Consider the following 54696-nt stretch of genomic DNA (forward strand, 5'->3'; position numbering starts at 1 on the left):
CAGGTCGCCGCCGCATTGTGCAGGTCGAGCGCCGCCTGTGCAGCAGAAAGCGGTGCATAACCGGTGTGGTCTTCCAGCGGGTGGAAGGTTTTAAGGTGCAGCAGGCGCGGCCCGTCACCCTCCACGGCAAAACGGCGCACCACATTTCCGGCCCGATATTCATAGGCCACCGGCCAGCCGTCGCCGCCCTCGATCACCCGCATCCGGTCGGGCCTCAGCAGATAAAGCTCGCGCAATTGCCCGGCAATCACCACCGGTTCGATGTAGACGTTTCCGGCAATCGAAAGCTGGGCGTAAAGTGCCTCGAAGAAATCCGGGCCGGCCATGCGCCCGTTCGGGCGGCGCATCAGCGCCAGCGCCGCATGGTCCGAAAGCTCGCCGTCCTCACCGTAAAGCAGAAGCGGCACGCTCGCCGCCGTCTCCGCCACCAGCCGCACGGCGCGGTGGCCTACCGGGTTGCGCAGATAGCCGTCGCGGGCCAGGCCGGCATAAGGGCGGTTCGACCAACCGCCACCCTGAGACGAAAAAACCGCCGCGAGGGGTGCGGCGGTCTTGGTTTCGGTTTCAGTCGCGGCGGGCGCGGGCGTACGCCAGGGCAGGCGGATCGGCAATCTCATCTGTGTCGTCCTTCGTTTGGCAACGTGCGCCCGAAGGACGGCACGTCAGCGGATGGGCGTCTTCACCGCCCGGCCGGAATCGAAATCGGCGGCAATGCGGGTTTCGCGCAGCGGCTTCACCGTCGCGGTAGACGTCTGGTAATCGGGGTGCGCCTTGTAGGCCGCCAGCGCCGCCTCGTCCTCGAACTCGCCGTAGACGATGATGTCGACATCGCGGTCCCACTGGTCGGTCTTGACGTTCTCGCCGATTTCCAGAACCGTCGCGTGCGGAATACCGGTCAGGATCGATAGACCCTTGCGCGCGGCTTCGAGATTTTCGCGCGGCACGGTGAAGAATACGATGTGGCGGATCACGCGGAACTCCTTTCAATCAATGAAAGCCCGCATAGCATGGCGGCGTTCCTGTCTCAATCGCGCCGAATGCAAACCGCCTTTCCCTTTTCGAATGCTGCGGTTAGGTTGCCCCGAAAGGGAGCCCCGCCTTGTCACGCCTCGTCTCGACCGTTTTCTTCGGCCTCATCCTGCCCGCCTTCATCGTCAGCGTTCTGTTCGGCCTCGCCGGCAGCGCCGATGAGGCCCTGCCGCTCCTGTCGGATATGCTCGCCGATGGGGCCGATCGTGCCGAACTTTTCTCCATCTTGCTCGAAGAAGCCGGCAGCGTCGCGTTCCAGGGCTTTCTGTTCTATTCGGTCGTGGCCGCTCCGGCGCTTGCCGTCATCGGCCCGCTCGCTTTTTTCTCCACCCGCCGCCCGCTCGCCCTCATCGCCATCGCCACCGTCGCCGGTCTTTTGTGGGGCACCACGGTCGATTATTACGACAGCTTCTTCACCGGCCCCGGCGTCGAATGGGACTGGCCGCTCGGCGGCGCGCTCTATGGGTTTCTGGTCGCCACCCTCGCCGTCATCGTCCTCAAGCGGCGCGGAACGCTGTAAACCGAAGCATCGCGGCTTGCTCCCTTCTCCCTCTCGGGGAGAAGGTGCCGGCAGGCGGATGGGGGGATCTGCGGTCACGCATAGCTGATCGCCGCATAAAAGGTCCTGGCATAGCCCGCCACCAGAACGGCCCGGTCAGTTCCGTTGATGATCCGCCGCGCCCCGGTCCAATCCTCGCGGTCGCCGGCGAAGAAGTCGGCGAGCTTGCGGCCCGTAAAGCACCCGTCGATCATGCCGCGAAACAGAATGGTCACGGCCACATCAATCTCCATCGCCCGCTCGGGGGCTGCCACGAGGTCGATCCCCGTCACCTTCGTCATCGCCTCGTAGTTCCGGCGGTGGGTCAGTTGCACGAAGCCGCGCCCCAGCCAGCTTTTGCCGCCCGTATCAAGCCGCCAGTAGGGCGTCTTTACGCCCTTCAGCCGCCCCCTGGCGAAGGCATCGTCGAGAATGGCCATCGCCCGCGCGTCGCTTGGCGCCAGTGTCTCGCGCACCGGCTGCATGGTCTCGGCGGTCTCGTGATAGGCGGTCGCCAGCATATAGGCCAGCCACCGGTCGTCGCCCTCGGGCATCACATCCTCGAACCGGTCGAGAATGGCGTTCATGCCGTCGATCTGCCCGGCCCGCAGCCGGCCATGGAACAGCCGTGCGCGCACCGTATCGAAAAAGAAACGCCGGTTGATCATTCTCTTTCCTTTCGGGACAGTTGGTAGTGGCGGTGGCCGTCAAACGCCCCGCACCCGCGGTTCGCCCGCCCGGTCCAGCATCAGGGCCGTCAGCGCCCAGACCAGCGCATCCAGCCGGTCGGGCGAGCGTCCACCCGACAATCCGTCGGGCCCGAAGTCGCACATCTGGTCTTCGAGCGCGCAAAAGCGCCCGGCATGCATCACGCGCCCCTGCTCGTAGAGGGCGGCGACCGGCTCGGCGCGCAGAAACTTGCCGCGCGTCGCCCTGACCGCCGTCACCGGCAGGGTGGCGTCGATACTCGCCAGCACCGAGGCCACCATGTCGCCGCCCTGGTTGATTTCCGCCACCACCCGATCGGCCCCGAAGCGGCGATAGGCGGTCACCACCGCCCGCGCCCAGCCTGCCGGGCTCATGCCCTCGACGGAGCAGTCGCCCAGCACCACGGCCCGGCCCGTCTCCTCGATGCCCGCCACGACGATGCCGCAGCAGGAATTGGCACCCGAGCCGCTCGGCGGATCGACACCCACGACGATGCGGGCGAGCGTGCCCGGAAAGCGCACGGTCAGCGCTTCCAGCCGCTCACGCTTCCACAGCGCGTCGTCGCGGTCTTCCATCAGTTCGCCGTCCAGTTCCTGCCGTCCCAGCCGCGAGCCGCCATAGCGGTCGGCCAGCGCGGCCAGAAATCCCGGCGCGAGGTTGGCGCTGTTCTCCTCGGTCTTCATCCGTGTCAGCCGCGTGCCGGGATCGGCCATCAGCCGTTTCAGGATCGGCACCGGGCGGGGCGTCGTCGTCACGATCTGGCGTGGGTCGTCGCCCAGCCTCAGCCCGAATTGCAGCATGTCGAAGGTTTCCTCCGCATGCCGCCACTTCGCCAGTTCGTCGCACCAGGCATAGTGAAACTGCGGCCCGCGCAGGCTTTCGGGGTCTTCGGAGGAAAAGACCTGCGCCATCGCCCCGTTCGGCCACACCAGCCTGCGCCGCGTCACCTCGAACTCCGGCACCATGCCGCGCGCCACCCGGCAGATGCCGGAAACGCCATCGATCATCACCTCGCGCGCATCGCCCAGCGTTTCCGCCACCAGCGCAATGCGCAGGTCCGACCGTGGTCCGGCGGCCTTCACCAGCGCCTGCACCCATTCTGCCCCCGCCCGCGTCTTGCCGGAGCCGCGCCCGCCCATCATCAGCCAGGTCCGCCAGTCGCCCGCCGGCGGCTGTTGCGAGACCCTGCCCTGAAAGGCCCAGTCGGTAAGCAGATACGGGGTGAAATCGAAGGGTTTCATGGCTGGAGCAACGCCCGCGGCCTGCGAGCCAACGCCGCCAGAGGAGAGGCGATCACTGGAGGAACCGGCGTCTGCGCCAGAAACAGCTTCGGGAGGCAAGATCTTTCGGTCTTCCTTCTCCCGCCGGACGGGAACGCTACCAGCGGGCAGAGCGGGAATTTTCCCGGCCTCCCCCACAGCTTCAGCCCGAACTGCTCTCACCTTCCCCAGGGCCAGCGCCACCCCCGGCCCCAGCAACAGTTCCAGCGCCGTTGCGCAGCCAGTCGGCGAACAGAAGGCGCGCGCGCTCTTCCGCGCGCCGTTCGATGAGGTCGAGGAAATGGCGTTTGGCGTCATCGTAACCTTGCGGTTCGGCATTGCGTTCATCGGCTTGCTGGCGGTCGCGGGCCATCTGGCGTTGCAGCGTGTCGATCTTTTCCAATGTCCGCACGATCAGCGACATGGCGTCGGCAGCGGCTTTCAGGTCGGCGCGGGCCAGCTTGCCGGCGGCTTCATCGGCCTCGCCCGCCATCAGCGGCGCGGAGGCCTCGCGCAACGTGCGGAAAGCGTCGAACTGGCCGCGCATTTCCAGCGTCATGTCGTTGAGCAGGAGCCGCAATTCACCCTCATCCGGCAGGCCCGCCGCCTTGATTTCCGGTGAAAGAGCCTGCCCTTCCGGCTGCGGCACGCCATAGGCCGGGTGGTCCGGCCACAGACCGAACAACCCCGGCGCAAATCCGCTCTCGTCCATTCTGCGCATCCCAAAGAAAAAGGCCGCCTCCGCGCCCTGCGAAAACGACCTCGAAACCCAAAACGAAAAGGCCCGGCGAACCGGACCCTGAAACTCTTCCGCCAGTGCCGCGCCCTCAGGCGCAACTCTCCGACGATGCATAAACCCTATCAAAGCACCGTCACGGTGTCAATGACTATTTTCCTTTTTGTGTATTTATTCCTATTCATTCCACCTTGGCGGAGAATTGCTCCCAGGCCAGCATGGCATTGGCGGCATACATCACCGAAGGACCACCGCCCATGTAGATGGCCATGGCCAGCACTTCCTCGAACTCTTGCCTTGTCGCACCCAGATCGATCAGCGCCTTGGTGTGAAAGCCGATGCAACCGTCGCAGCGCGTGGAAATGCCGATGCCGAGCGCCACGAACTCCTTGACCTTCTTGGAAAGAACATTGTCCTTGGTGGCGGCGCCCGCCAGGGCGGAAAAGCCCTGCATCACGTCGGGCATGTCCTTGCGCATTTCGCGCATGCCAGCCGAAATTTCTCTGGTGATTTCAATGTAGTCCTTGGCCATAGCAAGCTCCTCTCAATACATATTGTTTTACATATGTATTGAGAGGATGCAAAATGCAAGCCCTCAGCCCGCGACGGGCTCTGGCGTGAAGCCGGCCTCGCGGATGGCTTCCTCGGCCTTCGCGCCGTCCCCCTCGACCGTTACCCGGTGGGCGGCAAGGTCGATGCCCACTTCGGCACCCGGCAGTTCCTTCGCCAGCGCGGCGCGCACGGTCTTTTCGCAATGGCCGCAGGTCATGTCAGGCACGGTAAAAATCGCAGTCATGGTTGGTTTCCTTTCATGTGTCGTGGGAATGGCAGGCGGGCGCAGAACCCGCCAGATCGTTGAGAATGGGGCAATCGGGTCGTTCATTGCCCTCGCAGCAGTGCATCAGGTGGATCAGCGTGGCGCGCATGTCCTGAAGGCCGGCAATCTTGCGCTCCAGTTCGGCCACATGCTGTGCCGCCACCTGCTTCACGGCGGCGCTGGTGCGGCTCTTGTCGGCCCAGAGCTTTAGAAGCGTCGCCGTCTCCTCCAGCGAAAAGCCCAGTTCGCGGGCCCGGCGAACGAAGCGCAGCGAATGCACGGCAGCCGGGCCATAGGTGCGGTAATTGCTGGCAGTGCGCTCGGCCTTCGGGATCAGCCCGATCTCCTCATAATAGCGGATCATCTTGGCTGAAACACCGGAGGCTTCAGCCGCCTCGCCGATATTCATCGTCCCACCTCCTGTCGTCCGGTCAACTTAACCCGCTTCAGGCGCAGCGCATTGCCCAGCACGAAAACGCTGGAAAGCCCCATCGCCGCCGCACCGATCATCGGCGACAGCGAAATGCCGAAGAAGGGCCAGAGCGCGCCCGCCGCCACGGGAATAAGGATGACATTGTAGCCGAAGGCCCAGAACAGGTTCTGGCGAATGTTGCCAAGCGCCGCCCGGCTCATTTCCACCGCATGCACCGCCCCCATCAGGTCACCGCTTGCCAGCACCACTTCGGCGCTTTCAATGGCGACCCCGGTGCCGGTGCCGATGGCAAGCCCCACCGTCGCCTCGGCCAGCGCCGGCGCGTCGTTGATGCCGTCACCGACAAAGGCCACTACATCGCCCTCATCGCGAAACGCGCGGATCGCCTTCACCTTGCCCTCGGGCAGAACATCGGCCACCACCCGGTCGATACCGACCTGGCCGGCGATCGCGTCCGCCGTGCGGGCATTGTCGCCCGTCACCATGGCCACCGAAAGCCCGAGCGCCTTCAGAGCCGCAATCGCGTCACGGCTGCCCGGCTTCACCGGGTCAGCCACGGCCACAGCCGCCGCCAGCACACCGTCGATCGCCACATAAAGCGGCGTCTTGCCCTCGCTCGCCAGCCTTTCGGCCTCCGCCGCGAAGGCGCTGACAGACAGATTCAGCTTTTCCATGTAACGCGCGGCGCCGATTTCGATTTTGCGCCCGGCGGCCTCGGCGGAAATGCCGTAGCCGGTCACGGAATCGAAGCGCTCCACCACCGGCAGCACCAGGCCTTTCGCCTTGGCGGCCTTGACGATCGCCGCCCCCACCGGATGCTCGGACCGTTCCTCCACCGCCGCCGCCAGCGCCAGAACCTCGTCCGCGCCGAACCCTTCGGCCACCGTCAGGTCGGTCAGCTCCGGCCGGCCTTCAGTCACCGTGCCAGTCTTGTCCAGCACGATCAGCGTCGCGTCGGAAAGGGTCTGCAAGGCCTCGCCGCGACGGAACAGGACACCCGCCTCCGCCGCCCGGCCCGTTGCCACCATGATGGCCGCCGGCGTTGCCAGTCCCATGGCGCAGGGGCAGGCGATGATCAGCACGGCCACCGCGCTGACGAGCGCATGGGCAAGCGCCGGCTCCGGCCCAAGGGCCAGCCAGGCGACAAGCGTCAACGCCGCCACCGCCATCACCACCGGCACGAAACGGGCCGTGATGCGGTCCACCAGTGCCTGGATCGGCAGTTTCGAGCCCTGCGCCTCTTCCACCATGCGGATAATGCCAGCCAGCATGGTGTCGGCGCCGACGCGCGTCACCCTGAACCGCAGGCCGCCCGCACTGTTTACCGTGCCGCCGGTTACCGCATCGCCCGCCGCTTTCTTCACCGGCAGCGGCTCGCCGGAAATCATCGACTCGTCCACATAGGACGTGCCATCGATCACCTCGCCATCCACCGGCACGCGTTCGCCGGGGCGGATCACCACGATATCGCCGGGCACCACGTCTTCCACCGGAAGGTCGATGGCCACACCGTCGCGCTCGACGCGGGCGTCCTTCACCTGCATCGCCGCCAGCTTGCGAATGGCATCGCCCGCCTGCCCCTTGGCGCGGGCCTCCAGCAACCGTCCGGTGAGGATCAGCGTCACGATCACGGTGGCCGCTTCATAATAGACGTAGCGCGCGCCCTCCGGCAGAAGCTCCGGCCAGAAGGTCGTGACGACGGAGTAGAGCCAGGCCGCGCCGGACCCCAGCGCCACCAGCGCATTCATGTCAGGTGCGCCATGAGCCAGCGTCTGGAAGCCCTTGACGAAGAATCGCTTTCCCGGTCCGAACAGAACCGCCGTCGCCAGCACGAAATAGAGATAATAGAGCGACCGGGTCGGGATGATGTCCATCAGCCAATGGTGGAAGGGCGGCCAGATATGCCCGCCCATTTCCAGCACGAAGAGCGGCAGCGTCAGCACCGCCGCCACGATCACATCGCGTTTCAGCAGTCGCATTTCGTCGGCGCGGCGGTCTTCGCCGCCGGTCGAACCGGCCTTCACGGCATGGGCGCCATAGCCTGCCGCCTTCACCGCCGAAAGGGCTGCGGGCAAGGCCGCCTCGCCGCCCAGCGCCGTCACATGCGCCTTGCCGGTGGCAAGGTTCACGCTTGCTCCCGTCACCGTCGGCACCTTCAGCAAGGCCTTTTCCACCCGCGAAACGCAGGAGGCGCAGCTCATGTCCTCGATGTCGAGATCGAAACCGGCTTCCGGCACGTCATACCCGGCCTTGCGCACCGCCGCGGCCAGCTTTTCCGCTTCAAAGCCCGCCCCCGGCGTCACTGTCAGCCGGCCCGTGGCGAAATTGGCGACAGGTGCGGAAACACCTTCCACCTTGCCCGCCGCAAGCTCGACGCGCCGTACGCAGGAGGCGCAACTCATACCCTCGACGGAAAGCGTGAAGGTCTGGCCGCTTTTCGGAGCGGTATTTTCAAGCACATCAGCCATGGAACAATCCTCTTCACGGTTGATGTAAGGCTTCCCACCATGGGAAGGTCAAGGGCCTGCCTTGCGACAATCACGCGCAGTTCATGCAGAGACCTCATCGACATTTACTTTTAAGTGTGCGTTTATATTTACGCATCTTTTAGTTGAATTCGATGCCAATGTCTCCAACACGAACGAAAGCGCACAACCATGTCCGTCAGCATTTCAAAAGGTCTTGTCCGGGTCGGCAGCAGCCTGGCCCGGTTCGTAAAGTCCCCGAATTTTTCCGCCTTCGACGGCACAAAACCGAAAATCGCCGTCATTCACTTCACCTATGGCGGCAGCGCCTTATCCAGCGCCCAATGGTTTACGCGGGCAGACGTGGAAAGCCCCGTCTCCGCCCATGTCGTCATCGATCGTGACGGCACGATCATTCAGTGCGTTTCGTTCGAGGACCGGGCCTGGCATGCGGGCAAGTCCTCATGGCGGAACAGACACGGCAAGCACCTGTCAGGGCTCAATAATCACTCCTTCGGTATCGAGCTTGCCAATTGGGGGCCGCTGGTCAAAACCGTTTCGGGCTGGAAAAGCCACAGCGGCGTCCCGATCGCCGATCCCGTGCTGGCCGAACACAAGAACGGCAATCCCAGCGGCGCCGGCGGCGATATTGGCTGGGAGCCCTATCCGGAAGCGCAGGTCAATGCCGCCGCCGCGTTGGTCAGGGCGCTGGCCAGCACCTATGGCGTGGACGAAATCGTCGGTCATGACGACATTGCACCGACGCGCAAATGGGACCCCGGCCCGGCGTTCGACATGGCTGCGTTCCGCATCGCGGTGTTCGGCGGCACCCGCGGCGCGGATACCGATAACGTCCTGACCGTCTCGGTCGACGAGGGGCTGAACCTGCGTAACGGACCCGGCCAGCATTTTGCCTCGCAGACCCTGCTTCCCGCCGGCACCCGGCTCCGGCCGGAACAGCGACAGGGCCGCTGGCTCTACGTCACGGTGCTGAAGGAAAACGGCAGCCCGCTATCCAGCGGCTGGGTCCACGAGGCCTATGTCGCCTGATGAACAGACATATCCCTGAAGGGAACGGGCGGCACGCCTGCGAAAAAGCGTGCCGCCCGGCGTTTGCCCTGACAAGCCCTTATGGGTTGTTGCCCACCGTCAGCGGCCATTCCACGAGATAATCCTCGAAGTCGTCCACATCGACCTCCTCCTCGCTCACCGTGCGGCCCTTGGCGGAAATGCCGGCGCTGTGCACGGTTTCGGGATCGCCGGAAACCAGTGGATGCCACCAGTAAAGATCTTCACCATCACGCACGAGGCGGTAGGCGCAGGTCGGCGGCAGCCAGGCGATGGCCCGCACTTCCTCGGGCGAAAGCTGGATGCAGTCCGGCACGGTCGCCTGCCGGTTGGGATAATCGGTGCAGCGACAGGTGTCGCCGTCCATCAGCCGACAGCGCACGGAGGTAAAGGCCACCTCGCCGGTGTCCCAGTCCTCCAGTTTGTTGAGACAACAGAGGCCGCAGCCGTCGCACAGGCTTTCCCATTCGGTATTGCTCATTTCGTCCAGCGACTTCAGCTTCCAGAATGGTTCTTCGTTCATCGTGCACTCCGGGCCGTCGAATATTGCAGCCTTCACCAAAAAGGCTGCTTGTTTCTTCGGCACATATCCATCATCTTCCGCCGAATTGGCGTTGTCGTCGTCAAAAGCGGTAAACCGTCACAGGTTTCAAGGATTTTCTTATTCAGTGAGCGAAAAGAAGGCCCCCGAAAATCGCACGCGCCGCCGACGTCATCTGCTGCTCAAGCTGGATGCATGGCTGGATTCGACGCTGTGGAACCTCGGCTTCCGCGCGGGCGAGATCTGGGAAGACATGACCATCTTCTTCCGCCGCTTCCGTGTTCGCGGCTTCAGGAAGTTCCTTTTCGAACTTGCCGGCGAGGCAATGACGCTCGGCACCGCCGGGTCGGTGGTGCTTCTGGCGCTCGCCATGCCCGCCTTCGACGCCACCACGGGCGACTGGAAGAACCGGGCCGATTTCGCCGTCACCTTTCTGGACCGTTATGGCAGCGTCATCGGCCATCGCGGCATCATCCATGAAGATTCCATTCCCGTGGACGAGTTGCCCGATCATTTCGTCAAGGCTGTGCTCGCCACCGAAGACCGCCGCTTCTTCGACCATTTCGGCATCGATTTTGTCGGCCTTGCCCGCGCCATGAGCGAAAACGCCAAGGCGGGCGGCGTCGTGCAGGGCGGCTCCACGCTCACGCAGCAGCTTGCGAAAAACCTGTTCCTGTCCAACGAGCGCTCGCTGGAGCGCAAGATCAAGGAAGCCTTTCTGGCGCTGTGGCTTGAGGCCAACCTGTCGAAGAAGGAAATCCTGTCGCTCTATCTCGACCGCGCCTATATGGGCGGCGGCACTTTCGGCGCGGCGGCGGCGGCGCAGTTCTATTTCGGCAAGAAGCTGACGGATGTGACACTTGCGGAATCGGCCATGCTGGCCGGCCTCTTCAAGGCGCCGGCCAAATACGCCCCGCATGTGAACCTGCCGGCGGCGCGCGCCCGCGCCAACGTCGTTCTCTCCAACCTCGTGCAATCCGGGCTGATGACGGAGGGGCAGGTCATTGCCGCCCGCCGCAATCCCGCCACCCCCATCGATCGCGCCACGGTGGAAGCTCCCGACTTTTTCCTCGACTGGGCCTTCGATGAAACGGTCAGGATCGCCAACCGCTTCCCGCAGCATACGCTCGTCGTGCGCACCACGCTCGATACCGGCCTTCAGCACGCGGCGGAACTGGCCGTCGAGGGCACGTTGCGCGAGTTCGGTGCGGCCTCGAAAGTCTCGCAGGGCGCCATCGTCTTGATCGAGAATGGCGGGCCGGTGCGGGCCATGGTCGGCGGGCGCGATTATGGCGAAAGCCAGTTCAACCGCGCCACCCGTGCGCTTCGCCAGCCCGGTTCCTCCTTCAAGGTCTATACCTACGCCGCCGCCATGGAAAAGGGCATGACACCGGAAACGGTTATCACCGATGGTCCCGTGACCTGGCGTGGCTGGTCGCCACAAAACTACGGCCGCTCCTATTCCGGCAAGGTCACGCTGATGACGGCCATCGCCAAGTCGATCAACACCATTCCCGTGAAGCTTGCCCGTGATGAACTCGGCACCGACCGGATCGTCGAAATGGCGAAGGCCATGGGCGTGGAAACCCCGCTTCGCACCGACAAGACCATCCCGCTCGGTACGACGGAAGTCACCGTGCTCGATCAGGCGACGGCCTATGCCGTGTTCCCGGCGGGCGGGCTGCAATCGCGCCGCCACGGCATCCAGCAGATCGCCGATTACGATGGCAATGTGCTCTATGATTTCGAACGCGACGAACCGCCCGCTGAGCGTGTCCTGTCGGAAAAAGCTGTGTCGTCCATGAACCGCATGCTGGTCAATATTCCCGTCAACGGCACCGCGCGGCGCGCGGCGCTCGACAACGGCATCGTTTCCGGCGGCAAGACGGGCACGACACAGGCCTATCGCGACGCCTGGTATATCGGCTTTACCGGCAATTACACCGCCGCCGTCTGGTTCGGAAATGACGACTACACCTCCACCAACAACATCACCGGCGGTTCGCTGCCGGCCCAGACCTACAAGCGGCTGATGGATTATGCCCATCAGGGCATTGAGCTTCGCGCCATTCCCGGCATCGAAAATCCGTTGCCAACGGGTTCGCGCCCGTCCGCCAGCACCGAGAAGAAGTCAGGCGAAGACAACGCGCTGCCGCCACTGCAGCGGCCCCGTTCGCTATCGCACGAGGCGACCGTCCTGCTTCGCGATGTCGCCGCCCGGCTCAAGGCCGCCCCCGCGCTTGTGCTGCCCGCTTCGGGCGCGCCATCGCAATGAGGGGGAGCGTGCCGTGCTGAAAACTCCGTTCATGGTCGCGATCACGCTGGTCATCGCCTTTGCCGGCGGCATCTGGTCGGTTCTCGCCGCGCTCGATGCGACGACCGGGCTTGCCGCAATCCGCATCGGCCCGTGGGAAGCCTTTCCGCTGGCGCAGACGGTGAAGGCCGACCCTTACGCCCGCGCCCACCGCGCCCGCGATGGTCGCCTGCTTTATGCCAGCGCCGAAGGGCTGACTTTCACCGCCCGCACCGATGCGAGCAACGCTCCGCTCGATGCGGCCTGCACCTACCGGCTCACCGGGCTTGCCCCGGCCGCCCGGTTCTGGACGCTCTACACCCGCCCGGCAAACGCCAACCCCGACCGGCCGGAGGGCCTGAACTCGCGAATGATCCTGCGCGAGATAGACGGTTCCTTTGCCATCGACGTGTCGGCCCGCGCCCGGCCGGGCAACTGGCTGGCCCTGCCGGCCTCCGAACGCTTCGTGCTGGTCTTCACGCTTTTCGATACGCCGGTCGCCAGCAGCACAGGCGTCTCCGATATTCCCATGCCGGAACTGACGAAGCTGGAATGCGCCCATGGCTAGGCTCATCCATGCCATCGTGACCGGGCTGATCGGGGCTGCTCTGCTGCACCTCGTCATCGTCTTCGCGTTGCCGCAGTTCACGGGCGGTGATGCCTATTCGCGCGTGCTGGCGCTGGGGCCCGCAGGCCGCTTTCATCTGCTGGACAGGCAAGGCCCGGCGGAGCCTCTCGTGCCCGATGACCCCTTCGTTCAGGCGTCGGTCTGCGCCTACGATCTCACGGCGTCGCCCCGCATCGTAACCGCGTCCGGCGATCCCGCCTTCTGGTCTTTCGCTGTGTTCGACAAGCGGGCAAACGAAATCTTCAGCCTCAGCGACCGGTCCATCGAAACCGGCCGGCTGGATGCGATCCTCGCCACGCCGGCGCAGGCCGCGCGCTTGCGCAAGGCCGATCCGGGGCTGATGGGGCGGGTTATTCTGGTGGAAACCACAGGAAGCGAGGGCTATGCCGTGCTGCGATCACTCGCACCGCACGCAAGCCTGGAACCGGAGGCGCTCGGCTTTCTCAAAAGCGCCCGTTGTGATCCGTTCGCGCAGCGTTGAGCCGCGATCATCACATCGCGCCGGTTATCGAAACTGTATCAGCGCTTGCCGGCGCGGTTTGAGCGACCCTTTTTCGCCGCAGGGCTTTTGGCGACGGGGGCGCCATCATCGAGCCGTTCGTAGCGAACGCCGGTAAAAAACAGGATTTTGGCTTCACAGGGCGTCCCTGCCCTGGGCGGCGCAGGACCACGCCCGCGTCTTTCTGCCATATGAACGATCTCAGCCATGCGGTCTCCAATCCTCGTTTCGAGAACGGATAAGGGCCTTTTGCCCGCCATGACGCCGTTCAGGCATTCAACTCAGTATCAATCCGCCTTCCGGGCTGCCCGGCGGCCACGACGACCACTCTTTCGAGGTGCCGTCCAGGCCATCAAATCCGGCCAATGTCATATACATAACGCCATATCGCTCCGGCGTTAAGCCATAGAAACACCTTCATAGTTAACACCGCGCTAACAAATTCGAACTATCCTGCCCCAAACTGGTGCTGCGTCATGACAGGTGTTTCCGTGCCCGATCGTTTCCGAGATCTTGAAAACCCCCTGCCCTTGCGGAGGAAGGACGTGGTGCTGATGGCAACCGTGACCAACTTCGAGACCCTCGACCATCCCTCCCGTTCCGAATTGCGACAGTTCGCCGAACTGTTCCGCCCGCTTTTCGACGCCTCCACCGAGGAAGCGCGCCGGCAGGCCGTCGCCGCCCTGTCCCAGAACCCCAACGTGCCCGAACCGGTCGCGCTGTTCATCGCCAGCCAGCCCATCGGCGTCGCCGCCCCGTTTCTGATCGGCTCGCCCTGCCTCACCGATGAAATGCTGATGTTCATCGCCCGCACCCAGGGCGAGGCCCATGCCCGCGCCATCGTTCGCCGGGAAAACCTGTCGCCCACCATCATCGATACGCTGGTCTCCCTGCGGCACGTCAAGCCCACGGGCGAAAAGCGCGCGCCGTTGCCGGAAACATCCGCACCGCCGCCGCCCGCCGCCGTTACCCCCGCAGATCTGCGCCGCGAGAACGAGGAGCGCCTGCGCGCCGACCTGCGCAATCTCGTGCGCCACCTCAACCGGCCGGAGGACGACCGGCTCGGTCTGCGCACGCTCTCCACGCTGCAGGAAGCGCTGCTCATCCGCTTTGCCCGCGTGCGCGACGCCAACCAATTCTGCACGGCGCTCGCCGATGCGCTGTCCGCAAGCCGCTGGCTTGCCGAACGCATCATGCTGGATATTTCCGGCAAGCAGCTTGCCACCACGCTGATCGGCACCGGCATGACCATGGCCGACAGCGCCTTCATTCTGGAGCGGCTTTATCCGCATCTCGGTGAAAAGGACGGTGTGGAGACCCGCGCCGACAGGCTCCTCGCCGCACTCGACCCCGCCCAGTGCGGCGAACGGGTGGAAGTCTGGCGCCGTGCCGACCGCTACACTTTCACCGATGCCCGCCAGCCGGACGCGCAGCCGGAAACGGCTCCACGGCTTGTGCCCGTGGAGCGTCGCAATCCCGGCCGAAGGGCCTAATCGGTAGAAAGCGGCAGAAGGTCGCCGATCGCATCCAGTTCCAGATCGACGATCCACAGGTCGGAATCGAAGCGCCTCTCACGTTCGAGAAAGGCGGCGGCCTCGTCCGCCTCCGCATCCTTCAACCGGCATTCGAACAGCCGGTCATCCGACATCGCCTCTTCCTGCTCGACGGCAATGGATTGCGGCGCGGGCGCGTAAAGGCTGACCCGCCCGTCGCGCGCCACCACCCGCACGAAGATCGCACCCGCCTCCTCCGCCCCCCTTTTCTCGATGGCGGCAAAACCGCCGAGCGCAAAGGCACGGCGCACAAGGGCGGAAACGAACAGACCGGATTTGACTCTCATATCCCGGGAGATAGCCGTTTTTGCACGCCGGCGGAAGCGGCGGGTTAGAGCGCGCCGATTTCCTTGAGCTTTTTCAGCACGCGCTCGTTCGGCGTTCCGGTTTCGGGCAGACGGTAGGCCTTTTCGAAGTTGCGGATCGCATCGCGCGTGGTGGTCCCTGCCACGCCGTCCACCGGCACATGGCTATAGGCAAACTTCGAAAGACCGCGCTGGATCTTCATCACCATGGCGGCATCGGCCTGCGATGATGTGGCCTGCAACTTCGCCGGCGTTGCGACATTCGGCGTCGTCACGTTCGGGATCGATGCAGGCGGTGTCATCTTCTCCGCCTTGCGGATGGCCTCCGCCACCGGATCAAGCGCTGCGGCCTTCGCCGGCATGACCGTCGGACGGGCGGGAGGAACGGCTACAGGCTTCGGCGCCGGCTGCTTTGCCGCCACCGGCTTTTCCTCGGTTTTCGGCGGGGCCGTCACCGCGACGGGCGGCGGTTGCGCCGCCGGCGCCTTCGTCGCCTTCAGCGCAGCGAGCAGCGTGTCGGAGGCCTCGCCGGTTTCGGGCAGGCCGGCGGCTTTCTGATAGGCGAGAATGGCGGCGGCGGTGCGCGGACCGGCCAGACCGTCAGCGACACCCTGATAATGGTTGAGGCGGGCGAGTTCCATCTGCACGCCGCGCACGAGATCGGAGGTCGCGCTTTTCACCACATCCGCCACACCGTTGGGTGCATTGCCGGTGCTGTTGGTGACAGCCGGTTCCGGGCGTTCGATGCGGAAGGTGGTGACGTTTGCGGGCTCGTCGTTACGCTGGAAGCCGAACAGCAGATTCTGGTCGCCGGCGTCACGGGTGCGCAGCAGGGGCGAAGGATGGCCGCCCGGCTGATACCACAGGGCATTGGCGGAAATCATGCCGAAGATGATGGTGAAAACAACAACGCCACCCGTCAGCCCCGGACGCGCGGCAACCACGCCGAGAGCCGCCGCCCCGACGCCGAAAACCGGGCCCGTACTCTGGCGGACCGGCTTCTTCTCAGGCGCTTTGCGCTTTGGCGTTTTCATAGACGTCATCGTCCCAGGATTTTGCGGCGCGTACATGGCCGCTCTTCAGGCGGGGCGGGAATTCCACAGGCTGGTGTTCAGCGTCAAGATCCGGCTCGGAGATTCCCGAGCCATCCATCGGCACCATGATCGTGACCATCGTGCCCTCGCCGGGACGGCTTTCGATGGCGAAGGTGCCGCCATGCAGCGCAACCAGCCCCTTGACGAGGGAAAGGCCAAGGCCGGTGCCTTCGTAGCGGCGCGCAAGATCGCTTTGCGCCTGCAGGAAGGGCTGGCCGATATTGGCGAGCATGTCCGGCGCGATGCCGATACCGGTATCGCTGATGGAGATCTTCAGCCAGCCGGCTTCCGCCACCGCATCCATGGAAACGACACCGCCCGTGCCGGTGAACTTGATGGCATTGCCGACGAGATTGATGAGGATCTGCTGGATGGCGCGCTGGTCAGCCACCGCTTCGCCAAGATCGCGCTGCACGCGGGCCGTCAGCGTCACACCCTTTTCCCTGGCCTGCAGCGAAAGCATCGCCTCACAGGCGTTGACGACATCGGCGACGATGAAGTGGTCGAGAATAAGCTCGTAGCGGCCGGCCTCGATCTTCGACATGTCGAGCATGGTGTTGACGACCGACAGAAGATGGCCACCCGACTGGCGGATGAGCGCCACATATTCGCGCTGCCGGTCGTTTTCCAGCTTGCCGAAATATTCGCCGATCAGAATATCGGAGAAGCCAAGGATGGCATTGAGCGGCGTGCGCAGTTCATGGCTGACAGCGGCGAGGAAGCGCGACTTCGCCTCATTGGCGTTTTCCGCATCGGACTGCGCCAGTCTTGCCGCGTCGCGCAGCGCTATTTCCGCACCGATATCGCCAAGCTGGCAGAAAATGCCGGTCAGTTCGCCGTTCTCGCCAGTTTCGGCGGTCAGGCTGGCGCGCGCGTGAAGATAGGGATGTTCGGCGGCATGGCCGGCACGCCGTTCCAGACGGAATTCGACGGCCGCAACCGCTTCGCCTTCGCGCAGGCGGTCGAGCGCCGAGGCAAGGCCAAGCCGGTCGGACACATGAACCTGCTCGACCAGCGACCGGCCGATTGCCTCGTTCAGATAGGGGGTGAAGGCGCCCCGGTCGCGGCCACTCAGCGAAAGCGCCACACCCTGCGGGTCGAGATGCAGCACAAGACCGGCGCACAGCGCATAGGGATCGCGCGGTTCGGCAACCGCTTCATCCCTCTCCACCTTGTCTTCGCCTGCAAAGCGCAGGAGACCGGCGGTAAGACCGAGAAGCAGGACGCAAAAGGCAAGGGTCAGGCCGGCAGGAAGCGCCACGGCGATGCCCAGCGGCATCACCAGAAGAACCGGCGCGACGATGGCAATGAAGGCGCAGGCCATCAACAGCACGCGCGCATAGGCCATCCGGCGAAGCATTTCGCCCGGCACCATGTCGCGTTCGCCGGCACGCGGGGCCATCGCCCCTGCCAGAACCAGCGCTGCCTTGTCGGCCATATCATTCAATACGCGCACACCAAAACCTGTGAATAACGGTTCTTGTTTCGTCCCTTCGAACATAGGCCCCGGGCGCTTAAGGAAAGAATAAGAACGGCCCCGACAACAATACCAGAATACCACACAAACGGCCTTTTACGCGGCTTTGGCCAACGTGGTTAACAGGGGGTAAGCAGCGGATTTATATCGCTTTTCACCGATCTGTTAACGATTGGGGCCGGGGTGGTGGCAAAATCCCCTGAAAGCCCGGGTCACCGCCGCAATTATGCTTAATGCCAATCGCTAAAATACGCCTCAAATGCGCCTTCAAGATCGATCATTCAAATTTTACGCAGTTTTGAGGCAAAAGCGGTGCGTTATCTCAATCGGGAATTCGCATCCCACCGCTATCTTCTCCTCAACAAACCGGAAAGGCGGCCCGAACGCTTCCAAAGAGCAGCGGCGGGACAAACAACAAGCCAAAGCCGGACAAACAGGCAGGGTGAACGATCATGTGGTTCCTGATCAAAGGCAGTTTCTGGACGACGCTCACGCTTGTCGCGCTGTCGTTCCTCAGCAGCCAGCCGGATGGCGAGGCGAACGGCAAGCCGGGCATAGAAGTGTCCGAGGCCTTCGGCGCGGCCAGCGAGGCCTACCGCTACATTAGTGCGCTCTGCACGGAAAAACCCGAGGTTTGCGAAAAGGGGTCCGAAACCTTCATCGCCCTTCAGCATAGGGCCCGCGAGGGCGCCAAGGTTGCCTATCAGATCATCGACCGTCATCTGGCGGATCAGCAGGCGCCAGAGGAGACGGCAGCCACTGATTCCCATGCGGAAGACACACTCACCACAGGCGCGGTCACGGTTGTCCCCGTTCCCCATGCCAAACCCGTTCGCTGAACCCGGCGACCGCGGCAATCAAATTCAACTGAATTTCGAGTTTTGCAGCGCCACCGGCTTGCCGGACAGTGCGTGTGCGAAACGGTGGCGTCCGTGATGCCATCGATATGCCTGCCCTGAAAACTTGGCGCTGCAAGGAGATCCCCCTTCGCAGCGCTTTTTTTCGTCGTGAAGACAGGTTCAATTCCTCTCTTCCGGGGTATATCCGTTTGTTTTTGCGCCATCACAGACGCAAAACCGCTTCGCACTTTTGCTGGAATTGCTCTATAGGAGAGCGTCACCCTGAAGCGCGTCGCGATGATCCCGTAGCACCTTGCGCGCTTTAAGGTTTTGTTTTGTCGCATGTCGTGAGCGCAAGCCATACAAGGCCTTGCGCGACAATACTTTGGCGGAGCCCGGTTCCATGTCTTCCCTTGACCAGATCATCGACGATTTCAGCTATCTCGAGGAATGGGAAGACCGCTACCGCTACGTGATCGAACTCGGCAAACAGGTGCCGGACCTGCCGGACAGCGAAAAGACCGCCGAAAACAAGGTTCAGGGCTGCGCCAGCCAGGTCTGGCTCGTTTCCGAAAAGGGTGAAGGCCCCGATCCCGTCATGACGTTCCGGGGCGATTCCGACGCCCATATCGTGCGCGGTCTGGTGGCCATCGTGCTGACCGCCTATTCCGGTCTCCACGCCTCGGAGGTCGCCAAAACGGACGCGCTCGATCTCTTCAAGCGCATCGGCCTCGTGGAACACCTTTCCGCGCAACGCGCCAACGGCCTGCGCTCGATGGTCAACCGCATCCGTGAAGAGGGTGCGAAGGCGCTCACGGCCTAGGGTTGGCGACCTAATAACCCTGGCGATCGGGCTGGTCCCGACCGGCTTCCCAATGCCGCATCCGCGACCTGACGGGCGGCGGTGCGTAGTGTCGGGAGAGCGTCATCAGCGCGGCCCGCAGCATTAGCTTTGCGGATCGGGCCGGCCATTGCCGCTCCCGTTCCACCGTTTCCAACCCCTTGTAAAAGCAGCAGACATCCAGCGCCACGCCGGACAATTCCGGGCCCATGGCATCGACGGCACGGGTAAAGCGTGCACGCGCGCCGAGCGCTGCGTCGTTCAGATCGGCCTGCCCGCCGGCGGTGCCCTTCGTCCGGTTGGCCAGACGCGGTTCCCATGAGGCGGTCACACGCGGCTGCATCTGCCCTCGGGTGAAATCGGCATGCAATCGCTCGCCTGCGGCTACCGCGTCGTCCGGCAGAAAGGCGGCTCCGTCACGGCTGCGCAACCGGGCGAGATGCGACAGGGGTGATTCGTCGAGATTGCGGATCACCTTCACGCCCGTATCCGGCAGCACCACCGCTTCGCGCTCCCCATGCTGCGCGCGAAATTCCGTTTCGCCATCCGCAACGAACAACCGGCGCAGAAAAGAAGCGGCTTCCGGCCGGGCCTGCAACCGCGCACCGCAGCGGGTGACCAGCCCGACGGCCACCGCCCGGCCCAGCAAGGCTTGCTCCGCCCCGTCTTTCGCCGTGATGGCGTCGCCAGCGGCGGAACGAAGCAGCCGCGCCAGCCGTCGCGCTTCGGCGGGCGTGAATTCCGCGGGCCCGCCCTCACCCATGGCTTGCCCCCTCGCCCAGAACCACCTCACGGGCAATGCGCTCCATCGCCGCGACGAAGGCGTCAAAAGCCTCGTCGTCACGGCGATCCTCCACGACGGCGCAGGCATAACCCACCGTCGAGCGATCCTTGCCGAAGGCAGCGCCGACATCGCCTTGCGGAATCTGCAAGGCGACATGGCACACATACATGGCGATCTGGCGCGTATGGCAAAGCGTGCGCCGGCGGTTGCGGCGAAGCGGCGCACGATCGCCGGCGATCGTCACCATCTCCCCTGCCAGCATTTGCACCAGGCGGCACGCATTGCGCACCGGGGTCACGCCCGCCCCAGCGGCGCCAGGCGCGCCCGATTTCCGTCCGTTCAGGCCAGTGTCGTCTTTGTCTAGCGGCATGTCACCCTCCGAAATAGGAATTATTTCTTAATTCACTATGCGAAGATGGGAGCAATGAAAATCAACGTCTTGCAATTATGTGTTGAAATACGCGCGATTTCATCGCTTTTGCCGAAAATTTTTAGGACTATTTTCCTCATGTTCAGCAAACGGTGTACAGCCGATGCTCCGGCCACCAAAGAAAAAGCCCTGCGCGCAAAGCGGCAGGGCTTTATTCGTGGCAGGCCGGGATTGATCGCCGTGTGGCGACGGCCCCTTACTTTTCGCGGCGACGACGCTGGCCGAGGCCCATTTCCTTTGCAAGGCGCGAACGGGCTTCCGCATAGGCGGGAGCGACCATCGGATAATCAACCGGAAGGTCCCACTTTTCGCGATACTCTTCCGGGCTGAGCGTGTGGTGCGTCATCAGGTGGCGCTTGAGCGACTTGAAGGCGCCACCGCATTCCAGGCAAATGATCTGGTCATCCTGAACCGACTTGCGCACAGCCACAGCCGGCTTCTGCTTTTCAGCAGCCACCACAACCGGTGCCGGTGCCGCCGTTACGTTCAGCGCCGCATGAATATCGGCAATAAGGCCGGGAAGCTCGCTGACCGGCACAACGTGGTTGCTGACATAGGCAGCAACAATATCAGCCGTCAGCTCAACCAAGAGATCCGGCGCATGTTCAAATGCAGAGTCTGTCATTTCTGTCTCCTTTAGAAACCATCCATGACGCCAAAACGCTTTGACGCCAAAGGCGGACAACTCCAAGCGGCCACGCTCATCTTCACCCGGTCGAGACCAGAGTGAGCGATCCGTCAGTCCACCCCTAGATTTCGGGACAGGTGGCGCCTTCGTTTGCCCTGAGACTGGCGATCATTCAATTCATTCCGTACACACGCTCCTTCCCCAACAGGCAGAAGCGCGGAAATACGCACGGAACGTTGAAGTGAATTTCAATCCTCCAATTTCAGTTTTAAGGGAATAACAGGATTGCCGATAAAATCCAATTGAAATTTGCAGTCTAGACAGTCTAGTCACGATTTATAGCTATATTTTACATTGAACATAACAGGTACAACACGGTTGAAAGCAGCATCTTCCGACCGTCAAATAATAAACTCCGGTGAGAATCAACCTTCACCACAATTCACTCTGGGAAATTGAATAAGTCGTACAATTGGCGGATAATTCCCGCACGGGCCAATGCGGCGAGCCCCGGGCATGACTATTGTCTGGTGCCGGAAGGCGCACTATTTCATGGGCAACATCATGCCAGACGGGCCCGCGTGACATACTGTCTCAGCCTGTCGTGGCGATCTGGACCAGGGGAGATCGAGAATGAGCGACACCGGCACGCCGAAAATCACCAGGACGGACGAAGAATGGCGTGAACAGCTCACGCCCGAGCAATATCGAATCACCCGCAAGCAGGGAACCGAGCGGCCCTTCACCGGACCTTACTGGAATTCCAGCGAGACTGGTCTTTATCGTTGTGTTTGCTGTGAAGCGCCGCTCTTCTACTCGGATACCAAGTTCGATGCCGGATGCGGATGGCCGAGCTACTTCGAGCCGGTGTCTCGCGACGCAATTGCCGTTTACCGGGACGAATCCCACGGCATGGTGCGCACCGAAGTGCGTTGCGCGGCCTGCGATGCCCATCTCGGCCACGTCTTTCCGGACGGCCCGCCGCCGACGGGCCTGCGCTTCTGCATCAACGGCCACGCGCTCGATTTCGAACCGCAGGCCTAAGGCCGCTCACGTTCCGGCGGGCAGGCGCAGTTCCATGCAGGCGAGATCCAGCCAGCGACCGAATTTCTGGCCGACCTCGCTGAAGCGCCCGACATGGCGGAAACCGAGCTTCTCATGCAGACGGATCGAGGCGGCGTTTTCCGCCTCGATGCAGCCGATCAGAACATGTACGCCGCGCTCCGTGGCGGCCGCAATCAGCGCCTTCATCAGCGCGACGCCGGTGCCCCGGCCCTTGCGATCACTGCGCACATAGACGGAATGCTCCATCGTGTGGCGAAAGCCCTCGAACGCCCGCCAGTCGCCATAGGATGCATAGCCGATCACCTCGCCATCCCGCTCCGCCACCAGAACAGGCTGGTTGCGCGCCGCGCGGCTCTCGAACCAGGCGCGGCGATTGTCGAGATCGACCGGCGTCTCGTTCCAGATCGCCGTCGTATTCAACACGGCGTCGTTATAGATGGCCAGAATGGCAGGCAGATCGGCCAGCGTGGCCGGGCGAACGGGAACGGCTTGATCCATGACGGAATGTCCACTATAAATACGATATGTCCACTTTATCAGACAATCTGGATCGTTGTCTAGGGGAGCGCATCCGTGCCGAGCGGGAGGTGCGCGGCTGGTCGCTGACCGATCTTTCCGAGCGGGCGGCGGTGTCGCGCGCCATGATCCACAAGGTCGAGCGCGGCGAAAGCAGCCCGACAGCCGCCCTGCTCGGACGCCTATGCGCGGCGTTTTCCATCAGTATTTCCACGCTCATGGCACGGGCCGAAGGCCAGAGCGGGCGAGTGTCGCGGGCAGAAGGACGACCTGTCTGGGTCGATCCGGAGACCGGTTATCGGCGCGAACAGATCTCGCCGCCATCCGACATGCCGCTCGATGTCGTGGCCGTCGAACTGCCCGTCGGCGCGCGGGTCGCCTATGGCGCCGACAATTTCACCTTCGTGCGGCAAATGATCTGGGTGCTTGCGGGCGATTTGACGTTCCACGAGGGCGCGACGGTTCACACGCTGGCCGCCGGCGATTGCCTGGCGCTCGGCGCGCCCGCCGATTGCCTCTATGAAAACCGCGGCGACGTCCCCTGCCGCTATACCGTGCTGGTCGTCAGGCCGGGTTGAGCGCGCGGAAACGTCGCGATCACCACGCAAAATCCGGCCAGCGCCGCCAGAAGCGAGAAGGCCAGCAGAACCGGCAGCGATGCGCTGGCGAGGATCATTCCGCCAACCGCGCTTCCCGCCGAGATCGCCAGATAGATGACCGAACTGTTGAGCGACACCGTGAAGGCACCCGCCTCTGCCGCCAGCGACAGCAGGCGATACTGGATCGGCACCAGATACATATAGCTGAACACACCCCAGCAGAAAACAACCGGCAGCACGACCAGCGGTTCGAGCCGGAACAGCACGGTGACGGCGATGCAGAGGGCCTGCGCGGCAATCGCCGTCAACAGCACCCGCGCCGGGCCGAAACGGTCGGTCGCAAGCCCCGTGATCACATTGCCGAGAATGGCGCCGCAGCCAAAGATGAACATGGCAAGCGGCAGAATGCTGGCCTCCCGCCAGATGCTTTTTTCGAGAACGACCGAGAGATAGGCGAAGATTGCATATTCCGACATGACAACGAGGAAAGTAACGGAAAGCGTGGCCAGCACCTTGCGGTTTCGGGCGGCGGAAAGCCGTTCGACAAGCGTGGCGGCAGCGGCGCACTTGCCCTTCGGCACCAGCACAAGCAGGGTTGCGAAAGTCAGCGCGCCGACGGCAACAATGACCATGAAGGCAAAACGCCAGCCAAACATCTGCCCGCTCCAGGTGCCGAGCGGCGCGCCGAAGGCGGTGGCGATCGTCATGCCACCGAAGATGACCGAGAGTGCCACGCCGCGCCGTTGCGGGCCGACCAGCGCGGAGGCCGTGGCCGTGGCCACCGGCAGGAAAGCCCCGGCCCCGAAGGCGGCAATGGCCCGACCGGAAAGCATCGCGCCATAGCTTTGCGCCACCGTGCAGAGCGCGTTGCCGAGGGTGAAGACCAGCATGGCCAGCAAAAGCGTCCGCCGCCCGCCGAGCCGTCCGGCCACAGTGGCCCCAAGCGGAGCAAACAGCGCGTAGCAGAGGGCGAAGACCGTGACGAGCTGCCCCGCGACCGGCTGGGTCACGTCGAGATCGGCGGCAATATCGCTCAACATGCCGATCATGATGAAGGAATCGGCGCCCAGCGCAAAGGCCCCCACCGCCAGCGCGACCAGAACGGGCAGCGTTGTCCTGTCCATGTATCCCCTCTTTTTGCGATGCAATATATCGGTATATTGCCACAAGGCAAGAGACGGCTCCGGTGACCGGCACACGGGCCACAGCGAGAGAGCGGGTTCGGAAACGATGAGGTCAGGCTGACGAGAGCGCCGTCATGACAGCGGAATAGTGGACGGCGGCGGCCGTGACGACGAAGCCGTGCCAGATGGCATTCTGGAAACGCAGCCTTTCCCAGACATGGAAGATGACCCCGACGGAATAGATGATGCCGCCGATGACGATGAGATGGAGCGTGACGGGCGGCAGGATGCCCGAAAGCGGTGGCGCGACCAGAACGCCGCTCCAGCCCATGCCGAGGTAAAGCAGGATGGCGAGCCGGTCATAACGGCCCGGAAAGACACATTTCAGCACGACACCGCCGATGGCGGCCAGCCAGATGGCCACCAGCATGAAGGCGACAAGTGGTTCGCCACTTCCCCTTTGCAGGAAGGGCGTGTAGGTCGCGGCAATCAGAATGAAGATGGCGGAATGATCGAGCCGGCGCAGCCACCACTTCACCCGCGAAACCGGCCATATATTGTAACTGAAGGAAATGGAAAGGCAGAGCAACAGCCCGATACCATAGACCCAGGCCGCGGCGATTTCGCCGGCGCTCGCCCAGACTGTGGCATAAAAGATCAGCGCCGTGACGCCGATCAGCGCCAGCACGATACCCACGCCATGGACAATGCCATCGGCAACGATCTCATGGCGGTCATAGGTCCATTTCACGTTGATGCTGTCCACGCCCGCTCTCCGTTCGTCGCGGCCATGAACGATCATGCCACGTTGCCCGCGACAGGTCCATGACAGCCTGCGGATTACAGGGTGCAAACGACAAACGGCGAAAGCAAGGCGGGCCCTGCTTTCGCCGTCCACACATTCCGGAAACATAGACCGCAGCCTTTCGGCGCGAACTACCCCCCGTTCCGGAACAGAAACCTGTTCATGGCCGCCTCAGCCGCCAGCGCGCAGTTCCGCAACGCATTCCTGGCATAGAGGCGCATAGGGCACGGCATCCAGCCGCTCCTTCGAAATCGGCCGGCCGCAACGGGTGCAGGTGCCGAAGGTGCCGTTGGCAATGCGGTCGAGGGCCGCGTCGATCGCCTTCAATTCTTCCTGACCGACCAGCCCGAGTTCATCGAGAACCTCGTCGTTGCTGCGCTCGGTGGCGCGGTCATCGTCATCGGGGTTGCGCGGCTGCTCGAAATCGGCCTCGATCTTGTGCAGGCGGCGATAGAGTTCCCGCTGGCGGGTCCGCAGGATGTCTTCATAGGGATTGGCGGTCATGGCTGCTTCCTCTCCTGTCCGGCTTCGCCCTCCGGCAAACGGCCGGCTGACGTCCGGTTGTTGTTTTTCGGTGCGGCGGCGATCACCCGATGTGACGGCCGCCGCCCGTCGTTTAGCGGTCGATGAGAACCGAGCACTTGGCGTGGCGCACCACGCGGTCGGCAGTCGCGCCGATGAAGTAATTGCTGATATCCGGCGTATGCGATGCGACGATGATGAGGTCGGCGGCATGTTCCTGCGCAGCGGCAAGGATTTCGCGGGCCGGAGCCCCCGAACGGATTTCCACCTTCGCGGCAACGCCGAGCTTTTCCTTGATCTGGACCAGCTTGGCCTTGTTTTCGTTCAGGGCATTTTCCATCAGGTCGACCGGCAGGTCGATGGCGAGATAGCCGGGCATGTCCTCAAGAATATTGAGGAGAACGATTTCCCCGCCGGCATCGAGCAGGGCGGTCGCCTTGGCCAGGATCTTCTCGCCCTTTTCGAGCGCGCCGACATCAACCGGAACGATAATTTTCTTGTACATCGCTGACTCCTTTTCCCAAGGCACTCGGCAGCGCCTCCTTGATTGCGATTACATTTGTCATCTTTCATCACAGGCCCGCATTGATCAAGATCAATTCAGGAAAGGTGTCCGTCGCTGTTTGGTTGACGATAAATCAAGCAAAGACAATCTTTTGTGAACGACGGAATAGAGCCATATTCAACGCAACAAACAACGTTTGAGGCCGCCCGATGAAGCCGATCCAAAGGCGTGCTTTCCTCACCCTTTCGGCAGGGGGCGCACTCGCCGCCCACGCCACCGCAGGAGCCAACAGCATGACCGAACCCGCAACCTCCTTCGCCCTCACCCGCCCCGCCTTTGTCGGGCAGGCACACCTTGCGGTTGCCGATCTGGACAAGGTTTCCAGCTTCTACCAATCGATGCTCGGCCTCAAGCTGTTCGAGAAAAGCGCGTCCGGCGTGCTGCTGGGTGCCGGTGAACGCCCCTTCCTGCACATTACCACCGACAAGGGCCTGCGCCAGGCGCCGCGTGCCAGCACCGGCCTGTTCCACAACGCCTTCCTCGTGCCCAGCCGCCTGGAACTCGCCCGCTGGCTGCGCCATGCGGCCCATAGCGGCGTCGTGCTCGACGGCGCATCCGATCACCTCGTTTCCGAAGCGATCTATCTGTCCGACCCCGAAGGCAACGGCATCGAGATCTATCGCGACCGCACACCGATGGAATGGAACTACCACGCCGACGGCACGGTGGAGATGGCCACCAACCGGCTCGATCTTCAGGCGCTTTATGACAGCGCGCCGGATGAAAGCTGGGGCGGCATGGCGCAAGGCACCGGCCTTGGCCATATCCATCTGCAAGTCAGCAACATCGCAGCCGCAGACAGTTTCTACAAGGATGTTCTCGGCCTCAAGCTAATGTCGATCTATCCCGGCGCACACTTTTACGCGACCGGTTCCTATCACCACCACGTTGCCGCCAATATCTGGAATTCGAACCGTGCAGCGCCGCGCGAAAAGGGCATGAGCGGCCTGCAGGACTACACGCTGACCTTCAACGACAAGGCAAGCCTCGACGCCGCTCTTGCCGCCGCGGAACGGCTGGAAGTGAAGGCCACGCAGGAAAACGGCGTCTGGTCGCTGACAGACCCCTTCGGCATCGGGATCAAGCTGGCGGCCTGACCCGCGAACCGCTATTATTGATAATCACCACGCCCCGGAACCAACCGGGGCGTTTCGTGTTATCTTCAGCGGGAATTCGGGGACAGGCGAATGGATGAACGCATCAGCGAGACGCCGGCAGTGGCAAGCGAGAAGCCGCGGCGTGACGGGCTGCAATTCGCCATGGCGTGGTCGATCATCGGCCTGTTCGTGATTGTTCTCTTCGGCGTCATCGAAACGCTGTCGATCATCCTCATGCCCGTCACCTTCGCGATCGTGGTCGGCCTCATCCTCAGCCGCGCGGCGGCCCGGCTCAGCCGCTCGGGCATTCCGCCCATCGTCAGCGGCCTCATTCTTTCGGCGGCGTTCTTCGTCGTATCCTTCCTGACCGTCAACGCGCTCATCGAACCGCTCGGCAATCTCACGGATCAGGCCCCGTCGCTCATTTCACAAACGCGCGACCGCGTCGTGCCCATCCTCAAGCACTACAAGTGGCTGAACTTCACACCGCAAACCTTCAGCGGCAAGGTTTCGGTGGAAAGCATCATCGACAATGCCGGCAGCGTGATCGCGGTCGCGCGCTCGAATATCGTGCCGTTTCTCATCCAGACGTTGATCTTCTTCGCGGCGCTGGCGCTTTTCCTTGCCGGACGGCTGGAACTTCGCCAGGGCATCATCATGATGTTCCGGCGTCGCGAAAAGCGGCTGACGGCCATTCGCGTGCTGAATGCGGTGGAAGATGTGCTGGGCTATTACTTTGCCACCGCCTGCCTCATCTATGGCGGCATCGGCATCACGGTGGCGGTCATCGCCTTTGCCGCCGGCTTTTCCATGCCGCTTCTGTGGGGTTTCCTCGCCTTTCTCTCGTCCTTCGTGCCGTTTCTCGGCTTTGCCATCATCACGCTGTCGCTGGCGCTGGCGGGCTTCCTCACCTATGACGCGATGATCCCCGCGCTCTTGCCGGCGCTTGCCTTCTTCTGCATCCACATGGTGGCGGAAAACCTCGTCGTGCCCTCGGTGATGGGCAAGCGGCTGGAGATCAACCCCTTCCTCATCTTCCTCGCCATCCTGTTCTGGACATGGATGTGGGGTGCGGCCGGCGCCATGCTGGCGCTGCCGGTCTCTCTCATCGTCATGACGGTGATCGATGAACTGCTGCTGGAGGAAAAGCACCGGCCTAAACTGCCGGGTTAAAGCCCTGACCTTAGATGCTCTGACAAAGTTGAGCGTTATGCGCCCGTATCCTGCGACTGCGCATCATGCGCCCACAGACCTTTTGGGCCGCTCCTTCTCCGCTCCCCGGAAAGCGAACCGGGCGTCTGGCGCTTCCTTGATAACCGTAACCGGCATGCAAGCCCGCAGTTCGCGGCGAAAACGCGCGGCGTTACGGGCGCCCCATACGCCGAGGAAGCATTCACCCGAGGTGTCGTTCTTAAACACGACTGCGCCGCCAAAGGCGGAAGACAGACCACCTTCGCCAACCAGGCCCGCATCGCCATAAACGGCGACGACGCGGTGCAATGGAGCGACACTGACCACGGTATCGCCGGACGGAGAAAAACCTGCGCTTCTGAAAAGGTAGACTGGGCACGGATTGTTTGTCATCCGCTCACCATAGCGACATAGCGATTGGCGACAAGAGCCCGCCAACGGAACCGGCAGTGGCCCGTCACGCCATTCAATCCGCTGCGAGATAGTGCGTCGCCCATTCGGATTTCGGCACCATGGCGCCGATATGATAGTCGAAGGACTTGATCGTGAGGTGTTCCGGCCCGGTGCGGCAATCGTAATTCAGCCGATACCATTCGCCCTTGCTGCGAAAGGTTGCGCCTGTCGCCGTCATGCGGTCTCCCTTCACCTCGGGATCGGCGAAGGTATAGGCAATCACCTTGTCGGGCCGGTAACCCGCCTTGTTGCGGGCAATCTGCTCCATTGCCTCGAGATCACAGCGCTGTTCCTGCCGCTCTTCGAAATCGAGTGTCTTGAGGCTGTTCAACGCCCGCTGATCGGCCGCGCCGGCGAACGGCGCCGAAAGGCAAAGCCCGAAAAGGCCGAGTGTCAAAACTCTTCGCATTGTCATCCTCTTTCGCCAGCCCCGAAGCAGCGGCAATCTATCTGGTAGCGTCGGCGGCCTCCACCCACCCTTGCGTGTATCTTCGGGGCCCTCCGTCCTACCTTCCACCCTCTTGACGCTTGCAGCCGCCGCCTGCCCCGCCTATCTCTTGGACAACGCATAATTCGTGGAGTCTTCGCCTTGCCCACCCCTTCCCTTACCGCCTTCGGTCCCCTTCCTCCCGCCCCTGTCACACCGAAGAAGCCGGTCAGCGACACCCGCCACGGCCTGACCCGTACCGACGATTACGCCTGGCTTCGGGCCGATAACTGGCAGGCCGTGTTCCACGATACCAGCCTGCTCGATCCGGAAATCCGCACCATGCTGGAGGCGGAGAACGCCTATGTCGATGCCGCCATGGCCGATACGGCAGCGCTGCGGGAAGCGCTGTTCGAGGAGATGAAGGGCCGCATCAAGCAGGATGACAGCTCCATTCCCGTAAAGGACGGTCCCTTTGCCTATGGCTCGCTATTCGTGACCGGCGGCGAACAGCCGCATTATTTCCGCGAGGACCGCGAAGGGGGCCACCGCACCGTTCTGCTGAACGGCGATGCGGAAGCCGAGGGCAAGGACTATTTCCGGCTTGCGGGCCTTTCCCATTCCAGCGATCACCGGCTGGGCATCTGGGGCTATGACGACAAGGGTTCGGAATATTTCACCCTGAAGGTCCGCGACCTCGCAACCGCCACCGACCTTGACGACCACGTCGAGAACACCGGCGGCGGCGGCGTCTTTGCGCCGGACGGCAAGAGCTATTTCTACACGCTGCAAGACGAGAACCACCGTCCGTCCAAGGTGTTCCACCACATCATCGGCCAGTCGCAATCCGCTGACCGGCTGGTCTATGAGGAGAAGGACCCCGGCTTCTTCATGGGCGTTGGCGGCTCCATGCTGGACGATTTCATCTTCATCGACATTCACGACCACGAGACGTCGGAATACCGCATCCTTTCGACGCAGCACCTCGATGCCGAACCGCTTCTGGTAGCCGAGCGCGAGGAAGGTGTCGAATATTCGATGACGGAAGGCGGCGGCGTGTTCTATATCCTCACCAACGAGGGCGGCGCCAAGGACTTCAAGATCGTTCAGGCGCCAGTCACCGCGCCCGGCAAGGAAAACTGGCGCGAAGTGGTGCCGCATGTGCCGGGCCGGCTCATTCTTTCGCACATGGCCTATGCCCGCCATCTCGTGTGGCTGGAGCGGCTGGAAGGCCTGCCGCGCATCGTTATCCGCGACCGCAAGACGGGTGAGGAACACGCCATCGCCTTCGACGAACAGGCCTATTCGCTCGGCCTTTCCGGCGCGGCAGAGTATGACACCGACGTCATCCGCTTCAGCTATTCCTCGATGACGACGCCTTCGCAGCTCTACGATTACAACATGGCGACGCGCGAGCGCACGCTGCTGAAGACGCAGGAAGTGCCCTCCGGTCACAATCCGGAGGACTATGTCACCGAACGCGTCTTCGCCCCCGCCCCGGACGGCGAACTGGTGCCGGTCTCCCTGCTTTATCGCAAGGGCACGCCGCTCGACGGTTCCGCTCCCTGCCTGCTTTATGGCTACGGCGCCTACGGCATCACCATTCCCGCCGGTTTCAGCACCTCCTGCCTGTCGCTGGTCGATCGTGGTTTCGTCTACGCCATCGCCCATATTCGCGGCGGCAAGGACAAGGGCTTTGCCTGGTACGAAAACGGCAAGATGGCACACAAGGCCAATACGTTCCGCGATTTCATCGCCGCCGCCGATCACCTCGTCGCCAAGGGCTACACCGCTTATGACCGCATCGTCGCGGAAGGCGGCTCGGCGGGCGGCATGCTGATGGGGGCCGTTGCCAACATGGCGCCGGAAAAGTTCGCCGGCATCATCGCCGCCGTGCCCTTCGTGGACGTGCTGAACACCATGCTGGACGACACATTGCCGCTGACCCCGCCGGAGTGGCCGGAATGGGGCAACCCCATCGAGTCCAAAGAGGAATATGGCTGGATCGCCGCCTATTCGCCCTATGACAATGTGGCGGCAAAGCCTTATCCGCCCATTCTGGCGCTTGCGGGCCTCACCGATCCGCGCGTGACCTACTGGGAACCGGCCAAGTGGGTGGCGAAGCTGCGCGACCATTCCACCAGCGGCCAGCCGGTTCTGCTCAAGACCAACATGGCCGCCGGCCATGGCGGCAAATCGGGCCGTTTCCAGCGACTGGAGGAAGTCGCCTTCGAATATGCCTACGCGCTGAAGGTGGCCGGCAAGGCCTGACGAGAAGCAAGACCACCGGATTTCATCCTTCTTCCCCGCGCGGGGAGAAGGATGCGTCCGGCTCGCGCGCTGGCGATCCTTCGCCTCGTATCGCCTCCGATTCAGATGGAAACCAACACTCCAAAACCGGAAAACGCGCAAGCTTCGCACAGTCCGGGACTGTCATGTTGGCGCCGTAATCCTGTCATGCGTCCGGAGCGCCCGTTGTTTTCCCATTCCAAACGCTCCGTTCCGTTGTTTCCGACACTCGATTCACGCTGGCCCTGCCGCAAAGGACCACTCGCTTTACCGGGCCTGCAATGAGGAGCTTTTGATGACCGACGGCACTCCGGATTCCGTTTCCCCCGATGAAGGCGAACGCTCGACCACGGATGTCTGCGTCGATGCGCTGACAGAAACCCTTTCCATGCTGAAAGCCGCTGAAAACCGCCCGGGCGAACCGTCGCTGGCGGAAATCATGCGGCTTGTACGCCTGATGGAGAGCCAGCCGGAATATGCGATGGAAAGGCTGCGGACCTCGCTGCACCGCTGGCAGGAGGCACCGACGCCGGAAAAGATCCGCCGCGCCCGGCTGCAGAAACTCGGCCACACCGAAAACAGCCTCAAGACCCTCTCCGCCAGCGAACGCGACGCCGTGGAGAACACCATCGCCGAAGAGATCCGCCGCCATTTCGGCATCGCGCGGCTGCCGGCGCAACGCCCGATGCGCCCGCCGCCGCTCTCACCCTTCCCCCTGTAAGGCGCCTCCTGTTCCAGCGCACTATCCCGACGTCTCGCGACCGATGATCCGGCACGCGTTTGCGGCACCATCACGGTGTCGCAAGCGCGTTTTGGGGGATGTATTCGCAACCGATCTGATCGTCGCTTTCCGCCATCAGGATGTGGACAGGCTGGATTTCTCCACCGTCGACGCCACCCCGCGCATGACGCAAGCTTCGCGCAAAGCTCGGCGGCCATGGTCTGCGTCGCTGCAGGCGAAACCAGCCTGCGCCTCCCTTCTGATGTCGCCAAGCCCCGATTGCGGGGCTTTTTCGCGATAGGCGCAAGCCTCGCGCAAGCTACAAAAGTTAACAAATCCTTAATAGATCGGTAAGGCGTTACGCCACCGAACATGAACTGGCACCGGAGCGCCGCCAAGAGACCATCTCACCCAAACCGCTCCGATGCGCCCTTGAACTGGAGTGGCTTGCCATGAAGATCGATGTCGGCTCAGGCGGTTACGGTTACTCAGGCCCCGCCTATTATACGCGCCGCGAAGCCGTGAGCGCGGAAATCGCCGAAGAGGCGGTTTCCGGTCGCAACACGCTCAACGTCAGCCACACGCCCATCTCGCCCTCGCTGGCCAACGCCCTGTGGACCGTGGAACGCGAGCGCAGGAGCAGCAAGGCTGCCGCCAATGCCAATGACGAAGCCACCGGCAACCCGAATGGTGGCGTTCTCGACCGTTATCTGGAATTCGCCGTCTCCTCCACGGACGAATATCACTGACCCCGCCCCATCCGGGGTCCGTGCTGTGAAAAGTGGCTGTTGCGTCTGATTTGCGCATTGCGTTCACGTTCCCCTGAAGCTCGGGCGGCGCTTAGGCGGCGCCCTCTTTTTTGCCGGCTTGATCGCCGTCGGCAAACCGCCTATCTATAGCTCCAGAAACTATATGTATGGCCCCATGTTCTCCATCGGCGATCTTTCCCGGCGCACCGGCGTCAAGGTTCCCACCATCCGCTATTACGAGCAGACCGGCCTGATGGCGGCGCCCGACCGCAGCGAAGGCAACCAGCGGCGCTACGAGCCCGCCGATCTCGAACGGCTGGGGTTCATCCGCCACGCCCGCGATCTTGGTCTGTCCATCGAGGCGATCCGCGAGCTCATCACGCTCTCGGCCCACCCCGAACGGCCCTGCGCCGATGTCGACCGCATTGCGGCGGAACATCTGGCCGATGTTCGGGCCCGCATTGCCCGGCTGACACGGCTGGAGGAAGAACTGGCGCGCATGGTTTCGGCCTGCGACGGACACCATCCGCTCGGTGAATGCAAGGTGATCCGCTCGTTGACGGATCACGGGCTTTGTCATGGCGAGCATTGAAAATGCCGCTTGACAGCCGGGAATTTCAGGAGCAGTTTCCCGCCATGATCAACGCACGCGCACTCATCTCCTGCACGTATTTTTGGGCCTACCGGTAACGGGCGGCTCGACAGATCACTTTGTCAACAAGCCGCCGTCAGGCGGCTTTGTTGTATCAAGCATCCTGACGGCAGATCGAAGGATGCAATGCAATGACCGAAGATACCGCCGCAACCCTGCCCCGCCCGCCGGTGGTCACCATCCGCGCGCCGCGCCCGGCGGACCTGCCCCAGCTTGCCGTCATGATCGCCGCGCTTGCCGCCCATCATGGCGATGCCGCCGAAACCACGCCCGAGCGACTGGAGCGCGACCTGTTCGGTCCGCATCCCTGGATCTCCGCACTGGTGGCCGAAGCCGATGAGGACCTGATCGGCTACGCCATCATGGTGCCGATGTACCGCGCCGAGCAGGGCAAGCGTGGCATGGATCTGCATCATCTCTTCGTAGCCGACGGTCATCGCGGCAGCGGTATCGGCCAGCACCTCGTCGATTGCGCGCGCAGCCATGCCCTGAACGCCGGCTGCGACTTCCTGTCGGTCAGCGCCGCCACCGGCAATTTCGCCGCGCACCGCTTCTACGAGCACATGGACTTCACGCCGCGCCCCGTAACCGGAATGCGCTTTCTTCAGGCTATTGCCTGAGGAAAGCCGTGACCTATATGGCAGTTAAAATCTGGGAGGATGACATGCCGAAACTCGCTGTACTCTTGACCGATGCATTCGCAGACTGGGAAGCCGCCCCGCTCATGGCGGCGGCACGCGGCTATCTCGGTGTCGAGATCGTAACGGTGTCGCCGGGCGGCACGCCTGTCACGTCGATGGGCGGGCTGCGCATCACCCCCGACATGGCGCTCGAAACCTTGACGCCGGATGAGATCGATGGCCTTGCGATCATCGGCGGCATGATCTGGGAAACGGCCGCCGCGCCGGACCTCGGCCCGGTCGTTCTTGCCTTCCGTCGCGCCAACCGGGCCATCGGCGGCATCTGCGCCGGAACCCTGGCCATTGCCCGCACCGGCATTTTGCGGGGCGTGACCCATACCAGCAACTCCAAGGCTTTCCTGTCGACGAGCGAGCACTACCACGGCCATTCCAGCTATCTGGACGTGCCTTTTGCCGTGCGTGACGGTCATCTCGTGACCGCCTCCGGCATGGCGCCCGTCAGCTTTGCCCGTGAAATGCTCGTCGCCCTCGGAGCGATGACTGACGAGGCCAGCGACTACTTTGCCCAGTTCGCCGACGAACATTGCCCCACCGCCTACCGCAAGGCGTCGTAAGGGACCTCAGCCCCTCACTTCGCGGGAATGGCCTTGAGATAGGCGGCGATGGCAGCGCGATCGTCGCTACTCAGATGCGCCATGTTCTGCTGCACGGACACCATGGAACCGCCGACCGAATCGAAATCGGGCGTGAAGCCGGTTTCGAGATAGGTGGCGATTTCATCCGCGCTCCAGGCACCGATACTCTTCGAACCGGGCGTGATGTCGGGGATCGTGCCGGGCCCGTCCGGGTTCGGCCCACCGGCCAGCCACTCGCCCGCCTTGAAACCGCCAAGCGCATCGCGCGGTGTGTGGCATTCGCCGCAATGGCCCGGCCCTTCGACCAGATATTGCCCGCGCAGCACCTGATCGCTGGCACCGGCCAGTTCCACGCGCGGCGCATCGGTGAAATAGAGCAGCTTCCAGCCGCCGACGGCCAGACGAATGTTGAACGGGAACGGCAGATCATGCGCCGGTGCAACATTGGTGCTGGCCGGCAGCGTTTTCAGGAAGCCGAAGAGATCGGCGATATCCTGATCCTTCATGCGGGCGTAGGAGGCGTAGGGGAAGGACGGATAGAGGTGCTCCCCCTCGCGACCCACGCCGCGCTTCATCGCATTGCCGAATTCGCTGACGGTCCAGCCGCCGATACCGGCGGTCACATCCGGCGAGATGTTGGGGACATGAAAGGTGCCGAAGGGGCTCTCGATCGCCAGGCCGCCGGAAAGCACCAGCTTGGCATCGCCCGTTGCGCCGGGTGCTGAATGACAACTTGCGCAGCCGCCCGCATAAAATACGGTCTTGCCATTTTCGAGATCGGGGGCTTCGAGGCTTTCCCAGTATTCGCTCGGCAGGGGTGCCGGGGCCGTCAACCACAGTCCACCGCCTGCCCCGACGACCACGAGCGCGGCGAGCGCCGCAACGGATTTCCTGAGCCCCATGATCAAACCCCTTGAAATGCGAGAATGGGGCGGCAGCCCTTCAAGACCGCCACCCGTCTTTCAGCGACAATACGATCAGCGCTTGACGCGGTAGGCCTGATGGCAGGCGGCGCAGTTGGCGCCAATCGTGCCAACTGCCGCGCCGACGCCGGCGGCGTCTGCCGGCACGCTGGCCAGAACCGTCGCAACATCGGCGGCGAGCTTGTCATTGGCAGCCTTGAAGCCGGCCGAATCTTCCCAGATCTTGATGCTGGCTTCCGTTTCGAAACCGGTTTCCGAACCCTTCGGGAAGTGGTTGTGGAAATCCTTGGCAACCTCGGCGATCTTGTCGAGCGAGGTTTTGACGACTGCGGCGTCATAGGGCTTCTGGGCCTTGGCGATGGCAGAGAGCGCGCCCATGGCAGCGCCCATATCCTTCATTTCCTGCTGGCGGACTTCCTGCGGTTCGGCCGCGATGGCCATGGTCGAACAGAGAGCAGCGGCGACAAGGGCGGCGAAAGCGGATTTCAGCTTCATTCGGACAATCTCCATCTGGTTCTGCCATCACCCACGGGTGCGGCGCGGCATTCTTGCATTGGCGACCCTAATTCTGGAAAGTCACATTCCGTTGAAGCGGGCGCAGAACGGTTGAATCTTTGTTCACAAAAACAAAACCCCCAGCCTTGCAGCCGGGGGTTTCGAAAGGGCGCAGCCGGGGCTTACTTGACGGCGGCTTCGTACATTTCCAGCACGTAATCCCAGTTGATCAGGCTGTCCACGAAGGCTTCGAGGTACTTCGGACGGGCGTTGCGGTAGTCGATGTAGTAGGAGTGTTCCCACACGTCGACGCCGAGGATCGGAGATGCGCCGTGAACCAGCGGGTTTTCGCCGTTCGGGGTCTTGGAGATGGCGAGCTTGCCATCCTTGACCGAAAGCCAGGCCCAGCCCGAGCCGAACTGCGTGGTGCCGGCAGCGATGAAGTCAGCCTTGAACTTGTCGTAGCCGCCGAGGTCGGAAGCGATTGCGGCTTCCAGCTTGCCAGGCAGCTTGGTGCCGCCGCCATCCTTCTTCATCCACTTCCAGAAGTGGACGTGGTTGTAATGCTGGGCAGCATTGTTGAAGAGGCCGGCATTGGTGCCGAAGGACTTCTTCACGACTTCTTCCAGCGAAAGGTCCGACAGGCCGGCTTCGGCGGCAAGCTTGTTGCCGTTGTCGACATAGGCTTTGTGGTGCTTGTCGTGGTGATATTCCAGCGTCTCGGCCGACATGAACGGGGCAAGCGAGTCGTAGGCGTAGGGGAGTTCCGGAAGTTCAAAAGCCATGGGTCAATCCTCCTTGGGCTTCTCGAAAAGGGAAAAACGTATGCAGGGGAACATAGGAGCGAGGCCCGCCGGAGGCAACCTGCAAATCGTCAAAAAGACGCCCAAGGTCCCGAAATCGCATCCTAAATTTCTTTGCATGGAGAGCAGGATATTCCGCCGCGCCTGGCCGGGCGGCGGCACATCCGTTCGCGATCAGATATCGGCGGCGGAACCGGCCCAGTCCATGTAGAGGTCAAGCGCCTTGGCCGTGACCGGACCCGGCTGGAAGCTGCGGTCATCGATCTTGGTGACCGGCGAGACCTTGGAATAGTTGCCGGTGCAGAACACCTCGTCGGCGTTGAGGAAATCCTCGACGGAAAGGGTCGCTTCACGCACTTCGAAACCGGCCTGACGCAGCAGGCCCATGACGCGGGCGCGGGTGATGCCGGCGAGGAAAGTGCGGTTGGCGACGGGCGTCAGGACAACGCCGTCCTTGACGAGGAAGATGTTGGAGGCAGCGGTTTCCACGACATTGCCGTTCATGTCACGCATCAGCGCATTATCGAAGCCGCGGGCACGGGCTTCCACGATGGCGCGGCCGCTGTTCGGATAAAGGCTGCCGGCCTTGGCGTCGGTCATGGCCGTTTCCGGCGAAGGGCGGCGGAAGGGCGAGACGGTGAGCGTGGTCGGGTGGCCGGAATCCATCGGCGCTTCGAAGAGGCAAAGCGCGAAGCGGGTCGATTCCGGATCGGGTGCGACGATGGAGCCCGGGCGGCCATGTTCGGCCCAGTACATCGGCTTGATGTAGATCGCCGTCTTGCCGTCGAACTTCTTCACGCCTTCCAGCGCCAGCGTCATGATTTCCTCGGCCGTGTGAACCGGCTTCATGCCCATGTTGAGCGCCGAACGGTTGACGCGCTGGCAATGCAGGTCGAGATCCGGCGCCAGACCATCGAACCAGCGGGCGCCGTCGAACACGGTGGAAGCCAGCCACATGGCATGCGAAGTGGGTCCGATGAGCGGCGGATTGCCCGGAAGCCATTCTCCTTCGACATAGGTCCAGGTGGTGGATTTCGGGGAAGTATCGACAGCCATTTCTCGTCTCCTTGGCAAAGCACCGCAGGCGCTTGCGGCGCGCGGGCGCTCGCACTCAAGTCCAAGGGGCTTGGAGAGGTCAAGCGGAATTTTGGCAGGGCGACAAGTTTTGCGAAAAAGCTGTGCGGTGCCATGCCCGCTCTCAGGAATTTTTTTCTGAATCAACACGTTGATGTGCGGGTACCATCACAAAAAATGATGGACGTCGCCCTGCTTTGCTTTGCAGGTGTCGCAAAGCCGTGCCACGATGCGGCACACGACGAAGGAGACGAACATGGCGTGGTCTGCCGGACAATACCTGAAATTCGAGGATGAGCGCACCCGGCCGGCGCGCGATCTTCTGGCGCAGGTGCCGCTGGAGACGGCGCAGCGCGTTGTCGACCTCGGCTGCGGCCCTGGCAATTCGACCGAGCTTCTGGTGGCACGCTTCGGCACGGCAGGCGTCGCCGGGCTCGACAGCGACGAGAACATGCTGGCAGCCGCCCGCAAACGCCTGCCGGATACGCCCTTCGAAAAAGCCGATCTGGAAAGCTGGCTGCCGCCGGAACCGGTGGACCTGCTCTATGCCAACGCCGTGTTTCAGTGGGTGCCGGATCATGTTTCCGTGCTTGCCCGGTTGATGGACGGGCTGAAACCCGGCGGCGTTCTCGCGGTGCAGATGCCCGACAACCTTGGCGAGCCCCTGCATGTTTGCATGGAGGAAGCCGGCGCCGCCGGGCCTTGGGCTCCGGCCTTTGCCGACGGAAGGATGCGCCGCAGGCCGCTGCCGGCCCCGTCCACCTATTTCGACCGGCTGGGGCCGAAGGCCTCGCGCGTCGATGTGTGGCACACGATCTACAATCACCCGATGGCGAGCGCCGAAGCCATCGTCGAATGGGTGAAGGGAACGGGGCTTCGCCCCTATCTCGATGCCGCCGGGCCGGAGCATCGCGATGCCTACATCGCCGATTACACCGCCCGCATCGATCGCACCTACCCCGCCATGGCGGACGGTCGCCGGCTCTTGCGCTTTCCGCGTCTGTTCGTGGTGGCGGTCAAGGCCTGAGGCTTGATCCGCAGCGCGAGCGCTCCATCTTGTCGGATAGACCTTTGGGTGCGGCGATGATCGCGCCCCTTTCTGCTGCTCGAAAGGAAAAACCATGCACGTCGTCAGCGCCAATGGCGCCAATATACCCGCACTCGGTTTCGGCACGTTTCGCATGAAGGAAGATGCGGTTCACGCCATTCTGCCCAAGGCGATGGCGCTGGGTTTCCGCCATATCGATACCGCGCAGATCTACAAGAACGAGGCGGCGGTCGGTGCCGCCATCAAGCAGAGCCGCGTTCCCCGTGCCGATGTCTTCCTGACCACCAAGGTCTGGGTGGATCGCTTCCGGCACGACGACCTTCTCGCCTCCGTGGATGAAAGCCTCACCAGGCTGGAGACGGATTACGTCGATCTTCTGCTGCTGCATTGGCCGAAAAGCGATGTGCCGCTGGCCGAGCGCATCGGAGCACTGAACGATGTGGTGAAGGCCGGCAAGGCCCGCCATATCGGCATTTCCAATTTCAACACGACGATGATGGCGGAGGCGGTGAAGCTCTCGGATGCGCCGCTCGCCACCAATCAGGTGGAATATCATCCCTATATCGACCAGACCAAAGTGATCGAGGGCGCGCGCAAGGCCGGGCTTTCGGTGACCGCCTATTATGTGATGGCCGATGGCAAGGTGCCGAAAGACCAGCTTCTGCGTGAAATCGGCGCGACCCACGGCAAGACCGCCGCGCAGGTGGCCCTGCGCTGGGTGGTGCAGCAGGACGGGCTCGTGGCGCTTTCCAAGACCGCGACCGAAGCACGGCTGAAGGAGAATTTCGACATTTTCGATTTTGCGCTGACCCCGCACGAAATGCAGGCGATCCACGCGCTCGCAGCGCCCGATGGCCGGATCATCAACCCCGCCCATCTGGCGGAAGCCTGGGACGACTGACATTTTTCCGGCGCTTTCGCGTGCATAATGGCAAAAGAGTGCGAAAAATGGCGGGCGGAGGGATCGAATCCGCCGCTCGCGCATTGAAAGAGACATGAAACCCGTCCGTTCCATGGAAACCGCAAGGGAGACTGTCATGAAGACGATGCTTCTCACCTCGGCGTTCATCGCTTTTGCCGTGCCGGCGTTTGCTGCCGATGCCGTCTATGCCCCGCCGGAAGCGCCTCTTCCCGTTGAGAACCCGACTGCCGTGCCGTTCACCTGGTCCGGCCCCTATCTCGGCGTGCAGGGCGGCGGAAGCTGGCTTTCGGGCGACTTCACACTCGGCGGCGTGCGCAGCCAGGAAAGTTTCGATGGCGGCGTGCTCGGCGCCTTTGCCGGGTTCAACCACCAGTTCGACAACAACGTCGTGGCCGGTATCGAAGGCGATCTGAGCTATAACTGGAACGAAAGCGACGTGCAGGGCCTCGGCAATGCCGGCACTGACCTCAATGGCGCCGTTCGCGCCCGCCTCGGCTTTGCCATCGACCGCGCATTGATCTACGGCGCCGCCGGCTGGACTGCCGCCAGCGGCTATACCGACATTCCCGGCGTGACCAAGGACTCGAAGACCATGAACGGCTACACGCTCGGTGCCGGCATCGATTATGCCATCACCGACAAGATGTTCGGTCGTGTCGAATATCGCTTCAACGATTACGGCAAGCAGGACATCGGACCGTCGACCTTCGACATGAAGGAAAACCGCGTAACGGTCGGCGTGGGCGTGAAGTTCTAAACCTCAGGCAGCGCGAGCCGTTTCGGTCTCCTGCCCCTGGAAGGCAAATTTGCCGACGAGATCGCGCAGGGCCTGCGCCTCATGGGCCAGAGCCACGGAACCGGCATTCGATTCCTCCACCATCGCGGCGTTCTGCTGGGTGGTGTGATCGAGTTGGTTGATAGCGCCATTGACCTCGGCGATCCCCGTCGACTGCTCGCGCACGGAGAGGTTGATCGCTTCCATCTGCCGGTTGATCTGGCCGATCAGATCGCTGATCTCGGCAAGTGCCGCGCCCGTATTGCGCACGAAGCTCACGCCACGCTCCACTTCCGTCGCCGAATTCCGGATGAGCGACTTGATCTCCTTGGCGGCTGTGGCCGACCGGCTGGCGAGTTCGCGCACTTCCTGCGCCACCACTGCAAAGCCCTTGCCGGCCTCACCGGCACGCGCGGCCTCGACGCCGGCATTCAGCGCCAGAAGATTGGTCTGGAAGGCGATTTCGTCGATCACACCGATGACGCTCGCAATCTGCCGCGACGATTGTTCGATGCGGTGCATCGCATCTTCGGCCGTGCGCACCACTTCGCTCGATTTCTGCGCGCAGGTATCGGCGCGGTCGGCGATTTCGCGGGCCTCCTCCGTCCGTTTCGCCGAATTGCTCACATTGGCGGTAATCTGCTCCAGTGCCGCCGCCGTCTCTTCCAGCGAGGCGGCTTGAAGCTCCGTGCGGCGGGCGAGATCATCGGCGCTGGCGGCGATTTCGCGGCTGCCGGTTTCCACCGCCTCAACCGAGTTTGAGATATGGAACAGCGTATCAGCCAAACGCTGGATGGCGCTGTTGAAATCATGGCGCAACGGCTCGAATTCAACGGCAAAGGGCTGGTCGATCTGGAAGGCAAGATCACCGGCGGCCAGCCGGTTCAGCGCCAGCGCCAGACTGGAGGTTGCAAGCCGTAACCGTTCCGTGGCATTTTCTTCCGCCACGCGCTGGGTCTCCAGCCGTTCCGCCTCGGCCCGTTTCCGCTCCTCTTCCGCCCGCAATTCCAGTTCGCGCTTGTCGATAGCCGCCAGCCGGAAGGTTTCAACCGCCCCGGCCATTGCGCCCATTTCATCGCTGCGACCGACATAGGGAACGGTACTTTCGGCGTCCCCACCCGCCAGCACGCGCATGGCCCGCGTCAGACGCCCCACCGGCAGCGCAATCGAGCGATAAACGAAGATGCCGGCCAGAAGCGCAATGAGAACGGAAACCCCCGCAAGAACATAGGCAAAGCGGATATTCTCCTCGGCCGCCGCGGCGTTGCGCGCCCAGCCTTCCGCCGCCGCATTCTGGCTGGACGTGACGATACCGGCGGTGAGTTTCGAGATGGTGTTACCGATGCCGCTCATGGTGGCGAGATACATGCGGGCATTCTTTTCGTTGCCCTGACCGGAATAGAAAAGCAGCGACTTGCCGATCTTGTTGTAGGAAGCCAGTTGCTTGTCCAGGTTTTCGATGGCCGCCTTGTCGCCGTCTACGGCCTGCGCCGCATATTGGGCCACGGCATCCTTGATGCGGTCGTTGATGGCCGCGATCTTTGCTTCGGCTTCCGCCTTCTCGATGCCCAGAACGTGTTGGCCATAAGCCTCCCGCAGCCGCACCGCATCGGTATCGATGCCCTTGGCCAGCGTGATGCCGGTTTCCGCCGCTTTGGCGATCTCCTGGCTGTTGTCGCTGATATCGCGCACAGAGCCGACCGACGACCAGGCGATCAGCACCGAAATGGCCGCCAGCCCGCCGATCGTGCCGGTCAGGCTATGCCGGATGCCCGGACGACGGGCGCTAAATTTCAAGCGACGCACAGCTTTTCCTCATTTTGTCGGACAACCTGAGTACAGCGTGCAAAAAGGAGATAAAGATATATTTAATTCGATTGAAATTCAGTTTCTGGGCGGAATGCGGCCCCGCGCACGCCAGCACCTGAAACGCAAAAGGCCGGGATCGCTCCCGGCCCTGTTCGATCGAACGGTTCGGATCAGACGAACTGCTTGAGGCCCGGCACCGAGGCGATGACGTTGTCGACGACTTCGTCGCCGGCATATTCGCGTGCCGTTGCCATGGTGGACTTGGCGAGTGCCGTGATTTCACCCATGCCGAGACCTTCGGACATGAGCTGCTGGCCGAGACCCATGACGCCGCCGCCGCCGATGGCGCTCATCAGGCCGCCGAGCAGGCCCTTGCTCTGACCTTCGCCGTTATACTTGGCCACCAGTTCGATGGCGCCCGGAAGGGCCTCGATCATCTTGGCAACCGGGCCGTCTTCACCCTCGCGCTGCAGGAAGCCGAGCATCATCCCCAAGGCCTTTTCGGCCAGTTCCGGGCTGATGCCCACCTGTTCGGCAATCTTCGCAACCATTTCGTTCATGGAAATCCCTCCGGTAATTTTGACGTTAACGTCAAGGTAAATCAACTTTTCACCGAACACAAGCGCAAGGCGTATTCCGGCGGAAACGGTATCGACTATACGCCGCTTCCGCGACTCACGCGACCGTTGTCGCCACCGATGTCTGTCCTTATAAGATCAGTAGGATGATTCAATGACGGACGCCATGCGCCGAACGCCGCAGGCAAAGTTCAAGCGATCATCGACGCCATTGCGGAAGAAATCCGCTTCGCCCATTTCCGGGATGACCGGTAAGGAGAGACCAGCATCATGCTTCAGGACGGCAAGCTCTATATCGGCACCAGCCGCAACCCCGATGAAAGCCTTAACAAGGGTGAATATCTGGAACTGAAGTTCGGCAACCGCCATGGCCTCGTGACCGGCGCAACCGGCACCGGCAAGACGGTTTCGCTGCAGGTGATGGCCGAGGGCTTTGCCCGCGCCGGCGTGCCGGTCTTTGCCGCCGATATCAAGGGCGACCTTTCCGGCATTGCCGCCAAGGGCGAGCCAAAGGGATGGGTTACGGCCCGCGCCGAGCAGATCGGCTTTACCGATCTCACCTTCGATCAGTTTCCGGTGATTTTCTGGGATCTTTACGGCGAAAAGGGCCACCGGGTTCGCACCACCATTGCGGAAATGGGCCCGCTGCTTCTGGCCCGGCTCATGGATGCGTCGGAAGCGCAGGAGGGCGTGCTCAACATCGCCTTCAAGATTGCCGATCAGGGCGGCCTGCCGCTGCTCGACCTGAAGGACCTTCAGGCCATGCTCAACTACATGGCCGAGCATGCCAGCGAGCTTTCCAACCAGTTCGGCCTGATTTCCAAGGCCTCCGTCGGTTCGCTCCAGCGCGGCCTGCTTATTCTGGAGCAGCAGGGCGCGCAGCATTTCTTCGGTGAGCCGGCGCTCGACATCAAGGACATCATGCGGGTCAATCACGAGGGCAAGGGTACGATTTCCGTGCTTGCCGCCGACAAGCTGATGATGAACCCGCGCCTTTACGCCACCTTCCTGCTGTGGCTGCTCTCCGAACTCTTCGAGGAACTGCCTGAGATCGGCGATCCGGAAAAACCGCGCCTCGTCTTCTTCTTCGATGAAGCCCATCTTCTGTTCAACGATGCGCCGAAGGTGCTGGTGGAGCGCGTGGAACAGGTGGTGCGCCTCATCCGCTCCAAGGGCGTCGGCGTCTATTTCGTCACGCAGAACCCGCTCGACGTGCCGGAAACGATCCTCGCCCAGCTTGGCAACCGTGTGCAGCACGCCCTGCGCGCCTATACGCCGCGCGAGCAGAAGGCGGTGAAATCCGCCGCCGATACGTTCCGCCCCAATCCGGCCTTCAACGCCGCGGAAGCGATCACCGCGCTCGGCACCGGCGAGGCGCTGGTTTCGACGCTGGAGGGCAAGGGCGCGCCGACCATGGTGGAACGCACGCTGGTGCGCCCGCCCTCCGCCCGCGTCGGACCGCTGACGGATCAGGAGCGTGCCGGCATCATCGCAACCAGCCCGGTATCCGGCCTCTACGACAAGGATATCGACCGCGAATCCGCCTTCGAAATGCTGAACGCCCGCGCCGCCAAGGCAGCGGAAGCCGAAGCGGCGAAAAAGGCGGAGGAGGAACGCCGCAAGAACGGCGTGCAGGAAGGCTCTGCCGGCGGTCGCTGGACCCTGCCCGGCTTCGGCGACAAGCCGGCCGAAGACAGCGCCGAAGCAAGGCCGAAGGCCCGCACCGGCGGCTATCAGCGCGAAACGGTGATCGAAGCGGCCATGAAGAGCGTGACCCGCACCGTGGCCACCCAACTCGGTCGCGCGATCGTGCGCGGCATTCTGGGAAGCCTGAAGCGGTAAGGGCGGCGCGGGAACCTCGCCGGATTTCCTTCTCCCTCGGGGAGAAGGTGGCCCGAAGGGCCGGATGAAATGGCCTGCGCGACGGGTTCCTTTTCCGTCCCCCTCATCCCGCTGCCGCGACCTTCTCCCGATCAGGAGAAGGAGGAGGGCCTCTTCCTCCGGATTCCAATGAGGCGCGGAAGCTGGAGGGCCCCTCCCTCTCCCGCGCCGCCACATTCGCGGCATGTTCCGCAACCATAAGCAACCGTCGCGCCCGGTCCCTGTGGCGCATGAACGAACAAGGCATTGCGGAGCATCCGATGGCGAGAATTGTTTATGTCAATGGCGCGTGGGTCGACGAGACCGAGGCCAAGGTTTCCGTCTTCGATCGCGGCTTCCTCTTCGCCGATGCCATCTACGAGGTGACGGCCGTTGTCGGCGGCAAGCTCGTGGGGTACGCGGGCCATGCCGAGCGGCTGAAGCGATCGCTCGATTCCATCGGCATTCCGCATCCTTTCACGGATGAGAGCCTGCTGGCCCTTCACCGCGAAATCCTCGCCCGCAACAACCTCACCGATGGCGCTATCTATCTGCAGATCTCGCGCGGCGCGGAAGACCGCGACTTCTTCTACTCGGACGATCTGACGCCCACCTTCGTCATGTTCACCCAGGCACGCCCGGTGCTCGACAATCCGAAGTGGAAGACAGGCATCGCCGTCATCACCATGCCCGAAGGCCGTTGGGCCAACCGCCAGATCAAGACCGTCCAGCTTCTCTATTCGTCGCTTTCCAAGATGGAAGCGAAGCGGCAGGGCGCGGATGACGTGCTGTTCGTGGAAGACGGCGTGATCACCGAATCCGGCTCTTCCAACGCCCACATCATCACGAAGGACGGAACGCTGGTGACACGGGCGCTTTCCAACGCGCTGCTGCATGGGATCACCCGCGCCTCCATCCTCGACGTTGCGCGCAATGCCCAGATCAAGGTGGAGGAACGCGGCTTCACACCCGAGGAAGCGCTGGAGGCTGCAGAGGTCTTCATCTCGTCCGCCGGAGCCTTCGTCATGCCGGTCGTCTCCATCGACGGCAAGGCCATCGGCGACGGCAAGCCGGGACCGATGACGGCACGGCTGCGCGATCTCTACATCGAATACGAACTGGCCCACGCCATCTGACGGGCAACGGGCGGAGCAGCCTCAGCGCTTCTCCGCCACGACATTGAAATAGGCGCCCTGCGGATCGGTCGCCTGGGCGATCCAGCGGTCGCCGAACACTTCACGCGGACCGAAAACGATGGCGCCGCCCGCGTCGGTAATGCGGGCCAGTGCGGCATCGAGACTGTCCACCGCGACATAGAAGCTCCAGAAGGCCATCGGGCATTCGTCCGGCTTCCTCATCATGCCGCAGCACACCTCGCCATTGATGGAAACGAGCTGGTAGGTACCCTTTTCGCCCATATCGATGGCCTCGGCCTTCTTCCAGCCGAACAGCTTTTCGTAAAAGGGAAAGACCACATCCGGATCGCCGCCCAGAAGCTCGTTCCAGACCACCGTGCCCGGCTTGCCCGGCGTGACGCAGGGTAGCGGGTTCTCCATCGGCACCGGCGTGAAGACGATGAAAACCCCGCCGAAGGGATCGGCGACCACCGCAAGACGCCCGACCCCCGGAATATCTTCCGGCTGGCGACGCACCGACCCGCCGAGCATGACGAGATCGGCAAGGCAGAGGTCCACATCGTCAATGAGGATATAGCCGGTCCAGTTCGGCGGAATGCCTTCAGCCAGATGAATGGCCTGCAACTCCAGTATTCCGCCGATGCCGACCGGTTCGCCCGCCACTTCCAGCACCGTGTAATCCATCGACGGCATGTTGACCGTCTTGGCGCTCCAGCCGGCCACCGCCTTGTAAAAGGCAGCGGCGGCTGCAACATCCGTGGTCATCAGTTCGTACCAGATGAACTGCCCGAACTCTTCCGGCATTCCCGTCTCCCCGATCGCCGCCCTGAACGCGCGCCCCGCGCGTCCATGAACCTATAGGGCCATGAAAGCAGACGTTCCGCAACCGGAAAGACCTGCAAAAGTTCAGCGCGTCATCGAGGCCAGCGAGAAGAGCGCGCCTTCCCTGTCCAGACAGTTGAGAATGAAGGAACCGCCCGGCACTTCCTGCGGGCCGTGCAGCACCTTGCCGCCGGCTGCCGCCACACGGGCCGCCGCAGCCTCGATGCCATCGACATTGATGTAATAGTTCCAGGTGGGCGGTCCCATGTCCGGCGTCGCCGTCATCATGCCGCCGAGCCCCTGGCCTTTAAGGTCGAAGCACTGGTAGATGCCCATGTCGCCCATATCGACCGCAAGGCTCTTCTCCCAGCCGAACAGACGGGAATAGAAGGCAAAGTCCGCCTCCCGGTTGCCGGCATAAAGCTCGCGCCAGCCGAAAGTGCCCTGGCTGCCGGGCGCGGCAGAGGCTGGCAGCGGTCCCTCGGGCATGTTGGGCCGGAACAGGCAGAAGACAGCGCCATGCGGATCGTTGACCACCGCGAAACGGCCGATGCCGCCGGGAATGTCCTCCGGCCCTTTGAGCAGCCTGCCGCCGGTGGCGACGATTTCGGCGACGGTCGCATCCACATCATTGGCGGCAATATAGCCTATCCAACCCGGACGCGCGCCGGAACAGGCCATGTCCGGGTTGATCGCCATCATGCCGGCCACGCCCATTTCGAAACCGGGAACGCTGAAAATGGTGTAATCGCCGTGCGGCTCGCCCTGGGGCTTCGCCTCCCAGCCCACGACAGCGCCGTAAAATGCCGTGGCGGCTGCCGTGTCCGCGCTCATCAGTTCATACCAGATGAAACTCCCTTGCATGCCACGCCCTCCTTGTGCGACATCACGATCCTTGACGATATAGGTTGATATAAACATATTTGCACCATGTCAAATCCGCAAGTGATTCCCTTCGCCACCACGCTCCATGTCAAGGATACCTGCCTGTGCCTGCATGCGCAGCGCGCGGCCCGCGCGCTGGCCCGCCGGTTCGATGCGGCGCTGAAGCCGTTCGGCCTGACGAACCAGCAATTTTCGCTGATGATGGCGCTGAACCGGCCGGAACCGCCGACCATTGCGCCGGTCGCCAGCCTGCTGGCCATGGACCGCACGACGCTGACGGCAGCGCTGAAGCCGCTGGAGCGACAGGGCTGGGTGAATGTGGAAACCGACGCACGCGACAAGCGCGGCAGGCGCCTGCGCCTGACCGATGCGGGCATGGCGGTTCTGGTGGCGGCGTTGCCGGAATGGAAACGCCTGCATGGTGAAATCGAGGCGGACCTCACCGCCATCGATGCCGACAGCCTGCGCCGCGGCCTGCTGGACATATCGGCACCGCCAAAATCCGGAGAGTGACCCTGCTCCGCAAGGCATTTGCGGTTTGTTAAGTGCAATGCAGCATTGTTGTTGCCTTGCAACCCGAGCGAGCCCACCCCCATGAGTGCAGCCACCGTTTCCATCAGCGATATCTCCAGCAAGTCGGAGGAAGTGCGCGATATCGCCGTTGGCAAGGTCAGTGAAATCCGCGCCATCAACCGGCGCATGCGGATGCTGGCGCTCAACGCACTGATCGAGGCAGCGCGCGCCGGTGAGGCCGGACGGGGTTTTGCGGTCGTCAGCCAGGAAGTGCGCAATATTTCCGAAGAGGTGGAAATTCTCTCCAAGGCGCTGGAAGCGGAACTGGCCGAGGAAATCGACGCCATGTCGCATCTGGCGCGGGTGATGAACGAGAGCAGCAACGGCCAGCGGCTGGTGGACCTTGCGCTGAACGCCATCGAGATCGCTGATCGCAATCTGTACGAGCGTACCTGCGACGTGCGTTGGTGGGCGACCGATTCCGCCTTCGTCACTGCGCTGGCGGAACCCGGCAACGAGGCATTCGCCTTTGCCGCGGAACGGCTGGAAACCATCCTGCGGGCCTATACGGCGTATACCGATCTCTGGCTGTGCGATACTAGCGGCAAGGTGGTGGCCTCCGCCAGGCGCGGCCAGTTTGCCGTGACGGGCGAGAGCGTGAACGACCGAAGCTGGTTTCGCCGCGGCCTGTCGCTTTCGACCGGCGACGATTTCCACGCCGAGGACGTTTCCCGCGAACCGCTTCTGGGCGACGCGATCGTCGCCACCTATACAACACCGGTGCGGGTCGGCGGCCGGGCGAACGGCAAGCCGCTCGGCCTGCTCGCCATCCATTTCGACTGGCAGGCGCAATCGGATCTCATCGTCAAGGGCGTGCGCCTGACCGACGACGAACGCCGCAACAGCCGCGTGCTGATCACCGACCGGAACAATCGCGTCATCGCCGCCTCGGACGGCATGGGCATTCTCACCGAACGCATCGAGGGCATGGCCCACGGGCCGCAGGGCTGGGCCCTGTCCAAGCATGGGCGGCTTATCGCCCATCATACCACGCCGGGCTACGAGACCTATGAAGGCCTTGGCTGGCGCGGCGTCATCATCCAGACGCCGGAGTGACCGGCAGCGACCGCAACCGGCGGCAGGAACAAAGGCGACGCCAGAAAGCGCCGCCTTTTTCAATCAGGCCAACCCGTTCCATCAGGCCAGCGTGACCGGCACTTCGGTTGCGGTGCGCATGGCATGGCTGTAGGGGCAGACGATGTGGGCGGCAGCGACAAGCGATTCCGCCAGATCGCGGTCAAGGCCGGGAATGTCGACCGTCAGCGCCACTTCGATGCCGAAGCCGGTGCCATCGTCACGCGGGCCGATGCCGACCTTGGCGGAAACCGTGGTATCGTCCGGGATCTTCACCTTCTTCTGACCGGCCACGAAGCGCAGCGCGCCGAGGAAGCAGGCGGAATAGCCGGTGGCGAAAAGCTGCTCGGGATTGGTGCCGCGCGCGCCATCACCGCCCAGTTCCTTGGGAACGGTCAACTGAACATCGAGAACGCCGTCTTCCGTCCTGGAGCGACCCGAACGTCCGCCGCCGGTTGCTGTCGCGCTGGTGGTGTAGAGAATTGCCATTGTCTGTCTCCTTCGGTTGGCGCCGGCCCCGCCGGCTGTGCTATGGCTAATTATGTATCGCACAATTAAATTGCGCGCAACTGTTTTTTGCGCATTGCATTTTTATGCCGCGCTTGCGACAATTCAGGCGTGATTTCAGGCGTCATCGCCACAGAAGAACATAGGACAGGTTCATGGAAGGGAAAGAGGCGCTCGCAAAAGAACTGGTGCTGGACCGCCAGCTTTGCTTTGCGCTTTACGGCGCATCGCTGGCCATGAACCGCACCTACAAGCCGCTGCTGGAACCGCTCGGCCTCACCTATCCGCAATATCTGGCCATGATGGTTCTGTGGGAAACGGACCATCTGCCGGTGAAGGTTCTGGGCGAGAGGCTGGGGCTCGATTCCGGCACGCTTTCACCGCTGCTCAAGCGGCTTGAGCAGGCCGGTCACGTTACGCGGACGCGCGACAGCGCCGACGAACGTCAGGTGACGGCGTCGCTGACACCGCAGGGCGCAGCGCTGAAGGAAAAGGCCATCGATGTGATGATGGGGTTCGGTGCCGCCACAGGATGCAGCTTCGCGGAAATGGCCGCGCTGCGCGACACCCTCAAAGCGTTGCGCACGCGGCTGGACGCCGCCCAGACCTGAAACATGCCGTATCGCAAAGCCGCTGTGCGCCTTTGCGAGACATTCATCGGGCGGCGCTTTCCCTTACTGCCAGACGATGATGCGGGCCTTGGTGGGCACGCGCTCGTAAAGATCGAGAATATCGTGGTTGAGCAGGCGCACGCAGCCTGACGACACGGCTTTGCCGATGGAATTCCATTCGGGATTGCCGTGCAGGCGGTAAAGCGTGTCCTGCCCGTTCTGGAAGATATAGAGCGCGCGGGCACCGAGCGGGTTCATGAGGCCCGGCGGCATGCCGCCATTGCGCGAGGAATATTGCTCCAGCTCCGGCTGACGGGCGATCATTTCGTCCGGCGGGGTCCATTTCGGCCACTTCTGACGCCACTGGATGACGCCTGCACCGCTCCAGGCAAAGCCCTCGCGACCGATGCCGACGCCGTAGCGCATCGCCATGCCACCGGGTTCGACGAGATAGAGGAAGCGCGAGGGCGTATCGACCACCACCGTGCCGGGCGCCTCGCCCGTCGGATCAACCACCTGCTGGCGATAGAAACGCGAGGGGATTTTCCAGTAGGGCACTGCGGGAATGACGAAGCCGCCATCCTCGATCTGGCCGTACATGGCATCGAGTTCGGGTGTGCGACTGCCGGAGGGACCAACCGGCGGCGGCGTGATCGGACGGCGCGGATCGCTGTAGATGACCTGCTGGTTCGGCGACACGCAACCGGCAAGACCGGCGGCGGAAGCTGTGGCAGCGAGTGAAAGGAACCGGCGGCGGGAGAGGAAGAAAGTCTGATCCATCGACAATACGGAAAACCCACAAAAGGAAATACACCCCGAAACGGGCAAAGGGCCGAATGGTTCCGGCCCTTGCTGTTCATAGGCCCGCTTTCGCGCGGCCGCTATGGTTAATGTGATCCTTCACGCCGATTTGCAGGCGGTGTGACTTTCACAGGACGACGATTTCCGCCTTGCCGCCGACGCGGTCGAAGAGATCGATGACATCCTGATTGAACATGCGCACGCAACCCGACGAGGTTGCCTTGCCGATGGACTGCCAGTCCGGCGTGCCGTGGATACGATAGAGCGTATCCTTGCCGCCCTTGAAAATGTAGAGCGCGCGCGCGCCAAGCGGGTTGTTGAGACCGGGCACCATGCCGCCATTGGCGGCGGATACCGTACGCAGTTCGGGCTGGCGCGACACCATATCCTGCGGCGGCGTCCAGCGCGGCCACTTCGCCTTGTACTGGATCACGCCGCGGCCCGACCATGCATAGCCGTCACGACCAAGGCCGACGCCATAGCGGATCGCCCGACCGCCCGGCTGCACGAGATAGAGAAACTTCTGGGCCGTATCGACCACGATGGTGCCGGGCTTTTCCGCCGTCTGGTAATCGACTTCCTGGCGCAGATAGCGCTGGTCGACGCGCTGCAGCGGAATTTCCGGCAGGGTGTGGCCATCATCGGCAATGACGCCATACATGGCCCTGTGCAGCGGATTGGTGACCGGCATGCCATAGGTCTGGTGGAACTGGGTCTGGTAGATGTTGCGCTTCTGCGGCGCCCTGGCTTCCGGACGAATGGGCTGCACCTTGGCCGGGTTCTGCGCCACCTGCGTTCCATCCTGCGAATAGAAGACCGGCATCGTCTCCTGAACGAAGACATCCGGGTTCATGCGGCTGGTGTCGGTGACGAAAAGGCAGCCGCTGAGCGACAGGACGGCGGCAAGACCGGCAACAAGGCCGGGAACGCGGCGAAGGCTGGGGCGGAAGCTGTGCATGGGAACCGTTCGTGCAAGATGACGTCATCCCCTGTCTATCGCCCCCGGCTTTCGCGAAACTGGCGCGTGACGCATGCCGTCAACAACGAAGACTGGGATGACCGCGCCGCAAGGATTGCTGCCGGCCTCCACTCGCCCTTACGGTGCGGCCGTCCATCGAGAGGGGTTCGGGAGCATGAAAATTCGTTTCGCCGCCATTGCGGCCATCGCCATCGCCGCATTGAGCGGCTGCACCACCACGGAAGAGGCCCAGCAGGTCATCCAGTCACGCTGGATCGGCCAGCCGACCGACCTGTTCTTCACGCAATATGGCCCGCCGCTTTCCAGCTACCAGCTCGGCAATGGCAGCGTGATCCACACCTGGCGCGGCGGCGATACGACCCGCTACATCGCGCCAACCTATTCCAGCCCGACGCCTGCGAAAGCGACGACCACCACCGTTCGCGAGGAAGTGGCGCCCGGCAGGGTTGTGACGCGGACGACCACGGTCGGCGCCTATCCGCCGGCGCAGCCGCAGATGATTTCGCCGCCGCAATATCAGGCGCTTTTCTGCGAGTTGCAGATCACCGAAACGCCGGATCGCCGCATCGCCTCCATCCGCGCCTCGCGGGATACGGACGGCGAAGGCCTCAGCCTTTCGCGTTGCGCCGAGGTTTTGAACGCGCATCCCAAGAAGTAAGCCGCCCACTCGTCAGGGCGGCAGCATGGCTTCCAGCACCGCAAGCCTGTCGGCATCCGCCGGCAGCTTGTCGGCACGCAGCCGCGCGATGCGGGGAAAGCGCAGCGCCACACCCGAGCGATGACGCGTCGAACGCTGGATGCCTTCGAAGGCGAGTTCCACCACGAAGCCGAAGCCGGGCTCCGCCCGCACCGAGCGCACCGGGCCGAAGCGCTCCACCGTGTTTTCGCGCACAAAGCGATCGAGCACTTCCAGCTCGGCATCGGTGAAGCCGAAATAGGCCTTGCCGACCGGCACGAGTTCCGGCCCCGCCTCGCCATCGCGCCAGAGGCCGAAGGTGAAGTCGGAGTAATAACCGGAGCGTTTGCCATGGCCGCGCTGGGCATAGAGCAGCACGGCATCGACATTATAGGGATTGCGCTTCCACTTGAACCAGGGGCCCTTGGCGCGGCCCGCCTGATAGGGACTGTCCCAGCGTTTCATCATCACGCCCTCGATCACCGGATCGGGCGGGGTGGAGCGCAGCCGGTCCAGTTCGTCCCAACCCGTGAACGACACGAGCGGCGAGAGATCGAACCGGTCGTGCGGCAGGCGGGAAACCACATCCTCCAGCCGTTGACGGCGCTCGCCAAAGGGCAGGTCGCGGCGGTCCACGCCGCCCTCGTCGAGCAGATCATAGGCGCGGATGAAGGCCGGGAATTCATCGATCAGCTTGCGGGTCACCGTCTTGCGGTTCAGCCGCTGCTGGAGATCGGAAAAGGTGCGGGTGGCGGCATTGCTGCGTGCCGTGCCGCCGATCAGAAGCTCGCCGTCGATGACGCCTTCGAAGGTATCGTCGGCCAGAACCTCGGGAAACGCGGCGGAAATATCGTCGCCGGAGCGGGAATAGAGCCGGCAGGTGGCGCCCGATTTCACGAGCTGGATGCGGATGCCGTCCCACTTCCATTCGGCGGCGAAATCGGCGGGGTCGAGTTTCTCGAGATCGCCCTCGCCGACCGGCGTCGCCAGCATCGGCGAACGGAAGACGGCGGGGCTTTCGATCGTCAGTTCGGCGGTACGGCCTTCCAGCCACGCGAAGAGATCGCCATAGGGCGGGGAAACGCCGTGCCACACGGCTTCCAGATCGTCCACCCCGCGCCCGAAGGCATCGGCCAGCGCCTGCCGCGCGAGGCGGCCTGAAACACCGATGCGAAGCCCGCCGGTGACGAGCTTGATGAAGGCGAAGCGCGGCGAGGTTTCCAGCCGGTCGAGCATGGCGCGCACGAAACCACGGACCTCCGTGCGCCCCAGCGCGTTCATCGCCTCGATGGTTTCACCGAGGCCGGGATCGCCCGGCTCGCCCTCCGG

The 54696-nt window shown here is 63.0% G+C and carries 62 protein-coding genes (2 of these 62 running past the window's edge); 27 read left to right on the forward strand and 35 right to left on the reverse strand.

Going from position 1 to position 54696, the window contains the following annotated elements:
* Positions 1-617: the 5' portion of a phage portal protein gene (locus GGQ66_RS17025; RefSeq protein ID WP_183793938.1), read on the reverse strand. 553 nt of this gene lie to the left of the window's left edge; 617 of the gene's 1170 nt are visible here — the first part of the coding sequence; it begins with the start codon at positions 615-617; its stop codon lies off the left edge, out of view.
* 45 nt (positions 618-662) lie between these two features.
* Positions 663-971 carry a Dabb family protein gene (locus GGQ66_RS17030; RefSeq protein ID WP_183793939.1) on the reverse strand — a complete coding sequence of 103 codons (309 nt, stop codon included), beginning with the start codon at positions 969-971 and terminating at the stop codon, positions 663-665.
* A gap of 128 nt (positions 972-1099) precedes the next feature.
* Here GGQ66_RS17030 and GGQ66_RS17035 point away from each other — a divergent pair, with 128 nt between their 5' ends.
* Entirely contained in the window at positions 1100-1549 is a 450-nt protein-coding gene (locus GGQ66_RS17035; RefSeq protein WP_183793940.1) for a hypothetical protein, read from the forward strand.
* 74 nt (positions 1550-1623) lie between these two features.
* Here the strand turns inward: GGQ66_RS17035 and GGQ66_RS17040 are convergent, their stop codons facing one another.
* From GGQ66_RS17040 to GGQ66_RS17065, 7 genes are all read right to left on the reverse strand, one after another.
* On the reverse strand, positions 1624-2235 hold the full coding sequence (locus tag GGQ66_RS17040; RefSeq protein ID WP_183793941.1) for a hypothetical protein: 612 nt from the start codon (positions 2233-2235) through the stop codon (positions 1624-1626).
* Between the two features lie 39 nt (positions 2236-2274).
* A complete protein-coding gene (locus tag GGQ66_RS17045) occupies positions 2275-3516 on the reverse strand; it encodes a DNA-packaging protein (protein ID WP_237358965.1) in 1242 nt (413 codons plus the stop codon).
* Between the two features lie 181 nt (positions 3517-3697).
* Complete coding sequence (locus tag GGQ66_RS23115) at positions 3698-4246, reverse strand: hypothetical protein (RefSeq protein ID WP_237358966.1); 549 nt, start codon at positions 4244-4246, stop codon at positions 3698-3700.
* A gap of 205 nt (positions 4247-4451) precedes the next feature.
* Entirely contained in the window at positions 4452-4802 is a 351-nt protein-coding gene (locus GGQ66_RS17050; protein ID WP_183793943.1) for a carboxymuconolactone decarboxylase family protein, read from the reverse strand.
* A 63-nt stretch (positions 4803-4865) separates the two neighbouring features.
* A complete protein-coding gene (locus tag GGQ66_RS17055) occupies positions 4866-5066 on the reverse strand; it encodes a heavy-metal-associated domain-containing protein (protein WP_183793944.1) in 201 nt (66 codons plus the stop codon).
* Between the two features lie 13 nt (positions 5067-5079).
* Positions 5080-5496, reverse strand: coding sequence for a Cu(I)-responsive transcriptional regulator (cueR, locus tag GGQ66_RS17060; RefSeq protein WP_183793945.1), 417 nt, complete (start codon positions 5494-5496; stop codon positions 5080-5082).
* Positions 5493-7988, reverse strand: coding sequence for a heavy metal translocating P-type ATPase (locus GGQ66_RS17065; protein ID WP_183793946.1), 2496 nt, complete (start codon positions 7986-7988; stop codon positions 5493-5495). Before GGQ66_RS17065 ends, cueR begins: the two co-directional genes overlap by 4 nt.
* Before the next feature lie 189 nt (positions 7989-8177).
* Between GGQ66_RS17065 and GGQ66_RS17070 the strand changes: the two genes are divergently transcribed.
* The gene (locus GGQ66_RS17070) at positions 8178-9035 is read left to right on the forward strand and encodes an N-acetylmuramoyl-L-alanine amidase (RefSeq protein ID WP_183793947.1); all 858 of its coding nucleotides are present in this window, start codon (positions 8178-8180) and stop codon (positions 9033-9035) included.
* 79 nt (positions 9036-9114) lie between these two features.
* Here GGQ66_RS17070 and GGQ66_RS17075 read toward each other — a convergent pair whose 3' ends face one another.
* A complete protein-coding gene (locus GGQ66_RS17075; protein WP_183793948.1) occupies positions 9115-9576 on the reverse strand; it encodes a YcgN family cysteine cluster protein in 462 nt (153 codons plus the stop codon).
* Positions 9577-9721: 145 nt separating this feature from the next.
* Between GGQ66_RS17075 and GGQ66_RS17080 the strand changes: the two genes are divergently transcribed.
* Genes GGQ66_RS17080 through GGQ66_RS17090 form a run of 3 tightly spaced genes read left to right on the forward strand, consistent with a single transcriptional unit; the run spans position 9722 to position 12996 of the window.
* The gene (locus tag GGQ66_RS17080) at positions 9722-11869 is read left to right on the forward strand and encodes a transglycosylase domain-containing protein (RefSeq protein WP_370686374.1); all 2148 of its coding nucleotides are present in this window, start codon (positions 9722-9724) and stop codon (positions 11867-11869) included.
* A 13-nt stretch (positions 11870-11882) separates the two neighbouring features.
* Positions 11883-12455 (forward strand): DUF1214 domain-containing protein, encoded by a 573-nt coding sequence (locus GGQ66_RS17085; RefSeq protein WP_370686375.1) that lies wholly within the window; start codon positions 11883-11885, stop codon positions 12453-12455.
* The gene (locus GGQ66_RS17090; RefSeq protein WP_183793950.1) at positions 12448-12996 is read left to right on the forward strand and encodes a DUF1254 domain-containing protein; all 549 of its coding nucleotides are present in this window, start codon (positions 12448-12450) and stop codon (positions 12994-12996) included. The genes GGQ66_RS17085 and GGQ66_RS17090 overlap by 8 nt, the downstream gene beginning before the upstream one ends.
* 38 nt (positions 12997-13034) lie before the next feature.
* Here GGQ66_RS17090 and GGQ66_RS17095 read toward each other — a convergent pair whose 3' ends face one another.
* Positions 13035-13223 carry a hypothetical protein gene (locus GGQ66_RS17095; RefSeq protein WP_183794024.1) on the reverse strand — a complete coding sequence of 63 codons (189 nt, stop codon included), beginning with the start codon at positions 13221-13223 and terminating at the stop codon, positions 13035-13037.
* A 267-nt stretch (positions 13224-13490) separates the two neighbouring features.
* Here GGQ66_RS17095 and GGQ66_RS17100 point away from each other — a divergent pair, with 267 nt between their 5' ends.
* On the forward strand, positions 13491-14507 hold the full coding sequence (locus GGQ66_RS17100; RefSeq protein ID WP_210287309.1) for a DUF2336 domain-containing protein: 1017 nt from the start codon (positions 13491-13493) through the stop codon (positions 14505-14507).
* On the opposite strand, the gene GGQ66_RS17105 is transcribed toward GGQ66_RS17100, so the two are convergent.
* Genes GGQ66_RS17105 through GGQ66_RS17115 form a run of 3 tightly spaced genes read right to left on the reverse strand, consistent with a single transcriptional unit; the run spans position 14504 to position 17404 of the window.
* Positions 14504-14854: a DUF1491 family protein gene (locus tag GGQ66_RS17105; protein ID WP_183793951.1), complete on the reverse strand. Its 351-nt coding sequence runs from the start codon at positions 14852-14854 to the stop codon at positions 14504-14506. The genes GGQ66_RS17100 and GGQ66_RS17105 overlap by 4 nt on opposite strands.
* 44 nt (positions 14855-14898) lie before the next feature.
* Positions 14899-15906, reverse strand: a complete 1008-nt coding sequence (locus tag GGQ66_RS17110; RefSeq protein ID WP_183793952.1) for a peptidoglycan-binding domain-containing protein — start codon at positions 15904-15906, stop codon at positions 14899-14901.
* Positions 15878-17404, reverse strand: a complete 1527-nt coding sequence (locus tag GGQ66_RS17115; protein ID WP_237358970.1) for a sensor histidine kinase — start codon at positions 17402-17404, stop codon at positions 15878-15880. Before GGQ66_RS17115 ends, GGQ66_RS17110 begins: the two co-directional genes overlap by 29 nt.
* A gap of 491 nt (positions 17405-17895) precedes the next feature.
* Here GGQ66_RS17115 and GGQ66_RS17120 point away from each other — a divergent pair, with 491 nt between their 5' ends.
* Positions 17896-18282, forward strand: coding sequence for a DUF5330 domain-containing protein (locus tag GGQ66_RS17120; protein WP_183793953.1), 387 nt, complete (start codon positions 17896-17898; stop codon positions 18280-18282).
* Positions 18283-18685: 403 nt separating this feature from the next.
* A complete protein-coding gene (locus GGQ66_RS17125; RefSeq protein ID WP_183793954.1) occupies positions 18686-19105 on the forward strand; it encodes a SufE family protein in 420 nt (139 codons plus the stop codon).
* Between the two features lie 10 nt (positions 19106-19115).
* Here GGQ66_RS17125 and GGQ66_RS17130 read toward each other — a convergent pair whose 3' ends face one another.
* From GGQ66_RS17130 to GGQ66_RS17140, 3 genes are all read right to left on the reverse strand, one after another.
* A complete protein-coding gene (locus GGQ66_RS17130) occupies positions 19116-19886 on the reverse strand; it encodes a DUF6456 domain-containing protein (RefSeq protein WP_183793955.1) in 771 nt (256 codons plus the stop codon).
* A complete protein-coding gene (locus GGQ66_RS17135) occupies positions 19879-20277 on the reverse strand; it encodes a helix-turn-helix domain-containing protein (protein WP_306414080.1) in 399 nt (132 codons plus the stop codon). Before GGQ66_RS17135 ends, GGQ66_RS17130 begins: the two co-directional genes overlap by 8 nt.
* Before the next feature lie 256 nt (positions 20278-20533).
* Entirely contained in the window at positions 20534-20962 is a 429-nt protein-coding gene (locus tag GGQ66_RS17140) for a Ros/MucR family transcriptional regulator (RefSeq protein WP_183793956.1), read from the reverse strand.
* Between the two features lie 636 nt (positions 20963-21598).
* Here GGQ66_RS17140 and msrB point away from each other — a divergent pair.
* Positions 21599-22009 (forward strand): peptide-methionine (R)-S-oxide reductase MsrB, encoded by a 411-nt coding sequence (gene msrB / locus GGQ66_RS17145; protein ID WP_183793957.1) that lies wholly within the window; start codon positions 21599-21601, stop codon positions 22007-22009.
* 6 nt (positions 22010-22015) lie between these two features.
* Here msrB and GGQ66_RS17150 read toward each other — a convergent pair whose 3' ends face one another.
* The gene (locus tag GGQ66_RS17150) at positions 22016-22528 is read right to left on the reverse strand and encodes a GNAT family N-acetyltransferase (RefSeq protein ID WP_183793958.1); all 513 of its coding nucleotides are present in this window, start codon (positions 22526-22528) and stop codon (positions 22016-22018) included.
* 26 nt (positions 22529-22554) lie between these two features.
* On the opposite strand from GGQ66_RS17150, the gene GGQ66_RS17155 reads away from it, so the two are divergent.
* Positions 22555-23124: a helix-turn-helix domain-containing protein gene (locus tag GGQ66_RS17155; RefSeq protein WP_183793959.1), complete on the forward strand. Its 570-nt coding sequence runs from the start codon at positions 22555-22557 to the stop codon at positions 23122-23124.
* On the opposite strand, the gene GGQ66_RS17160 is transcribed toward GGQ66_RS17155, so the two are convergent.
* The 4 genes from GGQ66_RS17160 to GGQ66_RS17175 all read right to left on the reverse strand — a co-directional run bounded on the left by GGQ66_RS17160 (position 23094) and on the right by GGQ66_RS17175 (position 26101).
* Positions 23094-24269, reverse strand: a complete 1176-nt coding sequence (locus GGQ66_RS17160) for an MFS transporter (protein WP_183793960.1) — start codon at positions 24267-24269, stop codon at positions 23094-23096. The two genes, GGQ66_RS17155 and GGQ66_RS17160, sit on opposite strands and share 31 nt — an antisense overlap.
* A 112-nt stretch (positions 24270-24381) precedes the next feature.
* Complete coding sequence (trhA, locus tag GGQ66_RS17165; RefSeq protein ID WP_370686376.1) at positions 24382-25035, reverse strand: PAQR family membrane homeostasis protein TrhA; 654 nt, start codon at positions 25033-25035, stop codon at positions 24382-24384.
* 210 nt (positions 25036-25245) lie between these two features.
* Positions 25246-25578 (reverse strand): TraR/DksA family transcriptional regulator, encoded by a 333-nt coding sequence (locus GGQ66_RS17170; RefSeq protein ID WP_183793962.1) that lies wholly within the window; start codon positions 25576-25578, stop codon positions 25246-25248.
* A gap of 112 nt (positions 25579-25690) precedes the next feature.
* Positions 25691-26101 carry a universal stress protein gene (locus GGQ66_RS17175; RefSeq protein WP_183793963.1) on the reverse strand — a complete coding sequence of 137 codons (411 nt, stop codon included), beginning with the start codon at positions 26099-26101 and terminating at the stop codon, positions 25691-25693.
* A 218-nt stretch (positions 26102-26319) separates the two neighbouring features.
* Here GGQ66_RS17175 and GGQ66_RS17180 point away from each other — a divergent pair, with 218 nt between their 5' ends.
* Together GGQ66_RS17180 and GGQ66_RS17185 are read left to right on the forward strand one after the other, a co-directional pair.
* Positions 26320-27258, forward strand: coding sequence for a VOC family protein (locus GGQ66_RS17180; protein ID WP_370686381.1), 939 nt, complete (start codon positions 26320-26322; stop codon positions 27256-27258).
* A gap of 90 nt (positions 27259-27348) precedes the next feature.
* Positions 27349-28431, forward strand: a complete 1083-nt coding sequence (locus GGQ66_RS17185) for an AI-2E family transporter (RefSeq protein ID WP_183793965.1) — start codon at positions 27349-27351, stop codon at positions 28429-28431.
* Positions 28432-28915: 484 nt separating this feature from the next.
* Here the strand turns inward: GGQ66_RS17185 and GGQ66_RS17190 are convergent, their stop codons facing one another.
* The gene (locus tag GGQ66_RS17190) at positions 28916-29311 is read right to left on the reverse strand and encodes a DUF930 domain-containing protein (protein WP_183793966.1); all 396 of its coding nucleotides are present in this window, start codon (positions 29309-29311) and stop codon (positions 28916-28918) included.
* Positions 29312-29491: 180 nt separating this feature from the next.
* Between GGQ66_RS17190 and GGQ66_RS17195 the strand changes: the two genes are divergently transcribed.
* From GGQ66_RS17195 to GGQ66_RS17220, 6 genes are all read left to right on the forward strand, one after another.
* A complete protein-coding gene (locus GGQ66_RS17195) occupies positions 29492-31600 on the forward strand; it encodes a S9 family peptidase (RefSeq protein ID WP_183793967.1) in 2109 nt (702 codons plus the stop codon).
* A gap of 313 nt (positions 31601-31913) precedes the next feature.
* Entirely contained in the window at positions 31914-32339 is a 426-nt protein-coding gene (locus GGQ66_RS17200; RefSeq protein WP_183793968.1) for a hypothetical protein, read from the forward strand.
* 452 nt (positions 32340-32791) lie between these two features.
* Positions 32792-33088, forward strand: coding sequence for a hypothetical protein (locus GGQ66_RS17205; protein WP_183793969.1), 297 nt, complete (start codon positions 32792-32794; stop codon positions 33086-33088).
* A gap of 175 nt (positions 33089-33263) precedes the next feature.
* Positions 33264-33680 (forward strand): MerR family transcriptional regulator, encoded by a 417-nt coding sequence (locus GGQ66_RS17210; RefSeq protein WP_183794021.1) that lies wholly within the window; start codon positions 33264-33266, stop codon positions 33678-33680.
* Between the two features lie 191 nt (positions 33681-33871).
* Positions 33872-34360, forward strand: a complete 489-nt coding sequence (locus GGQ66_RS17215) for a GNAT family N-acetyltransferase (protein ID WP_183793970.1) — start codon at positions 33872-33874, stop codon at positions 34358-34360.
* Between the two features lie 44 nt (positions 34361-34404).
* Positions 34405-34995, forward strand: coding sequence for a type 1 glutamine amidotransferase family protein (locus GGQ66_RS17220; RefSeq protein WP_183793971.1), 591 nt, complete (start codon positions 34405-34407; stop codon positions 34993-34995).
* Between the two features lie 14 nt (positions 34996-35009).
* Here the strand turns inward: GGQ66_RS17220 and GGQ66_RS17225 are convergent, their stop codons facing one another.
* The 4 genes from GGQ66_RS17225 to GGQ66_RS17240 all read right to left on the reverse strand — a co-directional run bounded on the left by GGQ66_RS17225 (position 35010) and on the right by GGQ66_RS17240 (position 38293).
* Complete coding sequence (locus GGQ66_RS17225; RefSeq protein ID WP_183793972.1) at positions 35010-35918, reverse strand: cytochrome c; 909 nt, start codon at positions 35916-35918, stop codon at positions 35010-35012.
* Between the two features lie 75 nt (positions 35919-35993).
* Positions 35994-36434 (reverse strand): c-type cytochrome, encoded by a 441-nt coding sequence (locus GGQ66_RS17230; protein WP_183793973.1) that lies wholly within the window; start codon positions 36432-36434, stop codon positions 35994-35996.
* Between the two features lie 182 nt (positions 36435-36616).
* Complete coding sequence (locus GGQ66_RS17235) at positions 36617-37219, reverse strand: superoxide dismutase (RefSeq protein WP_183793974.1); 603 nt, start codon at positions 37217-37219, stop codon at positions 36617-36619.
* 192 nt (positions 37220-37411) lie between these two features.
* Positions 37412-38293: a branched-chain amino acid aminotransferase gene (locus GGQ66_RS17240; protein ID WP_183793975.1), complete on the reverse strand. Its 882-nt coding sequence runs from the start codon at positions 38291-38293 to the stop codon at positions 37412-37414.
* Positions 38294-38567: 274 nt separating this feature from the next.
* Between GGQ66_RS17240 and tam the strand changes: the two genes are divergently transcribed.
* The 3 genes from tam to GGQ66_RS17255 all read left to right on the forward strand — a co-directional run bounded on the left by tam (position 38568) and on the right by GGQ66_RS17255 (position 41038).
* Positions 38568-39338 carry a trans-aconitate 2-methyltransferase gene (tam, locus tag GGQ66_RS17245; RefSeq protein WP_183793976.1) on the forward strand — a complete coding sequence of 257 codons (771 nt, stop codon included), beginning with the start codon at positions 38568-38570 and terminating at the stop codon, positions 39336-39338.
* Positions 39339-39432: 94 nt separating this feature from the next.
* Positions 39433-40260: an aldo/keto reductase gene (locus GGQ66_RS17250; protein WP_183793977.1), complete on the forward strand. Its 828-nt coding sequence runs from the start codon at positions 39433-39435 to the stop codon at positions 40258-40260.
* A 136-nt stretch (positions 40261-40396) separates the two neighbouring features.
* The gene (locus GGQ66_RS17255) at positions 40397-41038 is read left to right on the forward strand and encodes an outer membrane protein (RefSeq protein ID WP_183793978.1); all 642 of its coding nucleotides are present in this window, start codon (positions 40397-40399) and stop codon (positions 41036-41038) included.
* A gap of 3 nt (positions 41039-41041) precedes the next feature.
* Here GGQ66_RS17255 and GGQ66_RS17260 read toward each other — a convergent pair whose 3' ends face one another.
* Positions 41042-42862, reverse strand: coding sequence for a methyl-accepting chemotaxis protein (locus GGQ66_RS17260; RefSeq protein WP_370686377.1), 1821 nt, complete (start codon positions 42860-42862; stop codon positions 41042-41044).
* Positions 42863-43035: 173 nt separating this feature from the next.
* Positions 43036-43425: a hypothetical protein gene (locus GGQ66_RS17265; RefSeq protein ID WP_183793979.1), complete on the reverse strand. Its 390-nt coding sequence runs from the start codon at positions 43423-43425 to the stop codon at positions 43036-43038.
* A gap of 288 nt (positions 43426-43713) precedes the next feature.
* Here GGQ66_RS17265 and GGQ66_RS17270 point away from each other — a divergent pair, with 288 nt between their 5' ends.
* Both GGQ66_RS17270 and GGQ66_RS17275 read left to right on the forward strand, forming a co-directional pair.
* Positions 43714-45285, forward strand: coding sequence for a helicase HerA-like C-terminal domain-containing protein (locus GGQ66_RS17270; protein ID WP_183793980.1), 1572 nt, complete (start codon positions 43714-43716; stop codon positions 45283-45285).
* A 299-nt stretch (positions 45286-45584) separates the two neighbouring features.
* Entirely contained in the window at positions 45585-46439 is an 855-nt protein-coding gene (locus GGQ66_RS17275; protein WP_183793981.1) for a D-amino-acid transaminase, read from the forward strand.
* A gap of 21 nt (positions 46440-46460) precedes the next feature.
* Here GGQ66_RS17275 and GGQ66_RS17280 read toward each other — a convergent pair whose 3' ends face one another.
* The gene (locus GGQ66_RS17280; RefSeq protein WP_183793982.1) at positions 46461-47243 is read right to left on the reverse strand and encodes a VOC family protein; all 783 of its coding nucleotides are present in this window, start codon (positions 47241-47243) and stop codon (positions 46461-46463) included.
* Positions 47244-47345: 102 nt separating this feature from the next.
* The gene (locus GGQ66_RS17285) at positions 47346-48125 is read right to left on the reverse strand and encodes a VOC family protein (protein WP_183793983.1); all 780 of its coding nucleotides are present in this window, start codon (positions 48123-48125) and stop codon (positions 47346-47348) included.
* Positions 48126-48191: 66 nt separating this feature from the next.
* Between GGQ66_RS17285 and GGQ66_RS17290 the strand changes: the two genes are divergently transcribed.
* The gene (locus GGQ66_RS17290; protein ID WP_183793984.1) at positions 48192-48659 is read left to right on the forward strand and encodes a MarR family winged helix-turn-helix transcriptional regulator; all 468 of its coding nucleotides are present in this window, start codon (positions 48192-48194) and stop codon (positions 48657-48659) included.
* An 81-nt stretch (positions 48660-48740) separates the two neighbouring features.
* Positions 48741-49775, forward strand: a complete 1035-nt coding sequence (locus GGQ66_RS17295) for a methyl-accepting chemotaxis protein (RefSeq protein ID WP_183793985.1) — start codon at positions 48741-48743, stop codon at positions 49773-49775.
* Between the two features lie 81 nt (positions 49776-49856).
* On the opposite strand, the gene GGQ66_RS17300 is transcribed toward GGQ66_RS17295, so the two are convergent.
* Positions 49857-50282 (reverse strand): organic hydroperoxide resistance protein, encoded by a 426-nt coding sequence (locus GGQ66_RS17300; protein WP_183793986.1) that lies wholly within the window; start codon positions 50280-50282, stop codon positions 49857-49859.
* A 173-nt stretch (positions 50283-50455) separates the two neighbouring features.
* Here GGQ66_RS17300 and GGQ66_RS17305 point away from each other — a divergent pair, with 173 nt between their 5' ends.
* Positions 50456-50911: a MarR family winged helix-turn-helix transcriptional regulator gene (locus GGQ66_RS17305; protein ID WP_183793987.1), complete on the forward strand. Its 456-nt coding sequence runs from the start codon at positions 50456-50458 to the stop codon at positions 50909-50911.
* 63 nt (positions 50912-50974) lie between these two features.
* On the opposite strand, the gene GGQ66_RS17310 is transcribed toward GGQ66_RS17305, so the two are convergent.
* Together GGQ66_RS17310 and GGQ66_RS17315 are read right to left on the reverse strand one after the other, a co-directional pair.
* Entirely contained in the window at positions 50975-51697 is a 723-nt protein-coding gene (locus GGQ66_RS17310) for a L,D-transpeptidase (protein WP_370686378.1), read from the reverse strand.
* Between the two features lie 142 nt (positions 51698-51839).
* On the reverse strand, positions 51840-52670 hold the full coding sequence (locus GGQ66_RS17315) for a L,D-transpeptidase (protein WP_183793989.1): 831 nt from the start codon (positions 52668-52670) through the stop codon (positions 51840-51842).
* A gap of 175 nt (positions 52671-52845) precedes the next feature.
* On the opposite strand from GGQ66_RS17315, the gene GGQ66_RS17320 reads away from it, so the two are divergent.
* Entirely contained in the window at positions 52846-53349 is a 504-nt protein-coding gene (locus GGQ66_RS17320; protein ID WP_183793990.1) for a hypothetical protein, read from the forward strand.
* Positions 53350-53361: 12 nt separating this feature from the next.
* Here GGQ66_RS17320 and GGQ66_RS17325 read toward each other — a convergent pair whose 3' ends face one another.
* A protein-coding gene (locus tag GGQ66_RS17325; RefSeq protein WP_183793991.1) for a cisplatin damage response ATP-dependent DNA ligase crosses the window boundary here: on the reverse strand, positions 53362-54696 show its 3' portion. The gene runs 267 nt beyond the window's last position; the window shows 1335 of its 1602 coding nt (coding positions 268-1602); the start codon falls outside the window, past its right edge; the stop codon is at positions 53362-53364.

The organism is Allorhizobium borbori (genome assembly GCF_014196535.1).
Lineage (GTDB): Bacteria > Pseudomonadota > Alphaproteobacteria > Rhizobiales > Rhizobiaceae > Ectorhizobium > Ectorhizobium borbori.

Coding starts and splice junctions, on each gene's coding strand:
- GGQ66_RS17205 (WP_183793969.1), top strand. CDS start 32,792: ATGAAGATCGATGTCGGCTCAGGCGGTTACGGTTACTCAGGCCCCGCC.
- GGQ66_RS17170 (WP_183793962.1), bottom strand. CDS start 25,578: ATGACCGCCAATCCCTATGAAGACATCCTGCGGACCCGCCAGCGGGAA.
- GGQ66_RS17105 (WP_183793951.1), bottom strand. CDS start 14,854: ATGAGAGTCAAATCCGGTCTGTTCGTTTCCGCCCTTGTGCGCCGTGCC.
- GGQ66_RS17045 (WP_237358965.1), bottom strand. CDS start 3,516: ATGAAACCCTTCGATTTCACCCCGTATCTGCTTACCGACTGGGCCTTT.
- GGQ66_RS17250 (WP_183793977.1), top strand. CDS start 39,433: ATGCACGTCGTCAGCGCCAATGGCGCCAATATACCCGCACTCGGTTTC.
- GGQ66_RS17155 (WP_183793959.1), top strand. CDS start 22,555: ATGTCCACTTTATCAGACAATCTGGATCGTTGTCTAGGGGAGCGCATC.
- GGQ66_RS17110 (WP_183793952.1), bottom strand. CDS start 15,906: ATGAAAACGCCAAAGCGCAAAGCGCCTGAGAAGAAGCCGGTCCGCCAG.
- GGQ66_RS17235 (WP_183793974.1), bottom strand. CDS start 37,219: ATGGCTTTTGAACTTCCGGAACTCCCCTACGCCTACGACTCGCTTGCC.
- GGQ66_RS17185 (WP_183793965.1), top strand. CDS start 27,349: ATGGATGAACGCATCAGCGAGACGCCGGCAGTGGCAAGCGAGAAGCCG.
- GGQ66_RS17215 (WP_183793970.1), top strand. CDS start 33,872: ATGACCGAAGATACCGCCGCAACCCTGCCCCGCCCGCCGGTGGTCACC.
- GGQ66_RS17290 (WP_183793984.1), top strand. CDS start 48,192: ATGTCAAATCCGCAAGTGATTCCCTTCGCCACCACGCTCCATGTCAAG.
- GGQ66_RS17115 (WP_237358970.1), bottom strand. CDS start 17,404: ATGGCCGACAAGGCAGCGCTGGTTCTGGCAGGGGCGATGGCCCCGCGT.
- GGQ66_RS17090 (WP_183793950.1), top strand. CDS start 12,448: ATGGCTAGGCTCATCCATGCCATCGTGACCGGGCTGATCGGGGCTGCT.
- GGQ66_RS17225 (WP_183793972.1), bottom strand. CDS start 35,918: ATGGGGCTCAGGAAATCCGTTGCGGCGCTCGCCGCGCTCGTGGTCGTC.
- GGQ66_RS17070 (WP_183793947.1), top strand. CDS start 8,178: ATGTCCGTCAGCATTTCAAAAGGTCTTGTCCGGGTCGGCAGCAGCCTG.
- GGQ66_RS17095 (WP_183794024.1), bottom strand. CDS start 13,223: ATGGCTGAGATCGTTCATATGGCAGAAAGACGCGGGCGTGGTCCTGCG.
- GGQ66_RS17100 (WP_210287309.1), top strand. CDS start 13,491: ATGACAGGTGTTTCCGTGCCCGATCGTTTCCGAGATCTTGAAAACCCC.
- GGQ66_RS17255 (WP_183793978.1), top strand. CDS start 40,397: ATGAAGACGATGCTTCTCACCTCGGCGTTCATCGCTTTTGCCGTGCCG.
- GGQ66_RS17265 (WP_183793979.1), bottom strand. CDS start 43,425: ATGAACGAAATGGTTGCGAAGATTGCCGAACAGGTGGGCATCAGCCCG.
- GGQ66_RS17075 (WP_183793948.1), bottom strand. CDS start 9,576: ATGAACGAAGAACCATTCTGGAAGCTGAAGTCGCTGGACGAAATGAGC.
- GGQ66_RS17220 (WP_183793971.1), top strand. CDS start 34,405: ATGCCGAAACTCGCTGTACTCTTGACCGATGCATTCGCAGACTGGGAA.
- GGQ66_RS17150 (WP_183793958.1), bottom strand. CDS start 22,528: ATGGATCAAGCCGTTCCCGTTCGCCCGGCCACGCTGGCCGATCTGCCT.
- GGQ66_RS23115 (WP_237358966.1), bottom strand. CDS start 4,246: ATGGACGAGAGCGGATTTGCGCCGGGGTTGTTCGGTCTGTGGCCGGAC.
- GGQ66_RS17240 (WP_183793975.1), bottom strand. CDS start 38,293: ATGGCTGTCGATACTTCCCCGAAATCCACCACCTGGACCTATGTCGAA.
- GGQ66_RS17280 (WP_183793982.1), bottom strand. CDS start 47,243: ATGCCGGAAGAGTTCGGGCAGTTCATCTGGTACGAACTGATGACCACG.
- GGQ66_RS17175 (WP_183793963.1), bottom strand. CDS start 26,101: ATGTACAAGAAAATTATCGTTCCGGTTGATGTCGGCGCGCTCGAAAAG.
- GGQ66_RS17190 (WP_183793966.1), bottom strand. CDS start 29,311: ATGCGAAGAGTTTTGACACTCGGCCTTTTCGGGCTTTGCCTTTCGGCG.
- GGQ66_RS17275 (WP_183793981.1), top strand. CDS start 45,585: ATGGCGAGAATTGTTTATGTCAATGGCGCGTGGGTCGACGAGACCGAG.
- cueR (WP_183793945.1), bottom strand. CDS start 5,496: ATGAATATCGGCGAGGCGGCTGAAGCCTCCGGTGTTTCAGCCAAGATG.
- GGQ66_RS17125 (WP_183793954.1), top strand. CDS start 18,686: ATGTCTTCCCTTGACCAGATCATCGACGATTTCAGCTATCTCGAGGAA.
- GGQ66_RS17130 (WP_183793955.1), bottom strand. CDS start 19,886: ATGGGTGAGGGCGGGCCCGCGGAATTCACGCCCGCCGAAGCGCGACGG.
- GGQ66_RS17320 (WP_183793990.1), top strand. CDS start 52,846: ATGAAAATTCGTTTCGCCGCCATTGCGGCCATCGCCATCGCCGCATTG.
- GGQ66_RS17305 (WP_183793987.1), top strand. CDS start 50,456: ATGGAAGGGAAAGAGGCGCTCGCAAAAGAACTGGTGCTGGACCGCCAG.
- msrB (WP_183793957.1), top strand. CDS start 21,599: ATGAGCGACACCGGCACGCCGAAAATCACCAGGACGGACGAAGAATGG.
- GGQ66_RS17200 (WP_183793968.1), top strand. CDS start 31,914: ATGACCGACGGCACTCCGGATTCCGTTTCCCCCGATGAAGGCGAACGC.
- GGQ66_RS17135 (WP_306414080.1), bottom strand. CDS start 20,277: ATGCCGCTAGACAAAGACGACACTGGCCTGAACGGACGGAAATCGGGC.
- GGQ66_RS17315 (WP_183793989.1), bottom strand. CDS start 52,670: ATGCACAGCTTCCGCCCCAGCCTTCGCCGCGTTCCCGGCCTTGTTGCC.
- GGQ66_RS17065 (WP_183793946.1), bottom strand. CDS start 7,988: ATGGCTGATGTGCTTGAAAATACCGCTCCGAAAAGCGGCCAGACCTTC.
- GGQ66_RS17055 (WP_183793944.1), bottom strand. CDS start 5,066: ATGACTGCGATTTTTACCGTGCCTGACATGACCTGCGGCCATTGCGAA.
- GGQ66_RS17300 (WP_183793986.1), bottom strand. CDS start 50,282: ATGGCAATTCTCTACACCACCAGCGCGACAGCAACCGGCGGCGGACGT.
- GGQ66_RS17040 (WP_183793941.1), bottom strand. CDS start 2,235: ATGATCAACCGGCGTTTCTTTTTCGATACGGTGCGCGCACGGCTGTTC.
- GGQ66_RS17295 (WP_183793985.1), top strand. CDS start 48,741: ATGAGTGCAGCCACCGTTTCCATCAGCGATATCTCCAGCAAGTCGGAG.
- GGQ66_RS17140 (WP_183793956.1), bottom strand. CDS start 20,962: ATGACAGACTCTGCATTTGAACATGCGCCGGATCTCTTGGTTGAGCTG.
- GGQ66_RS17120 (WP_183793953.1), top strand. CDS start 17,896: ATGTGGTTCCTGATCAAAGGCAGTTTCTGGACGACGCTCACGCTTGTC.
- GGQ66_RS17210 (WP_183794021.1), top strand. CDS start 33,264: ATGTTCTCCATCGGCGATCTTTCCCGGCGCACCGGCGTCAAGGTTCCC.
- tam (WP_183793976.1), top strand. CDS start 38,568: ATGGCGTGGTCTGCCGGACAATACCTGAAATTCGAGGATGAGCGCACC.
- GGQ66_RS17270 (WP_183793980.1), top strand. CDS start 43,714: ATGCTTCAGGACGGCAAGCTCTATATCGGCACCAGCCGCAACCCCGAT.
- GGQ66_RS17230 (WP_183793973.1), bottom strand. CDS start 36,434: ATGAAGCTGAAATCCGCTTTCGCCGCCCTTGTCGCCGCTGCTCTCTGT.
- GGQ66_RS17285 (WP_183793983.1), bottom strand. CDS start 48,125: ATGCAAGGGAGTTTCATCTGGTATGAACTGATGAGCGCGGACACGGCA.
- GGQ66_RS17160 (WP_183793960.1), bottom strand. CDS start 24,269: ATGGACAGGACAACGCTGCCCGTTCTGGTCGCGCTGGCGGTGGGGGCC.
- GGQ66_RS17050 (WP_183793943.1), bottom strand. CDS start 4,802: ATGGCCAAGGACTACATTGAAATCACCAGAGAAATTTCGGCTGGCATG.